A 57671-nucleotide genomic window follows, 5' to 3' on the forward strand; every position below is an offset into this window, starting at 1 on the left:
CTGCACAGCCACATCACCGGGCAGCCGTGCCGAAACCTGGATCCGTTCTTTTCCACGGAAGAAGAACTGCGGGAACTGATGGCGAAGGACAGCCGGAAAGCGGAATTTTCCGTGGTGGAAGGCGTCATGGGTTACTACGACGGCATTGGCGTCAGCAGTGAAAAGAGCACACACACCGTATCCGCCGCCACCGGCACTCCGACTATTCTCATCATAAATGTAAAGGGAATGTCCCATACGATGATTCCCCTCATACAGGGCATGCTGGAATACAGAGAAAACCCGGTGCGCGGCGTCATTTTAAACCGCTGTTCCAAAGGACTTTATCAGATGATGAAGCCGGAACTGGAGCGGATACTGCCGATCAAAGTAGTCGGCTATTTCCCGAACGATGACCGGGTGCATATCGGAAGCCGCCACCTGGGACTCATGACCGCCGCCGAGATCCAGAATCTCGACGAGGTTATACAGTCGCTGGGAGCCATGGCGGAGGAATCCATCGACCTGGATCTGCTGCTACGGCTGGGAGAAGAAGCGGAAGCGCTGCCGGCGGTGCCAGTGCCGGGAGTCGGCGCGGAAACCGGAGAAACGGCCAGCGTGGCACACGAGTCGGCCATGGGCGCATCGCAGACGGCGTCCACCGCCCGCATTGCCGTCGCCTGGGACAAGGCGTTCTGTTTCTATTATCAGGAGAATCTGGACATTCTCCGGCAGTCCGGCGCGGAACTTGTATTTTTCAGCCCGGTCAATGACCGGAGCCTGCCGGAAAATATCGGCGGCATCTATCTTGGCGGCGGCTATCCGGAGACCTATCGGAAGGAGCTGTCGGAGAACATTTCCATGAAAGAGGAGATCTGCCGGGCAGCGGAAGCAGGCATGCCGGTGCTGGCGGAATGCGGCGGCTTCATGTACACCTGTGAGAATCTCATCGAGACCGACGGAAGCGCCATGTCGATGTTGGGCCTGATTCCCACCGACGTGCAGATGACTCCGCGGCTGTCCATGGACTTCGGTTATGTGACTATGGAAGCACAGCAGGACACGCCATTTTTTGATAAAGGAACGCAGATCCGCGTCCATGAATTTCATTATTCCAAGGCTGCCAAAAGAGGAGAAGTCTGCCGCATGGAAAAATCCACAGGCAGAAGCTGGACGGGTATGCACGTAAGAGGAAATGTGCTGGCGGGCTATCCGCATCTTTATTTCCACAACTGTCCGGAAGTGGCAGGGCGGTTTGTCCGGCTGGCGGCAGAGTACGAAAAAAGAAACTGTGAGGAAACAACATGAACTTAATCGCTTCGATGATACTGGGCTTTGTGATTGACCTGATCGTGGGGGATCCCCATGGGCTGATTCACCCGGTACAGATTATCGGCTGGTTTATTACAAAAATAAAAGAAGGATTGCAGCGGCTGATCTACGGCTGCTCCTATGAGGAGGCAAAGGCGCAGGGGTTGCCGCGAAAAGAAGATAAAGAGCTTATCGCCGGTTACGTGCTGACGGTGGTTATTGTGCTTGGTACATTTTTTATCATATCGGGCATCCTGTATGTCGCACAGCTGATTCATCTGGCGCTGCGATTTGTGCTGGAAACTTTCTTTATTTATCAGATTCTTGCCACAAAGAGCCTGCGGCGGGAGTCCATGAAGGTATATGCCCGGCTGAAGGAGGGGGATCTGGCAGGAGCCAGAAAGGAGATCTCCTATCTGGTGGGGCGGGATACCCAGGAGCTCGATGAGAGCGAGGTGGCAAAAGCCGATGTGGAGACCATCGCGGAAAATACCGCGGACGGCGTCATTGCGCCTCTGTTTTTCATCGCCATCGGCGGCGCGCCGCTGGGCTTTGCCTACAAGGCGGTCAACACCCTGGATTCCATGGTGGCCTACCGCAACGAAGAGCTGATTCATATCGGGCACGCTTCCGCGAAGCTCGATGATATCTGTAATTTTATTCCGGCCCGGCTGGCGGCAGTGATGATGATACTGGCTGCGGCGCTGCTGCGTTTTGACGTCAAAGGCGCGGTGCGGATTTTCCGCCGGGACAGATTTGCACATTTAAGTCCTAACAGCGCCCAGACCGAGGCCGTGGCGGCGGGAGCCCTGAACATACAGCTCGGCGGCACCCACAACTACTTTGGCAAGCCGGTGGAGAAACCGACCATCGGAGACGATATCCGTCCGGTGGAATACGAGGATATCCGGCGGACCAACCGCCTGCTCTACGTCAGCGCATTTCTGACGTTGGCGGTATGCTGCCTGCTGACCTACGCCCTGGTGTTCTGGCTGGGCAATCCGCTGTCCATCATCTGAGAGGCGGGGAGCGTCCGGGAACCGGGGCATTTCTGCGGAGAGCGGAGCACAAAAAGTATATACATTACATTTATAACGGGCCATTCCGCATAGGGCGGGCGTCGGCCCAAAAACACAAAAACGAGGACAACAATCATGAAAAACGGCGCGCACGGCGGAAATATATACAAAAAAGCAAAGGAGCTGGGCATCAGCGAAAGTCAGATCATGGATTATTCTGCCAATATCAGCCCGCTGGGGATTCCGGCGCATATCCGGCAGGCCATGGTGGACGCCATCGAGGGAACCATCAATTATCCGGACCCGGACTGCACGGCGCTGCGGGAGGCCATCGCCGGACAGGACGGCGTGGAACCGGGCTGTGTGACCTGCGGAAACGGCGGGGCGGATCTGCTGTTCCGGCTGGCGTTCGGGCTGAAACCAAAGAAGGTGCTGCTGCCGGTGCCGGCCTTTGTGGAATACGAGGAGGCCATGACGGCGGCGGGAGCAGAGATGGTATACGAGCCCATGACCGAAGAAATGCGCATCCCGGAGGATGTGACGGAGCGGATTACGGAGGATATCGATCTGATGATTCTCTGCAATCCCAACAATCCCACGGGACTGCTGACCGGACGGCAGCAGGTGCTGGACATTTTGGAGCGGGCGAAGGAAATGCACTGCCGGGTTCTGGTGGATGAGTGTTTTCTGGAGATCTGCCGGGAAGAAGAGGAGTATACCGTCAAGCCTTATCTGAAACAATATCCGAATCTGATGATTTTAAAATCTTTTACGAAGCTTTATGCTATTCCGGGAGTCCGTCTGGGCTATCTGCTCTGCGCGGACGCAGAAGTGATCCGTAAGGTGAACCGTGCCGGACAGGCCTGGTCGGTGAGCCACATTGCCCAGTGCGCGGGAGTGGCGGCGCTTTCTCATCCGGAATACAAGGCGGCCGTTATCGACGCCGTGGAAAAAGAGCTCATTTACATGAAAAAAGAGATGGCAGATCTGCCGCTGACCCTTTATGACGGCCGGGCAAACTATTTGTTTTTCCGGACGCCGGGCGTGACGGATCTGGATAAACGGCTGGAATCCCGGGGAATCATGATCCGGAACTGCAGCAATTACGTGAATCTGGGCGAGGATTACTGGCGGGTTGCCGTAAAAGCTCACGAAGAAAATGTAATCCTGCTGCGGGAGCTGCGGCAGGCGTTGGGAGAATAAGGAGGGAAGACAAGTATGGCAAAGGCAATCATGGTACAGGGAACCATGTCAAATTCAGGCAAAACATTTGTGACGGCCGGGCTGTGCCGGGTGTTTAAACAGGACGGCTACAAGGTGGCGCCTTTTAAATCCCAGAATATGGCGCTGAATTCTTATATTACAGAGGAAGGGCTGGAGATTGGCCGGGCGCAGGCCATGCAGGCGGAGGCGGCCATGATCCCTCCGACCCACTGGATGAACCCGATTCTGTTAAAACCGACCAGCAACATGGGTTCTCAGGTCATTGTAAACGGCGAGGTATATGATAACCTGAGCGCCCAGGAATACTATAAGATGAAAGATAATCTGGCGCCGGAAGTGATGAAGGCGTTTAATCATCTGGCAGCGGAAAATGATATCATCGTCATTGAGGGCGCCGGCTCTCCGGCGGAGATCAATCTGGCGGAAAATGACATTGTCAACATGGGAATGGCAAAGATGGCCGACGCGCCGGTGATCCTTGTGGCGGACATCGACCGGGGCGGCGTATTTGCTTCTGCCTACGGCACTATCAAGCTGCTGCCGCAGGAGGATCAGGATCGTTTCTGCGGTATCGTGATCAACAAGTTCCGGGGCGATGTGGAAATACTGAAACCGGGCCTTAAAATGCTGGAAGACCTGACCGATAAGCCGGTGCTGGGCGTCCTCCCGATGGAAAAAATCGACGTGGACGATGAGGACAGCCTCTCTGACCGCCTCAACCAGCGGACTTTCACCGAGGGCATCGACGTGGCGGTTATCCGGCTGCCGCACATTTCCAACTTCACGGATTTCAGCGTGTTTGAGCTGATCGACGGGGTATCCCTGCGCTACGTCAGCGATAAAAGAGAGCTGGGCGAGCCGGACCTGATTCTCCTGCCGGGCACGAAAAACACCATGGCAGACATGGAGTGGCTCATTGAGAGCGGACTGGAGAGCAAGATCATCCGGGCGTCAAAGGATACCCGCATCATCGGTATCTGCGGTGGTTTCCAGATTCTCGGAAAAGAACTCCACGATCCGGAGCATGTGGAACACGGTGGAGACATGCGCGGCCTCGGCCTGCTGGATACTTCCACTGTCTTCCAGGGCGGAAAGACCCGGACGAGGATTCACGGCTGCATCCGCGAAGAGCAGAACCTGTACGGCCTTGAAAACCGTCAGCTGGAAGGCTATGAGATTCACATGGGAGCTACCACCAATCTGGGCGGCGCCGTGCCGATGATCGAGCTGGAGGACGGAAGAACCGACGCCTACATGACGCCGGACGGCCGTATCTGGGGCAGCTACCTCCACGGAATCTTTGACAACGAAGATCTGGTCTTCGGTCTTGTCTATGATATCATGCGGGAAAAAGGAATTAATCCCGGAGAAAATCATCTTAGTGTGGCGGAATACAAAGAGATACAGTATAATAAGCTGGCGGATTTAATCCGGAACAATCTGGATATGGATCAGATATACCGTATCCTCTTCGACGGAGAGAAGCCGCAGAAAGATTTTGAAAAAGAAGTGACAGGAGAAGCGGCTGCGGGCGCAGACGAAGCCGCAACAGGCTGCGGCGGCCTGAAGGACGATACCTCAGGCAAAGGCTGCGTACATATTTACTGCGGCGACGGCAAAGGCAAGACCACCTGCGTCATGGGATTGTGCGTCCGGGCGGCAGGGGCAGGAAAAAAAGTGCTGCTGCACCAGTTCCTGAAGGATAACACCTCCAGCGAGAGGACGATCATAGATAAGCTGCCGGGCGTTACCGTGATGCCGGGCGCAAAAATGGATAAGTTTACCTTCCAGATGAACGAGGAAGAGCTGCAGGCGCTCCGGGAGAACAACGACGCCAATCTGGCACGCCTGTGCGACATGGCAAAAGATTACGATATGCTGATTCTCGACGAGAGCGTTTACGCTATGGACATGGGACTGCTCAGCGAAGATAAACTGATCGAATGGCTGGAAAAGAAGCCGGAGCATCTTGAGGTGGTCATGAGCGGAAGAAATCCGTCAGACCGGTTAAAAGAGCACGCGGACTACATTTCCGAGATTAAGAAGATCAAACATCCCTTCGATCAGGGCTTAAGCTCCCGCATCGGCATTGAGAAATAAACGCCGCAAAAAAGAGGTGTGAACCATGGCATATTTTCCCATATTCATAGAGATTGAGAAGAAGAAATGTCTTGTGGTGGGCGGCGGCAAAGTCGCCCTCCGGAAGGTGGAGACTCTCCTTCGCTACGACGCGCAGGTTCACGTGGTCAGCAGAGAGATCTGCACGGAGATACGCGCGCTGCTGCCGCCGGAGAATATACATGAGGAAGAGCTGCTGCCATCGCCGGGAGATACCAACGCGGGGGAGCTGTTACCGGAATGTAGCTGTGGATCGGAGTGGCCACTGCCGGATTATTTTACCGGAGCCGCGCTGGTCGTTGCGGCCACCGGCAGCCGGGAAGTCAACCGCCGGGTGGCGCAGTTCTGCCGGGAGAGACGGATCCCCGTCAATGTGGCGGACGCCCCGGAGGAATGTACATTTTTCTTCCCGGCAGTGGTGAAGAAGGGCGACATCAGTATCGGCGTGAACACCGGAGGGAAAAGCCCCGCTGTGTCCAGCCAGGTGCGCCGGGACATTGAGAAAGCCATCCCGGATTATTATGAAGCCATCGCGGATCAGCTGGGCGTCCTGCGGGAGTATGTGAAGTCGCATGTGGAGCGGGAACCCGACCGGAGAAAAATACTGAAGCAGGCAGCCGCCTCCGCATTCCTCAATGAAAGAACCCTGTCACAGAACGAAATCAATACAATAATAAGGCAGGTTTTGAATCATGGTACAGTTAGTGGAGGACCAGTTGGACATTGACACATATATGGAGCTTCGGGAGGCGGTACATTTCCGGAAGCTCAGCAGGGACCAGGCGAGACGGGGGCTTGACAACAGCCTCTACACGATGGTGGCCTACAAGGACGGAAAAGCTGTCGGCATGGGGCGGATCGTGGGCGACGGCGCCATCATCTGTTACGTGCAGGATCTGATCATCCGCCCGGAAGTGCAGGGCGAAGGAATCGGGGGCCTCATTCTGGAAAGCCTCAAATCCTTCGTCATCAACACCGGATTCGAAGGCACCACAATGATGTTTGATCTGATGTGCGCCAAAGGCAGAGAGCCCTTTTACAAAAAACACGGCTTTATCGCAAGGCCCACGGATGACCTGGGGCCGGGGATGATACAGTATCTGAAGTTGTGATGGGCGGTGGGGTATTATGACATCATGTGGATTTGCAGAACAATTCACCGGGACATTCCATATTTCCCCGCAACACCGTTGGATTTCCTGAGAATCAGGTGTATAATAGGTAACAAAAGCGGTTTAAAAGGAGGAGTTTAAAAATGATTCGCAGAAGACGTTTGCGCGCAACGGAGAACATGAGAGCACTGGTCAGCGAGACATCCGTGAGCATCTCAGATTTAATCTATCCGTTATTTGTCATCGAGGGAGAAAATATAAAGAACCCGATCGATTCCATGCCGGGCATCTATCAGTATTCCATCGACCGGCTGGACGAGGAGCTTGACAGAATCCGGGAAGCCGGCATTAAGGGAGTGCTTCTTTTCGGTATTCCGGCACATAAAGACGAGTGCGGTTCGGAAGCCTACAACGAGCACGGCATCATTCAGGAGGCTGTCCGTTACATAAAGAAAGTATTTCCGGAACTGGTGGTCATCACCGATATCTGCCTGTGCGAGTACACCTCCCACGGACACTGCGGCGTCATCAGAGACGGCGAGATTTTAAATGACGAGACACTGCCGCTGCTGGCAAAGACCGCGGTAACCTGCGCTCAGGCAGGCGCCGACATGGTAGCGCCGTCCAACATGATGGACGGACATGTGGCAGCCATCCGGCAGGCATTGGACGAGGCCGGCCTGCAGAATACGCCGATCATGGCATACAGCGCCAAGATGGCGTCCGGCTATTACGGACCTTTCCGTGATGCCGCTCATTCCGCACCTGGTTTCGGAGACAGAAAGACTTATCAGATGGACTTCCACAATCCGAGAGAAGCCATGCGGGATATTCAGGACGACATCGACGAGGGCGCGGACATCATCATCGTAAAACCGGCCCTGGCTTACCTGGACATTTTAAAGACCGCATCCATGGAGACAAGAATGCCTCTGGCCGCCTACAACGTAAGCGGAGAGTATTCCATCGTCAAAGCAGCAGCCATGCAGGGATGGGTTGACGAGAAGAAACTGGTCATGGAAAACATGATCGCCATCAAACGTGCCGGCGCGCAGATGATTATCACCTACCATGCGCTCGATGTGGCAAGATGGCTGAAAGAAGATAATTAGAAGAATTTCTTCGCATGCCAGTGCAGCGGCCGCTGCGGGAGCCGCAGACGCAACTGACAGCATATACATTTGAATAATCATGAAACTAAGACACCTGACGCAGAAAATGTTTTGGCATCCGGGCGATATACCGCTCGCCACCGGGGCCGCTGCGGCAGGTGTTTTTTCGCACGGCTGAGTAGTTACTGCAAAATTTATATTGATTATTTTTCTCATTTAGACTATACTAACGTTGATTAAAACGTACTAACTTCATCTGCGGCATTTCGCAGTATATATATAGTAGAAAAAGGACGGATACATATGGAAGAGAAGAAAAATGTCAAAAAGAGAACTCTCGCTGATCTGCCCATCGGTCACGAGGCGGTGATCAAAACCGTGGGAGGCGAAGGCAATCTTCGCTGCCGTTTCCTGGACATGGGACTGATTCCAAGAACAAAAGTCAAAGTCATGAAGGTTGCGCCTATGGGAGACCCGATTCAGATTCGCCTCCGGGGCTACGACATAACCATCCGCAAGGAAGACGCGGCCATGATTGAACTGGAAGAGTAAATGCGGCAGTCTGCCGAAACGGGACATCTTGGGACAGAGAGGATGAGAACTTATGATATTTGCATTGATCGGCAATCAGAATTGCGGAAAGACAACGCTGTTTAATCAGCTTACAGGCTCCAACCAGCATGTGGGGAACTTCCCCGGCGTGACGGTAGATCAGAAAATGGGGCAGATAAAGTCAAAATCCGGCGTGGAGGGAACGGTGGTGGACCTGCCGGGCATTTATTCCCTGCGGCCTTACACCAACGAGGAGATCGTCACGAGAGATTTCCTGCTCAATGAAAAGCCGGACGGGATCATCAATATTGTGGACGCCACCAACATTGAGAGAAACCTGTACCTCACTTTGCAGCTGATCGAGCTGCACATTCCGATGGTACTGGCACTAAATATGATGGACGAGGTGCGCAACAACGGCGGCTCCATCAACATCAAAAAAATGGCGGATCAGCTGGGAATCCCGGTCATCCCCATCAGCGCCATCAAAAATGAGGGCGTGGAAGACCTGGTGCAGGAAATCTTCCATGTCGCGCAGGACAAGCTGATTCCGAAAGTATACGATTTCTGCGAGCCGGGGCCGATTCACCGGTGTATCCACGGTCTGTATCATCAGGTGGAAGACCACGCCAAACGAATCGGAATCAACGGAAGATTTGCGGCTGTAAAATTGATCGAGGGTGATGAGGATATCATCCAGCGCCTGCAGCTGTCCGACAACGAACGGGATATGGCGGAGCACAGCATCATAGAAATGGAACGGGACAGCGGACTCGACCGCAACGCAGCCATGGCGGAAATGCGCTATACATTTATTGAGAAGCTCTGCGACGCCGCGGTGGTAAAATGCCAGATCAGCAAGGAATATCTGCGGAGTCAGCGCATCGACAGCATTCTGACCAACCGCTACCTGGCGCTGCCGGTCTTTGCCGGAATCATGGTATTCATTTTCTGGATGACCTTCGGCGGCATCGGCGCATTTTTAAGCGACTTTTTGAGCGAAGGTATCGAACGGCTGACCGCCTGGGTGGACTACGGCCTCACCGTCTACGGCATAAACCCGGTAGTAAAAAGTCTCGTAGTAGACGGCGTATTCGCCGGCGTCGGAAGCGTGCTGAGCTTCCTGCCGATCATCCTCGTGCTGTTTTTCTTCCTGTCCATCCTGGAAGACTCCGGCTACATGGCCCGAATCGCCTTTGTCATGGACACCCTGCTGCGTAAGATCGGCCTCTCCGGCAGAAGCTTCGTGCCGATGCTCATCGGATTCGGATGTTCCGTGCCTGCCGTCATGGCAAGCCGGACCCTCTACTCGGACCGCGACAGAAACATGACCATCATGCTGGTGCCATACATAAGCTGCTCCGCGAAGATACCTATTTACACCGTATTTACGGCGGCATTCTTCCCGGACCACGGCGTCCTGGTTATGACGCTGCTCTACTTTGGCGGCATGCTCACCGGCGTCATCATGGCGCTCATATTCAAAAAAGTATTGTTCCGCGGCAAGCCGATGCCATTTGTCATGGAACTGCCGAACTACCGTTTCCCATCACTCAAGAGCGTACTGCTGCTCATGTGGGAAAAAGCCCGCGACTTCATTGAGAGAGCATTTACCATCATCTTCGTGGCGACCATCATCATCTGGTTCCTCCAGACATTTGACGCCCGCCTCAACGTGGCCACAGACAGCGCCCAGAGTCTCCTGGCCATGATCGGACAATGGCTGGCACCAATTTTCGGACCGCTGGGCTTCTCCGACTGGAGAATCTCCACCGCCCTGGTCACCGGCATCACCGCCAAAGAAGCCGTAGTATCGACCTTAAGCGTACTGCTCGGCACCAGCGCCGCCGGCGTCTCCGGAGCCATCAGCAACCTGTTTACCCCGCTGTCCGCGGTAAGCTTCCTGGTATTCACGCTACTGTACACCCCTTGCGTGGCCGCCATCGCAGCCATCCGCCGGGAGATGAACTCCACTTTGCGCACCGTGGGCATCGTGATCCTCCAGTGTGTAGTGGCCTGGGTCATGGCTGCCATCGTGTATCACGTGGGAGGATTTTTGTTCTAGCGTAACGAAAGCGGGCCGGGCGGCTTTGCCTGTCCGGCACGCAATCACATAAAATGTACACCCATCAGGAGGAAAACAAATGTCATTAGGTGATATTATTATTTTGGCTGTTCTCCTTATCTGGCTGGCACTGTCCCTCCGCTACATGCGAAAACGCCGCAAGAGTGGAAAATGTATCGGCTGCAGCGGCGACTGCACCGCCTGCCGGGGCGCAGCGGCTATGCCGGTGGAACGGGAGAAGGGGGATTCATTTTTATCTCGAAAAAATTGCTAACTTTCATACGGACATTATGATAAAAAGACCGTATGAAAGTCAATAAAATTTATGATTTAAAATACAACACGCAAATATTAAAAACTGCGTGTCATTTATATACCCTGAGGGAGCCTGTAAAACAGGAAATCCTTCAGGGCGTTTTTTACGCCATAAAATATATTTTTAATAAAAAAAGTAAAGAAAAAGCATGAAATGTGTGGTAAAATATGAGACAGGAAGTGCTGGTTCTCACTTGACCTGTCCACAGTCATTCCATATAATATACTAAAGTACACTATTATTTGAAAAAATGTGTGTGGTTTAGTAGAGGTGAAATAATGCATACTTCAAAAGACATTGATGCGCTCAGAGATATATTTTCCAGTCATAATTATGTTATGACAACAGCGGAACTAAAGGCAGCAAAGTTATATTATGCAGATATCCAAAGACTTGTGGAGACAGGTTTAATTGAGAAAGTTAAACGGGGTTTTTATCATTGGACGGATGAATCGGACAGCGGTGAAGTTGCGATTATAAACAGGCTGTTTCCCGATGCGGTTCTTTGTATGGAAACGGCTTTATTTTATTATGGATACAGCGACAGAACGCCTGCTGAATGGAATATTGCAATTAATAAAAATGCTTCCAGACAACGAACAAAAATAGAATATCCATTTGTTAAAGCATATCGTGTGGAGCCCTATTTGCTCCCGGTCGGCGAAACAAAAGGAAACATTGATTCCAGAGAAGTTCGTATTTATGACCGCGATCGTACTATCTGCGATGTTCTGCGGAATATGAACAGAATGGATAAGGAGATTTTTAATAAAGCGATCCAGAATTATGTCAAAGACCCTAAAAAATGCATTCCTAATCTCATGAAGTACGCAAATGAACTGAGAGTTCAAAAACGAGTAAAAGATGTGATTGGAGTGTGGTTGTAATGGCAGATGTAGCAGCTTCGGTGCTGGCGAGATTTAAGAACAAAGCAAAGGATTCTGGTATCAGTTATCTTACAAATTTTGAGAGCAGGGCCACCATTGACGTTGATTTTCTTCTTCGCGATTATCCAAATTCAATGGAACAGGTGAAAGAATTGATCGGGAAAATCATTGATACGCCGACAGGTAATGACTACATCCAACTGACGGCAAAGAGCTTTGAAGAAATTTTGCCGCAGAAAAAATATCATGGTATCAGCACGCAGATTATCGGAAAAATAAAGAATGTGCGCGTCCCATTTAAAGTAGATATTGGCGTAGGTGATATTATAGTCCCGGGAGCTGAACAACGTAAAATTAATATGCAGCTGCCAGACTTTGAATCTTCTGTTATAAAAACGTATTCGCTTGAAAGCACAATAGCCGAAAAGCTTGACGCTATTTTGCAGCGCTTCGAACTGACAGGAAGAATGAAAGATTTCTATGATATTTTTTATCTTTCAAAGGTATTTGATTTTAAAGGGGAAGAGCTGCAAACCGCTATTTTTCAGACATTGCATCGTCGTGGTACAACGTATGGCAAAGATAGCTTTAAACGCGTTGTTGATCTTGCGAAAAACGAAGATATGCAGAAACGATGGAAATACTTTTTGAAGACTGTAAAAAATGAATTACTTGAATTTTCCGTTGTCATTGCACAAATTCAGATTTTCCTGGAGCCCGTATTTGAAGCGATGGTAAACGAAAAAGAATGGCGGCAAAAATGGAAAAGCGACAGAAGCATGTGGATAAATACAAATGACAATATTGAAAAGGATGACAATAATTGAAAATGCATTGCATTGCTTTAAAAACAATTAAATCATAATATAAGCATCTAAATGTCCTGAGGGAGCCTGTAAAAACGGGAAATCCTTCAAAGCATTTTTGGGTGGACAGAGGGAGGAGTTATCATGCAGACAAGTACGACAGGGGCAATCTATACGGCGGAACAGGATGAAACAAAGATAACCTACGATGCGAATGCCAAAGTCATCTTATCTAATAAATATGTATTGGCATACATTTTAAAATACACCACAAAAGAATTTAAAAACAGCGAGATTACTGATATAATAGAATGCATAGGGGATACACAGATAGGCGATGAGAGCGTCCTGCCAAACACATCCGGGCCGGAGAATATCCTGGGACTGAACAACGAGGACACGGTACAGAAAGAAGGTACCATCTATTATGACGTTTCCTTCTTCGCCTACGCGAAAAACTCACACACAAAGATCCGGGTGAAGCTTTACATTGACGTGGAACTGCAGAATAAATATAATCCGGGATATGATATTGTGACACGCTCTTTGTTCTACTGCGCCAGGGAACTATCCAGACAGTATAACACGGAATTTTCCGGCAGAAACTACGATGATATCAAAAAGGTCTACTCCATATGGATCTGCGCGGATACACCGGCGAAATATGCGGATACCATCACTTCGTATAAGATTGGGCCAGAGCAGATATATGGGGAATACAGAGGAAGCGCACGATACGATATCCTGGAATCTGTGATCATCAGGATGAGAGGGGACGATACGGAAGATTCGGGCAACAGGCTGATCCGTATGCTGTCCACGCTGTTTTCACTCACCAAACCAATAGAAGAGAAAATCAAGGAACTGGAAAAGGAATTTGCCATACCGGCAGGGAAAGAATTCGGAGAGGAGTTGGAGTTAATGTGTAATTTAAGTCAGGCAATAGAAGAAAAAGGCATTGCGGAAGGAATTGAAAGAGGAATTGAAAAAGGCAGAGAATTGGGAGCGTTAGACGCGCTGAAACAGGTAGCGATCACCATGTATAAAAATGGAGCGGATATAGAGTACATCGCCAGATCCACACAGGTTTCAGAGAGTCAGATCAAGCTGTGGCTGGATGAGGAAGAAGCATAGTAAAGAAGCCGGAGACGAGAGCTGCCTTAAAAAAATTTAATATAGTAATTGTTGGGAAACGTCCTGAAAGGAAACCATGAAGATGGTGGAATTTCGGGGCGTTTTTACTTTATAGGGGGGCTAATGAAATAAAACTTAACTAGTTTATAATTATAAACTAGTTAATAAAAAATTAAGAAAAAAAATCAGAAAATTAAGGCCTTGTAATGCTTTTTGTAATGGGGGGGGTTAGAATTTTCTTAACAATTCTGAAAATATAATGACAGAAAGGGGTTTTGAGATGTGAAGGCAGGAGGATATAAAGAACAGACATTTCTCATCAAAGTGCTGAACAACCAGCACGGCACCTGGCAGGGCAGTATTCTCTGGGCCGAAGGAAAAAAAGAACAGAATTTTCGAAGCGCCTTGGAACTGTTGAAATTAATAGACAATGCTTTAGTTCAGAAGAATAAAAATTAGGAGGAGGCAGCCATGAAAAGGAAAATGAAGAAAAAATTAATAGCATTCATGCTTTGCATGGTTCTGGTCATCTGCAACAGCGTCTCCATACTGGCAGACGCCCCGGCAGCAGCGACGACGACTGCGGAAAATCAGGTGGGCGAGACCAAAACAGCAAAGAATGAGAAATCGTCTGAGGAGAACAAATCCACAGACGACAATGATACGTCAAAACAGTCGGAAGAAACCGACGAAACCAAAGACGAAGCTCCGGAGGCGACAACCACAGAAAAGAAGGAAGAAACCACCGAAGCCTCCACAGAGAAAAAAGACGAGACATCCGGAACCACCACAAAGGCAAAAAACGAAACGGAAAAAGCCGACGAGGGAACCACGGAAGCCACGACAAAAAAGAAAGACGACACAGAGGCAGCGGATGAAACCTCGGAAAGTGACGGAAAGAAAGAGGCAACGACGACAGAAGAAGAGAAGACAACTGCGGCGGAAGAAAACACTGAAGCACTAACAGAACTCACATATGAAAATGATGAGGTGAAAATTACTGTCAGTGCTAATACAGAAAATGCGATTCCGGAAGGGACAACGTTACAGGTTGTTCCGGTTGTGAATAGCGGGGATACAGCAGGCCAGTATCAGGAAGTAGAACAGCAGCTGGGAGAAAAAGCAACAGAAGAAGAATATGATATTACCGGTTTCTTAGCCTATGATATTTCTCTCATAGATGAAGACGGCAATGAAATAGAACCAGACGGAGAAGTTCAGGTTTCCATGGACTACAAAAACTCCGTATCACCAGTGGCCGAAGAAAAAGCTCTTACAGACTCTGACGTAACTGTGATGCATTTGGAAGAAGATGAAAACGGACAGGTCAAAGAAGTTGTGGATATGGCAGAGAATAGTCAGTTGAAACAAATGGATATGACTGATAAAAATGAAATTCAAAAGACAGAGTTTGTAACAAAGAGTTTTTCAGTTTTTACAATTATCTGGACTTATCAAACTAACACAAAAACAATAAACTTAAATATATATCCGTATTATGGATATATAGAAAATGGAGAATTTATTCAATTTGAAGGAGAAAATATTGAAAAAGAAAAAGTTTATTTTAATCAAGACACATTAAACTTAAATACGTATAGAGGAGATGAATATACAAGCGATATAGTTCCGGACGGATATAGTTTTTCTGATATTAAATTAGAAGATCCACAGACATTAGGAACAAGCGCAAATTATTTAAAGATATATAAAACTTCTTATAGAAATAATTACAAGTTGCAATATAGTAACAATCAAAATAGAGGGTATAATGATTTAGATCATTATACTGGGTTGCAGGCAAATACTACGTATGATTTAGATGTGTATTATATCTATACTAATGACAGTGGTACTGGTTCAGGAGACGGCGGGGGTACTGTTGTTGGGGATGTAACTTTATCAAAAACAAAACAAGCAATAAGAAATGACGATGGGACCTATGATTTAACATTGTCAATTAAAGGTGAGGTAGGATCAGTCCGGGAAAAAGCAAAAATTGACGTTGTCATGGTATTGGATACTTCTGGCAGTATGAAAGATAATGGAAAGATGCAAAGTGCGCAGAATGCAGTAGCGACTTTAGTAAATAGCCTGAGTGAACAAGATACGGTTGACGCAAGGTATAGTGTAGTGAATTTTGCGGATGAAGGACAAGTATTAGTGGACTGGACGAAGAGTAGTTCTTACGTAAAGACAGTTGTGAATCGACTTAATCCAGATGGAGGAACGAACTACGAAGATGGCTTGGGTGTAGGACAAAGTCAGTTGAACAATGCTCGTGACGGTGCTCAGACAATTTTAATATTTTTAACAGATGGAGAACCAACTTATCATAATGCTAGCTTTGGTGATGTAGAAGGTGGGGGAAGTTTTACAAAAGAAACTACGTATGAACATTCATTAAAGGCAGCAAGATCAGTTTCAGCGTCACAATTTTATATTATCGGACTTGAAATGAATTCCAGTACTGATATTTATCCAGATGATACAGAGTATGAACGTGATCGGTGGGGCAATTATGTTTTAAATAGAGACCCAATTAAGAATGATGTGGATATTTTACAAGAAATGTATAATGCTTCTGCAGTAAAAGAAAAGGATAAATATAATGCGACAACAGATGATTTATCAAAAGTTTTTGGGGAGATAGCGGAGAATGTTAGATATTATCCATGCAGTAATGTCGTAGTGAAAGATAAATTGAGTCCACATGTTCAGCCAGTGCTCGGAGAAAATGAAAAGGTTACTTGTACAATCCAGGTTCTAAATGGCAGCACCGATGTCACAGAGGCAGAGATTGCTGAAGGAGGTATTACAGCACAATATAATGAACAGGACAAAACAGTTGTTTTGGATTTTAAGGATGACTATACATTAAAGCAGAATTATATATATTCGGTGACTGTAAAAATAGAGCCGTCAGATGAAGCGTACGAAAAGTATCAATCTGACAAGGGATATCTAGATATACCGGATGCAGGTACTGGGACACATGCAAGCGACGGAACTGATCCAGGAAACGGTATTTATTCCAATACAGAGGCGAATGTCGAATATAGTTATAATAATGAACGTAAAAATGAGGATTTTCCAAAACCAGTTATTCAATTACAATTAGGCAATTTGATAATTGAAAAAACAATTATTGGATTAACAGAAGAAGAACTTAACGATTATGATTTGTCTTTTGGAATAAAAGCAAAAAATGAAACATCAGGTCAGACAATTTCTTTTGATGGAGTGGACTGGGAAAGAGTTGGTTCAACTGAAAATTATAAAGCGCAGTATACATTGTCTGGATTACGGCCTGGTGAGTATATAGTCACGGAAGATCAAGACAGCGCCATAGTTAATGGATACAGATTAAAATCTATTACGCCAGCTTCTGGAAATCAAACAGCGGTTGTAACAGCATCATCTGATACCAAAGTATCTTTTGTAAATGAATATGTGCCATCTACAGGCAGTATTACAATTATAAAGAAAGATACTACAGGCGAAGTAATAGAGGGAGCTAAGTTCATTATTAAAAAGGAAGATAATGGTTCGTTTATCCAAATAGGAGAAGAAAAAAATACTGGTTCAGATGGAAAAATTATATTTGATAATTTAGAAGAAGGTAAATATCAAATTATAGAGACACAGTCAAAAGAAGGATATAGTTTGTTGGCAGAACCGATTGAAGTTAATCTTCCATATAAAGTTGCAAAAGGAGAAAAAGATAATATAACAGGAGAAAGCAATACACCGGATTATTCAGATGAAACATATGATTATTATTTGAATATTTCGTATACAATTATCAATAATAAGTTGTTTGATATGCCGGAAGCCGGTGGCCGCAACATCTTCCTGCTGACACTCGCCGGAACCGCCATGATTGCGTTGGCAGCTGGAAGTACTATTTACTACCGTAGAAGACGCGGCGCACACAACAAAACAGGAAGATAGTATCACATAACAACAGGTAACATGTAAACACTTAATTCAATATTTAGCGGGGTTTTAGCCCGCCCCGCTTAAATATAAAGCAACAAAAAATATGACGCCAGTGATTGCGGAAACAGCAGTGTGTAACAATCGCAGGTATCATGCGGTCAATATCAATTGACCATAACAAAAAATTTTAATGAAAAGGAGACGAAGACTATGAAGAAAATGATGAAAAAACTCATAGCAATGGCTGCGGCATTGGTTATGATCGTAACATTATTGCCGGCAGTGGGAGTGAATGCAGCAACAGGAACCACATTTCCAAGTGGCAATGGAAAAATCACTATAGATAGTGAGGGTGGAAAATATTCTGTTTATCAAATTGCGACGGTAGCACAGACCAGCACAAATGGCGTAAAGTTAGAATATACACCAACGACGCCTTTTACACAAAACGATGTGAATGATATATTAGCAGCGGGCGCTGAAGAAGGTGGAAATCCAGCCGCATTACAGGAATTATTAAATGGATATCTTACTACAAAAATACCGACAGCAAAGAAAGTTGCTGACTTAAATAACGTAGAATATGGCCTTTATATGATTGTAGAAGATGAGGCACCACAAGATTACTTAAAAGCATCTCCATCGGTTGTAATGGTTCCACAGTTTGACAACGGTGTGTGGAATAATGAAGTAACTGTAACGCCTAAACATGCAAAAAATGATTTCACTAAAATAGTAAATGATAATGTAAATGATACAGTTTCAGCAGGTGATGAAATTACATATACAATTTCTGGTACAATGCCATGGTTAAAAGATGCTGAAGCTGAGGCCGACGACGCTCATATTACAATTACTGATACATTGACAGGTGATTTAAGCTTTGTTGAACCGAATACAATAGTAGAATTTAAATATGACCCAGCAGAAAACGGAACTACTCCAAACACAGCTATTACAGAATATACCCCAACTGTAAGTGGAAATGTTTTAACGATTGAAATTAAAGATGAGGCTACTTTAAAAGCAATCAGAGGAAAGAAGTTCACTTTAACCTATAAGGTAAAAGTTGCTGATAATATTACACCAGGCGAAGTGGGTAAAAACAAAGCATCCTTAGACTCTAACGGTGGCGGAAATCCTGGTGATACCCCAGAGATTCCAGTTTATTCTTTTGCTATCAAAGTAACGAAAAAAGGTGAAGGAACTGAACGGTTACAAGGTGTTAAATTTGAGTTATACAGAGAAACAGGTGATGGTAGCAGTTTGTCAGAAGATGATACGAAGTTGTATGACTTGATAACTGGAACTGGTGGCGTAGTTACTACAAAAGGTTTAGAAAAAGGAACATATTGGTTAAAAGAAATTGAGACAGTTAATGGATACACTTTATTAGCTAATCCAATTAAAATTGAATTAATTGAAGGAGAAAATGGAACTTTAACCTTTAAAGTAGATAATGCTACTGATGCTTCTTTAGGAACTAATAATATTGCAGAAGTTGAAATCACCAACAACAAAGGCTTCTCCCTTCCAGAAACCGGTGGCATGGGAACTTACCTCTTTACTATCGGCGGTATCGTCATCATGGCTGGTGCAGCATTCGCTCTCATCGCTATGAAGAAAAGAGCCTAAGCAGAAGTAAAGAATTAACGGTACATTTACACGTACATAAATGAAGATTAATCCCGTGTCCGTGGCGGCGCAGCAAATGCGTCGGCTGCGGTCGGGAAGAAATGTTGCAGCAAGGTAAGACAGAAGTTTTTGGCGGGGGCCGGGCTGCCCGGTTCCCGCATAGATGTAAAAGGAGAAGAAGCGCAGTGAAAAGATTCCTTCCTATTATAATGATTGTTTTGCTTTTTCTCGGAGGAGCCGGATTGGTGCTGTACCCGGTTGTGAGCAGCTGGTACATGGACCGTCATCAGGGTCAGGTTGTGGCGGACTATGATGAGGAAGCGGCGAAATTGTCACAGGAACAGATTGAAGACGAACTGGAGAAGGCCAGGAAATATAACGAGAGCCTTTTAGGAAATGTGGTCCTCACAGACCCGTTCAATGCGGAGGCGCTGGAGGAACAGAATACAGAGTATGAGGATCTGCTGAATATCGGAGGAGACGGTGTCATGGGGAGCGTGGAGATCCCCGGGCAGGATATCTACCTTCCGATCTATCACGGGACGAACAGTGAGTCCCTGGAGCGAGGTGCGGGGCACCTGCAGAACAGTTCCCTGCCGGTGGGCGGGACCGGGACCCATGCGGTCATATCCGGGCATACGGCGCTGCCGACAGCAGAAATGTTCAATAATCTGTCTGAGGTGGAAGAGGGAGATGTATTTTACATCCATGTTCTGAATCAGACGCTGGCATACGAAGTTGACCAGATCAAGGTGGTCCTCCCGGAGGACATCTCGGATCTGTTGATTGATAAAAATGAAGATTATGTGACCCTGGTCACCTGTACGCCGTACGGCATCAACAGCCACCGGCTTCTGGTGCGGGGCACGAGGATTCCTTATGAGGAGGCGCAGGCAAAGGCGTCGAGTCAGGCGAAAGGATGGGATTCGATGTGGGGTGCTTACATTGCGGCGGCAGTGGCAGCGGCGGCGATTTTGGCCGTGGCGGGCATCCGGCACAGAAAGAGAAAGAAAGCAGGCGGACAGCATGAGGAATAAGATCATCGGTACATTTGCCGTGCTCCTGCTCATGGCAGGCCTCCTGATCTTTAATTATCCGACCATCAGCACGCTGTACAACCAGCTCCATCAGGGGACGGTCATGGCGGAGTATGATGAGGGACTGGCAAAGATGGAGCAGGAGGAGCTTGACGCGTACCGACAGGAGGCCGTGGAATATAATGAAAGGCTGGCCGGAAGCGGGGCGGTCATCCAGGATGCGTTCACCCAGGGTGACGCCGGGGAGGACCCGGAGTATGCGGGTATCCTCGACATGGAGGAAAGCGGCGTCATGGGAGCCGTGGAGATACCCGGCATCAACGTGTACCTTCCTATTTATCATGGGACATCGGCCGATGTCCTGAATATCGGTGCGGGACACCTCATGGGTACATCCGTTCCCGTGGGTGGGGAGAGCACCCACAGCGTGCTGACCGGGCACCGGGGGCTGCCGACCGCCGAGCTCTTTACGGATCTGGATCAGGTCCGGGAGGGCGATGTTTTCTATATCCATATATTGAAAGAGACCCTGGCGTACCGGGTCTATGACATCGAGACGGTGCTGCCTGAACAGGTGGACAGCCTGAGCATTCAGGAAGGGCGGGATCTGGTGACTCTGGTCACCTGCACGCCGTACGGCATCAATTCCCACCGGCTGCTCATCCATGCGGAGCGGACCGATTACGACGGTGCGCAGGACAGCCAGACCGCGGCCATGCGGGAGAGCCTGTGGCAGTGGCTTTTGTCCCAGAAGACGTTCCTGCTGTCCGTGGGACTCATTGTAATCATGCTTATTTACGGGATCATCCGTTTTATCAGGAGAATAAGAACAAACAGCCGTAAAAAGAAGGAGGAGGCGAACCAATGAAGCAGAGATCTTTCACAATAAGAAAATATGGGGCTTTTCTGACCGTCCTGCTGGTATTATCCCTGGTGTTCGGTACATTTGCCGGCATCCCTGTTCATGCTGAGGAGGGAGCGTCGGCGTCCAATACCTATAATCCGAACCAGCCGGGAAGCATCACCGTGAAACTGGGGGACATCGGGACCCAGGAGACGACCAATAAAAATGGTGTGGAGCTGACCATTTATCAGGTGGGCAGGATCAACACCGAGAACAATTATATCCAGTTTGATCTGATGCCGGATCTGGCAGGTCTGGAAAGCCTTGCCGGGGTTGACCTGAATGATGTCACCACGGCAGAGGCCAATCTGGAAGCGGCGGAGAAGTTAGAGGACGCCGTACTGGATGCCGGGCTTACTGCGGCAGGCAAAGAATATACGGCGACCGTGAACGGCGAGGACGGCGTGGCGGTCTTCCGGGGTGAGAATGGTGAAGGGCTCCCTCAGGGCATGTACCTGGTGCAGCAGACCAACGCCAACGCTTACGGAATCACCAGTCCGTTTCTGGTGGCTATTCCGTACATGACCGACGGTGCCAACTGGATCTACAATGTGGTGGCAAATCCGAAGGGCGCGGAATTTGACAGTCTGGGAAGCATCCAGGTGACCAAAGCGTTAAAATACAATAACGATGGCAACCTGCTGGATACCACCGCAGAAAATGCATCTTATGACATCGGGCTTTTTATGGATTCCCAGGGACAGTACCGCTACAGCGGCGAAAACTGGCGTCAGACGGTGACCATCCAGGGAACCAGCAGCAGTACAGTGACTTTCGATAACCTGCCGATCACCAGCAAACCGTACTATGTATTTGAGCTGGATGAGAACGGCAACGCCATCACTTACAGTTCCGATCTCGGCGGTGCAGACAGTAATAATCTCTTTACAGTCATGGCGGGCGAGGACCCGACTGCGCCGAATGCAGGCGAAGCGCCGGAGATCATCTTGGATACGGAGAACAATCCGAACGCCAGCGCTACCATCAGCAACGTGTACGCTGACCTGCCGGACGGCTACTATGTGACCGGCGAGATTACCATCACCAAGAGCGTCATGGATAACGGCCAGATGATTGCCACCAATTATCCATTCTATGCAGGTATCTTTACCGTGGACGCGCAGGGAAATGTAAATGCCAACCCGACCGAAGTGGTGAAACTCAATAACAACGGATCTGTGACCGTGGAAGTCCCTCTGGGCGGCACGAACGGCACTGAGCCGATCACCTACGCAGTGATGGAGACCGAGGAAGACGGAACTCTTATCAACAAAGAAACCTTCCCGTACACTGTAACCGGCGAAGCAAATGTAAACCTGTCTGTGGACCAGACCACCGGAAACGTAGCCATCACCAACACCCTGAAAGAAGGCGCCGACGGCTACTACCAGGATCCGTCTACTCAGGCGCCGAGAGATACCAGCTCCAACAACAATAATAACAACAACAGTAGCAGCGATAACCGCAACACATCCAGCGGAACCAACCGCAGCTCCCGTTCCAGCAGGACCGGAGACAACAACCAGATTCTGTTGTACGGCGGACTGCTGGCAGCGGCAGTGATCGTCGGCGGAGTGGTTGTGGCGCGCAGAAGAAGACGCACGAACGGATAAAGATTCGGTGCGTGTACGCTGATATATTAAATGAAAATCAATTTCTGTTCAGCTATCATTGAGGAAACAGGTGCGCGGCACCGGACAAGCTGCATGAGTAGCACGTTTCCGAGATACCATGGCTGAACTGTTACAAATGGAGAACCCCCGGTAGTTTAATGAGAGACTGCCGGGGGTTTTTCTCTATAGTGCGGATGATATTGTAAATGCGCTTTTGCTGTGCGGAGGATGTTATGCATGTATTATCAAAAGGGAGATGCGAAGCTGTTTTTGGATAAAGCAGCTTTTTTCAAGAAAGCAGGCAATTATTTGTATTTTGTGATATAATACAAAAAAGATAATAAATCATGTATAATGTCGGTGTAAGCTATCAGATTTTCCGAAGGAGAAGCTCGCATAATGTATTGAAGGAGGCGAACAATGAGCAAAGTGGAACATTCCGATACTTACGTAAGAGAAACCGACAGCCGTATCAAGCATCGGGAATTCCTGCTGCAGGGAGTAGAGAAGCTGACCCTGCTGCATGATACTTTTATGAAGGTGGTGCTGAAGGACGTGGAAGCCTGCCAGCATGTCATCCGCATCCTGATGGATGATCCGACCATAGAGATCGTGGAGGTGAGGAATCAGTACAGGATATCGAAATTGGTTTCAAAGGACGCGGTGCTGGATATCCTGGCGGAAGATACGCAGGGGCGGGTCTATAATCTGGAGATTCAGAGGAAGACAACCATCGATCATGCCCGGCGTACCCGGCGGTACAGCGCCCTGGTGGATGCGGAGTACCTGGAAAAGGGGAAAGAATACAACGAGATGCCGGAGGTGTATGTGATCTATATCAGTGAAACGGATATCTGGGAGACACAGGAGACAGAATCCCCGGTGGAGAGACATTTAAAAGGACAAATAGAAGAATATAACGATGGCAGCATACCATATATATCAATGCGGCCATCGACGACGGTTCACCCAAAGCTGCTTTGATGCGATACTTTAAAACCTGCGACCCGGACGACATGAGCCAGGGAGCATTATCTCGCCGGGTACATTACCTGAAACGGGAGAAGGGAGGAATCAGAGAAATGTGTGAATATTCAGAGAGAATCTTTAACGGAGGTAAGGAAGAGGGTCTGAGAGAAGGCTGTGAAAAAATGATACGTTTGATGAGAGAACAGGGAGTAGATGAAGCAATTATTGAGAGAATCATGGCGAGTGCTGCAGAACAGGAGCCGGTGAAGGTATGATAACTTCCGACTGAAAAATGGACAAAAGACATTTCAAATCCTTTGGTGCCTTATGTAGCCTTGCTTTTTTCATATTCTGCCGCCCTCCCAGAACATATGTTACACTGGATGTTAAGTTTCTATTAAATGAGTAGAATTAAGTTTACTTCTCAGGGCAAATAAGATAAAATGGAGCTGTAGCAAGAGGATGATCCGGCGGTATCCGGCGGCGGAGACGGGGAACCGTGACCGGCGGCACGAGAGCCGGATGTGCATAAGCTGCAGACAGGGAGGAGTTTATATGGCAGTATTATACTGGTTGATTGCTGCGGCGGTATTACTCATCCTGGAACTCCTGACGATGGGACTGACGACCATATGGTTTGCCGGAGGAGCGCTGGTGGGCGCGCTGACAGCGGCGCTACATCTGCCGGTGGGAGTTCAGGTGGCCGCATTTGTGGTTGTGTCTGTTGTCCTGTTGATCGTGACGAGGCCGCTGGCGAAGAAATATTTAAACAGCAGAACTGTTAAGACCAATGCAGACAGTCTGGTGGGCAGGAGCTGCATCGTGACTCAGACCATCGATAATCTGCGGGCGGAAGGTCAGGTTACCATCATGGGGCAGGTCTGGACCGCGAGGAGCGTGCAGGACGAACAGATTCTGCCGAAGGATACCCGGGTGAAGGTAAAGTCCATATCCGGCGTCAAACTGATCGTAGAGCCGGATTCAGAAAGGTAGCCCGGCGGCAGAGGAACTGCCGGAGACTGCCGTGCGGCAGGTAATACAGCACAACAGAGATGGCTGAGCCAGAAAAAGGAGGCAAAATATGAACATAGTTGGCAACGTTTTTTTAGTGATTCTCATCATACTGGTGATTTATATTGTGGTATCCTGTGTCCGGATCGTTCCGCAGGCGCAGGCATACGTGATAGAACGTCTCGGCGCGTATAACGGCACATGGTCCGTGGGACTGCATTTTAAGGTGCCGTTCATCGACCGGGTGGCAAGAAAGGTGCTCCTGAAGGAGCAGGTGGTGGATTTCGCACCTCAGCCGGTTATCACGAAGGATAATGTTACCATGCGGATTGATACGGTGGTTTACTATCAGATCACAGACCCGAAGCTCTACGCTTACGGTGTGGATAATCCGATCATGGCCATCGAGAATCTGACGGCCACAACCCTTCGTAATATTATCGGTGATCTGGAACTGGACGCGACCCTCACATCCCGCGAGACCATCAACACAAAGATGCGGGCTACGCTGGATGAGGCCACAGACCCGTGGGGCATCAAGGTAAACCGTGTGGAGCTTAAGAACATCATCCCTCCGGCAGAGATTCAGAATGCCATGGAGAAACAGATGAAGGCGGAACGGGAGCGTCGTGAGGCCATTCTTCGTGCCGAGGGTGAGAAGAAGTCCTCCATCCTCATTGCGGAGGGACATAAGGAATCCATGATTCTGGAAGCGGAAGCGGAGAAAGAAGCTGCGATCCTTAATGCGGAGGCTAAGAAAGAGGCTACCATCCGCGAGGCGGAAGGTCAGGCAGAGGCAATCCTCAAGGTACAGCAGGCTACTGCGGACGGTCTCAGAGCCATCAAGGAGGCCGGAGCAGACGAGGCGGTTATCAAGCTTAAGTCTCTCGAGGCGTTTGAGAAGGCAGCGGACGGCAGAGCCACGAAGATCATCGTGCCGTCGGAGATTCAGGGACTGGCGGGTCTGGTTTCTTCCATCAAGGAAGTTGCCGTTGATCCGAAGCCGGATGTAAAGGCAGCTCCGAAGCTGGAGAAATAAGACAAAACATTCCTAAGATTTACGGACAAAAGGGTCCGGCTGAGATGCTCAGCCGGACTTTTTCCTTTTCAGTTTCACAGTTTTGTGCTATGATACGCTAGTGTGCTAATACATTTACAGTGAAAATGGAAGGGAGGCTTTGCCTTGACAAAATACATCAGGCACTTCTGGCTGGCGTATCCGTTTCTTGCGCTGAAGATATTCATATATTACTGGCAGACGGACCGGCTGGACATGATGAATGTATATGAAGTGCCGATACTCACGGTACTTTTCCTGTTCGGACTGTTTGAGATATGCTCCATGGGAAGAGGAAAGGTCAGCCGTTGGATTTTTTATGTCCTGTATATTCTTGTGACGGTGGTGATGTTCGCGGACGCCGCCTACAGCAGCTATTTCGGCAAATACATTTCCGTGAATCAGATTTATCAGATTGCCAGCCTCGGTCAGATTGTGGGGGATGGGAATGTGCTGGGAGCGGCGGTAAGTCCTGGATGTCTGCTGACATTGGTGGATCTGCCTTTTGTGCTCTATTTTTACAGGCTGCGGCAGAAGAGCGGGGAACCTCTTTCGGCCATGTCCATGCGGAAGTTTGTGCCTTATGTGCTGGCGCACGCGCTGCTGCTGATAGTGATGGCCTGCGCCTGGTTTTACTATGGGTGGAACCCGTACAATCTGCGCTCGGTGCAGAAGGTCAATCACATCGAGTTTTTTACCTATCATACCAACGATATTCTGGTAAATGTGGTGGGCAAGCTGCAGAGAGGGCAGGTGGACGAGGAAGAGATTCTTGCCACCATGGAGGAGATTGTGCCCAAGTCATCGGGCGAGGCTTATAAAGGTGTGGCAGAGGGGATGAATCTGATCCTCATTCAGACGGAATCGCTCAATGACTTTGTTATCGGTGCGGAGTATAACGGGCAAGAGCTGACGCCGAACCTCAATGCGATGCTGGAGGAAGATACTTTTTACTTCAACCACTTTTATTCCACCACCGGTGTGGGGAACACCAGCGACGCGGAGTTTGCGGCGCTCAACGGATTGTATCCCAACGATGAGAGGGAGTGTTACCGCCTGTATGTGGACAATACATTTCAGGGGCTCCCGTGGATGCTGCGGGGAGAGGGATACGGCGCTTACGCCTTCCACGGCTATGTGAAGACCTTCTGGAACCGGGACGAGGCATACAAGACCCAGGGCTTTCAGCATTTTTATTCCCAGGAGGAGCTTGATATGACGGAAGTGTCCGGCTTCGGTCTGACAGATAAGGAAATGTTCCGGCAGGCGGTGGATATTCTGAAGGAGAAGGGGGAGCCGTTTTTCAGCTTCATGGTCACACTGACCAATCACATCCCTTATGAGCTGGATCCTTCGCTGGCGACTCTGGAGGTGAAGGAGAGCGATAAAGGGAGTACCTTCGGTAATTATCTTCAGACAGTCCGCTATACTGACGAGGCGTTCGGAGATCTGGTTCAGTATCTGAAGGACGCCGGCCTTTATGAGAATACGATGATTGTCATCTACGGCGATCATCAGGGTATGAATATGGAGACGCCGGCGGTGAAGAGCAAGATGAGTCAGTTTCTGGGAAGGGAATACAACTATGACGAGATGCTTAACGTGCCGCTGATTATCCACATTCCGGGACTCGGAGAGGCAAAGACCATTGACACTGTGGGAGGTCAGGTGGATATCATGCCGACCATCGCCAATCTGATGAATGTGGAGACGGGGCAGCCGTTGGTGTTCGGACACGATCTGCTAAACGCCGATGAGGGGTTTGTGGCGCAGATATCCTATATCGGCAAGGGTTCCTTTATCACCGGCGATAATAATATGCTGTTCGGTATCGGCAAGGACAGCACTGTGGAGAGCGGCAGCCTGTGGGATCTGCGGGACGGCAGCAGGATGAACCTGAACATCAGTCTCTGCCAGCAGTATTCAGACCGGGCCAATGCGCTGATCGACACCTGTAAAAAGGTGCTTGATTACAATCTGATTGCCGATTATGTCACCCATTAACCGACCGGTATTCAGGAGAATATTTTACCGGAATATCAATGCTTGACATTACAGTAAAAATTTGATAAAAAGGTTTAGATAAGACGTGTTTTCAGGCGATGCAGGCGTCTTGGGAGGATTTGCTATGGATTTAAAAGGTCGTAATTTTTTAACGTTACTGGATTTTAATAAGGAAGAGATCCGCTATATGCTGGATCTGGCGCATGAGCTCAAGGCCAAGAAGAAGAGCGGCGTGCTGGGAGAAGAATTGAAGGGGAAGAACATTGTTCTCATCTTTGACAAGTCCTCCACAAGAACCCGTTGTTCTTTTGAGGTGGCGGCCGCTGATGAGGGCGCCCATGTGACCTATCTGTCTAATTCTCATATGAACAAAAAGGAAACCATCGAAGATACGGCAAAGGTATTCGGGCGCATGTATGACGCCATTGAGTACCGGGGATACGGACAGGATATCGTGGAAGATCTTGCCAGGTATTCGGGCGTGCCGGTGTGGAACGGGCTGACCGATACGGATCATCCGACGCAGGTGCTGGCGGATTTCCTTACTATGGAGGAGCATATTGATAAGCCTCTGGAGGATATGTGTCTGACCTTCGTGGGAGACCTTTCTGACAATGTGATGTACGCGCTCATGTACGGCTGCGCTATCATGGGTATGCACTTTAAGGCGGTGGGACCGGAGGAGACGGTCTGCGATGAAAATGTGCTGAAGATTTCCCGGAAGCTGGCAGAGGAGAGCGGCGCGGTCATCGAGATTTCCCATGACCCGGAAGATGTGAAAGGCGCCGATGTGATTTACGGAGACGTATGGGTGAGCATGGGCGAGCCGGAAGATCTTTATCCGGCGCGGGTAAAAGCCCTTTCACCGTATAAGATCACCCGGAAGATGATGGAGGATACCGGCAACGATAAGTGTCTGTTCATGCACTGTTTGCCGGCATACCATAACTTTGACACGGTGGTGGCAAAAGACATGCGGGACCGCCTGGGACTGGATATCCGGGAAGTAGAGGATGAAGTATTCCGCTCGGAGAATTCGGTTGTCTTTGATGAGGCGGAGAACCGGATGCACACGATCAAGGCTGTGATGGTGGCGACATTGGGAAGATAGATGAATATGAAAGATAAAATATTGCATATCCTCCGCCGGGAGAACGGATTTGTGTCCGGACAGGCTCTCTGTGAGCGTCTGGGCGTCTCGCGTACTGCCGTGTGGAAGTATATAAACGTACTGAAAAAAGAAGGATATGAGATAGAGTCGGTGACCCGGAAGGGCTACCGGCTTTTACGCAGTCCGGATTTGCTGACAGAGGAAGCTGTCCGCGAGTATCTGACGGAAGATGAATGGCCGGGGCGGATCGTCTGTTTTCCATCGGTGGATTCCACCAATGAGGAGGCCAAACGGAAGGCTGTTCTCGGGGAGAGAGACGGAACGCTCTTTGTGGCTGATAATCAGACGGCAGGAAAGGGAAGGCGGGGCAGAGTCTGGTCCTCGCCGGAGGGCAAAGATATTTTCTGTACGATCCTTCTGCGGCCGGAGATTCCGCCGGACCGTGCCTCCATGCTCACGCTGGTGGCGGCGCTTTCCGCGGCCGCAGCAGCAGAAACGCACAGCGGGGAATTATGTCAGATCAAGTGGCCCAACGATGTGATTCTCCATGACCGGAAGATTTGCGGCATTCTGACGGAGATGGGACTGGAGATGGATGAGATATCCTATGTGGTCATCGGAGTTGGATTTAATATTAACCGGGAATCGTTCCCGGAGGAACTTGCCGGTACCGCTACGTCCATTTACGGCGAAACCGGAAGACAGACGGTGCGGGCCGCGTTTCTTGCGGACTTTATCCGGGAGTTTTCTGAGAGATACCGTACATTTCTTCAGGTACAGGATCTTGAGCCTTTCAAAGAGGAATACGAGAGAAGGCTTGTAAATATCGGCCGGGAAGTCAGGATCATCCGCCGCGGGCAGGAGATCATCCGCCGGGCCGAGGGCATCAATGAAAAGGGAGAACTGCTTGTTCGCAGTGAGACAGGTGAGATTGAGTGTATCTGCAGCGGCGAAGTTTCCGTCCGGGGACTTTACGGTTATGTATAGGAGGCAGAAATGTTAGAGGATAAGAAAATATTGTGCGGCGCCAGCCAGTACGAACAGCTTTTTTACTTTAATCCCGAGTTTGATTCGCTTCCCAAAGCAATCAAAGATGAATTAAAGATTCTGTGTGTTCTGTACACAGAAGATGTGGGAGGGATCCTCCGTTTGGAGTTCGATGAGGAGGGAAACCTGAATCTGGTCACAGAGAGCAAAGAAGACGATTATTTTTTTGACGAGATCGGCAGTGTGTTGAAAATCAAGCAGATCCAGCAGGAAAAAAGAGAATTGCTGGAGAGTCTTGAAATGTATTATAAAGTATTTTTTCTGCAGCAAGAGCAGGAATAACTGTTACACAGGAGGAACATAATGTTAATTGGAATTGATATTGGAAATACGGACATTACTTTTGGTATATTCCAGGGGAAAAAACTCTGCGATACTTTTCGTATGAGAACAAAGATCAACCGTACCTCAGATGAATACGGTCTGTTTATTCTGCAGGCGATTCAGTATAAAGGATACTGCAGGGAGGATGTGGATGACGTTATCATCGCCTCGGTAGTGCCGGCGGTAATGCATTCCTTTACCAGCGCGATTATCAAGTATTTTAATCTCCAGCCGATCATCGTGGGGGCGGGAATCAAGACGGGCATTAAGATTAAAACTGCCAACCCGAAGGAGACGGGTGCAGACCGTATTGTGGACGCCGTGGCTGGTTATGAGCTTTACGGCGGTCCGGTTATCGTGGTGGACTTCGGAACAGCGACCACATACGATCTGATCACGCCGGACGGAGAGTTTATCGGCTGTGTCATTTCTCCGGGAATACGTACTTCCGCCAACGCTCTCTGGCAGCATGCGGCGAAGCTTCCGGAGATCGAGATCCGCAAACCGGAATCTATTCTCACCAAAGAGACAGTCAACGGCATGCAGGCAGGACTTGTATTCGGTTATATCGGACAGACCGAATACATTATCCGCAAGATGATAGAAGAAAGCGGATTTGAAAATGTAAAAGTGGTGGCAACCGGCGGACTTGGCAAGATGATCGCCGAGGAGACCGATTGTATCGACTATTATGACGCCAGCCTCACGTTGAAGGGACTTCAGATTATTTATGATAAACAGAAAAAATAGAGTCGAAGAGATTTATGGCAGCACATTTCCGGTCATCCTTGGGCCCATGGCGGGAGTTACGGATCTGGCGTTTCGGCTCCTGTGCCGGGAGCAGGGCTGTGATGTGACGGTGACGGAGATGATCAGTGCGAAAGCGCTGTATTATGGCAATAAGAATACCATTCCCCTTCTTCTGACTGATGAGAGGGAAGCGCCGGTAGGCGTGCAGATTTTTGGTTCAGAACCTGAATTAATGGGAGAGATGGCACATAAGATAGAAGACAGAGGATTTGCCTTCATCGACATTAACATGGGCTGTCCGGTACCCAAGATCGTGAACAATCATGAAGGGTCCGCTCTGATGAAACAGCCGGAACTGGCAGGGAGGATTGTCAGAGAGGTAAAAAAAGCTGTTTCCCTTCCGGTGACTGTGAAGTTCCGTCTGGGATTTGACGAGGAACACAGAAATGCCGTGGAGTTTGCAAAGACTCTCGAAGAAAGCGGCGCGGATGCTCTTACGGTCCACGGCAGAACCAGAGAACAGTATTACAGCGGGAAGGCGGACTGGGACGCCATTCGTCAGGTCAAGGAGGCTGTCAGCGTTCCCGTTATCGCCAACGGCGATGTTTACAGCGGTGCCGACGCCCTGGCTATCCGGGAACATACCGGCTGCGACGGTATCATGGCGGCCCGGGGAAGCAAGGGAAATCCATGGATTTTCCGGGAGATTCGGGCGGCCCTTCGCGGAGAACCGCAGCCGCCGGAGCCAACCGCCCGCGAAAGGGTGGACATGCTCCTTCGCCACGCCGCGCTTTGCGTGGAGTACAAAGGAGAATATACGGGAATCCGCGAGATGCGCAAGCATGCCGCCTGGTATACGATGGGACTTCGCGGCTCATCGAAACTGCGCCAGGAGGTCAATCAGGTGACGACCCTCGCTCAGCTGGAAGATTTGCTGCGGGAATATTACCCGGAAGATTGAGGGCGATTGCAGCGGGAGTGCCGGCGCGGTATATCATACCGGAACTGAAAGAATTTTGCCGTGGAATTGTAAATTCCCCGCGTTGACAAGATTTTTAATTTGCATTATAATCATGACTTATCTGGAGTCTCCTTTTTATGATCGGAAGGAGACTTTTGACAGGTAAGCAACTTTAAGAAAGGTGTAGATGAGAACTATGGTAGAGAGTAAGAAACATATCCTGACAAGTAAGGGAATGCAGGCTCTGGAAGATGAACTCCAGGATTTGAAGGTAGTAAAAAGAAAAGAGATTGCACAGAAGATTAAAGAGGCAAGAGAGCAGGGCGACTTATCTGAAAATGCCGAGTATGATGCAGCTAAGGATGAGCAGCGTTCCATCGAAGCAAAGATAGAGGAGCTTGAAAAGATCATAAGAAATGCCGAGGTTATCGACGAATCAACCTTTGATAAGGATACGGTCAGCATCGGAAGCACCGTCAGATTCTATGATGAAGAGTTTGACGAGGAGCTGGAGTACCGGATCGTGGGTTCCACGGAATCCGATATTATGAAGGGACTTATTTCCAATGAATCTCCTCTGGGCAAGGCGCTGGTAGGTTCCAAGCTGGGACAGGAGATTGAGGTGGAGAGCGCAGAAGGCGTATCCAAATACAGAGTTCTTGAGATTTCAAGAAGCGATATGTAGGACGGACCGCAGAGTATCCGGGGAGCGGTTCTCCGGTGCAGGAACATACATGGCGAAAAGAGAACTGCCGTACAAATGGAAGATCAGAGGGGAAGATTTCTGATATTTTGTTTGGCGGCAGTTTTTCGCATTTACGGGTAATGGTTTTTCAGATTATCATTGTAATTCCTGGAATAAACATGTTATACTTATTAAGTATAAATGATAAAGTAGTGTATTTTTATATTTTCCGGCGAAAATGTTAACATAAATAAGACTGGATCAGAAGAGACGGATTGCAGAAAGGATTAATATATGATAGATGTATCGAAGGTCCGGATGATGACCAAGCTGGCGGTCTATGAGAAGGAGAACGGAAAAAAAGAGCTGAAAATGCACCGGTACAGCATGAGGTCATACCTGAGCCTTAAGCTTCTGGGCAGCTTTTTTGCGGTGACAGTGGCCTACGGGCTTGGAGCGTCTCTGTATATGATGCGTTACTATTCCAATATCATGACGGAAGGGCTGGCTTTTTCCTACGATGATATTCTCAGAGAGCTGCTGGTCGTATATGGAGTCGTCATGGCCGTTAATCTGATCCTTACCTTTGTGATTCAGCGAAAGCGGTACATAAGGATGATGGAGAGCGTAAAGCAGTACGATAAGAATCTTTTCGCTTTGAAGAAGTATCTGGATAAAGAAAAAGAATTACAATAGAAAGACAGGATGTTGCGTATGGCACAGTTAGTATATTTAAAAGAAAACATAAAGTATTTTTACCAAAAGCATTCTGAGTACGCAGAGCCTGCCCTGAAGCTGCTTTTTTCTCTTGTCATGCTGTGTTTGGTGCAGAGCATGTTTCAGTACAACGAGACGGTAAACCGCCCCTGGCTTTTTCTGATCGTATCTGCTGCTCAGGCGTTTCTGCCGCTGTCCTTTTGCTTTTATTCTGCGGCCTGTCTGATTTTGCTGAATCTTTGGCAGGTGTCGGTAGAGATTTTTGCGGTGTTTCTGCTGTTTTTTGTGATCTGCTATTTGCTGTTTGTGCGGGTGGACGGAAGACATGCGTTTATTATCATATTGACGCCGATTTTATTTTACCTTAAAATGGAATATTTTCTTCCGGTATTATTGGGTATGACTGCCGGATTCAGCGGGATTCTCCCTATGGCGGCGGGAATACTGATTTATTTTTTCAGTTTGTATACAAAGGATGCCAGCGCGCTGCTGACCACAACGGAGAATCTGGATCCCGGAATAGGCATGTCCCGGATTGCCAGTCTGATGGTCATTGACAGGAAGCTGCTGGTGATTCTTGTCACCTTCTGTCTGGTGGTCTTTGTATCGGCAATACTCTATCAGATGTTTCATGAGAAGGCCTGGATGTTTGCGATTATAATAGGCAATATATCTTTGGCGGTGCTGCTCCTTTTCGGCCGGCTGATATTTGAGCTGGATTATACGATATGGAGGGTGTTCCTGGAGATCGTGCTGGCCATGGGAGTGGCCACGGTGGTGCAGTTCTTCAAGGGAATCGGAGATTTTTCCAGAATAGAGAAGGTTACATTTGAAGATGACGAGTATATTTATTTTGTCAAGGCGGTACCGAAGATCAAGGCGGCGCAGGAGGAGAGAAACGTGACGGACATTGTGGCGCCGGAAGAGGAACAGGCGGAGACGGAAGAGACGGACACAGAACAGAAAACTGGAGACGGAATGAATGAGTTTTGATCAATTTCTAGATTTAATACAAAAATATTTATACAGATTTTCCATTTCAACGATCGGTATCACAGATATTGTGGAGATTATCATTATCAGCGCGATTGTCTATCAGATCATAAAATGGCTGCAGCTTACCAGAGCGTGGACGCTGTTCAAAGGTATTATCGTGCTGCTGCTTTTCGCTCTGATGGCGGTGATTTTTCAGCTGGATACCATTGCATGGCTGCTGTCTAATTCGCTCAGTGTCGGAATTATGGCGGCGATTGTTATTTTCCAGCCGGAGCTCCGGAGAGCTCTTGAGCAGCTGGGAAGAAAGAACTTTCTCCGTAATTTCATTTTTTCTTCGGATGAGGAAGCTTCGGAGAAGACATTTCTCACCGAGAAGGGCATCACGGAGATAGTCCGGGCAACTTTTGAGATGAGCAAGGTCAAGACCGGCGCCCTCATCGTCATTGAGCAGAAGGTGGCTCTCGGCGAGTATGAGAGAACCGGAATCGCGGTGGACGGTATCGTGAGCAGTCAGCTTCTGATCAACATTTTTGAGCACAATACGCCGCTTCATGACGGCGCGGTGATCATCCGGGGTAATCGCATTGTTTCGGCAACCTGTTATCTTCCTCTGACGGACAGCATGGAGCTGGGGAAGGAGCTGGGAACAAGGCACCGGGCGGCGGTAGGTATCAGCGAGGTGTCTGACAGCACCACTATCGTGGTTTCCGAGGAGACCGGAGGAGTTTCCGTAGCGAAGGATGGCAAGCTTTACCGCAGTCTCGACAGAGAAGAGCTGAAGGAGAGACTGAATCTTCTGAGGCCGGAGCCGACAGGAAGTATGGATGTTTTAAAGAAATGGAAAGGACTGTTGCGTAATGAAAGATCCGAAAAATCTGAAAAATCTGATAAGTAACAATACCGGGATGAAGGTTCTTTCTGTTCTTATTGCAGTGTTGATATGGATTTTGGTAGCAAATATCAATGATCCGGTCAGAACGGAGAGATTCAGCGGGATTCCCGTGAGGATCATCAATGAAAGTGCGCTGACAGATCTGGGATATGCCTATGAAGTTGTGGAAGGCGAGGAAGTCAGTATCACTGTGGAGGGCAAGCGGAGTATTTTAAATGAGATGTCAGTGACTGATTTTCAGGCAGTGGCGGATTTTTCCAAATTGTCAGAGGTAGATGCTGTTCCGATTGATGTGACTGCCAGGAAATATGCCAATCAGCTGGATATTACTCTGGGAAATGTCAATACCATGAAGATTAAGAAAGATGCGGTCGTCAGCGTCAGCGTGCCGGTCAATATCATACTGGAAGGCAGCCCGGCAGAAGGCTATGCTGTGGGAAGTATGACGGGAACGCCGAATCTTGTTAAAGTAACGGGCCCGGAGAATCTTCTTTCCAGCGCGAAGGAGATTCGGGCTGAGGTGGACATCGATGGAATCAGCAACGATGTGACTACCACGGCGGATCCGGTTCTTTATGATGATAATGATGAGGTGATAGACAGCACTCAGGTGCAGATGGATACGTCATCCATTGATGTGGATGTCCAGCTCTGGAAGACAAAGATGGTGGATGTGAATCTGCAGACTACCGGTATTCCTGCCGACGGGTATGAGATGACTTCTTTTGATTATGAACCGAAGCAGATTCTCATAGCGGCGCCGGATGATGTCCTTGAAGATATAACTTCTATCACTCTGCCGAGCATTTCCGTGGAGGGATTGACACAGAATTATGAAGAGTCCATCACGCTGGATGAAGATTTGCTGCCGGATGGCGTGATACTGGCCGATGAGACAGAGGACGTAAAGGTGCAGGCGACCATAGAACAGAGAATAACGCGCCGCCTGACATTTACAGAGGCGGATATTACCGTGAGAGGCCGGGGAAACCGAAACGTTTCTTTTGACAGCGGAAACAGATATGTCATACGAGTTGAGGGAGCGGAATCCGTGGTGAAAGATTTGAAGATTACTGATTTTACGCCATGGATCGATGTGACAGACCTGGAAGATGGAAATCATACATTGAGACTTCATGTGAAGGAAGTTGACGGGGTGACGGTAAATTCCACCACCCAGATTACATTGACTCTTGGATAGAGAGATAGAAGCGAAAGCTGCCGCGCAGACTGGGAAACAGGTCAGCGCGGCAGTTTCTTATGTATGAGCGGAGGAAGAAATATGAGAAAAAAAACGGAGACCCTGCTGTGTATCGCCTTTATGGAGCTTCTCAGAAAGTATCCGTTTCCGAAGATTACTATTCAGAAAATCGCGCAGCAATGCGGAGTGAACCGGCAGACCTTTTATTATTACTTTGACAACATTTATGATCTGATGACGAGAGCCTTCGAATACCAGCTGACCCAGGAGAGCCGCGTGAACGAAGAGCAGTCCTGGGAGGCTGTCATGGAGCGCTCTCTGTGCTGGATGAAGGATAACAGGATCATCATAAAAAATATGCTGGTAAATGTGGAGAGCAGCTACATGCGCCGGGCCATCTACCCGGTCATCATGCGGAGCATGACCAATGTCTACTGGCCGAACCGGATAATAAAAGACCGAAATGAAGAATCCGATGAATTTGTACGGCATTTCCTCGTCATCGGAATCACGCAGTATATCCTCGAGTGGGTGGAGAGCGACTACAAGGAAAGCGTCAGCGAAGTGATACGGAAGCTGTTCTATATAATCAAGAGAATGTATGAGTGACAAACGGAATAATAATGGAGAAAAAATATGATATCAAGTACATCAAATAGCAGGATTAAAAATATCATGAATCTGAAAAACAGTGCCAGGGCACGCCGGCAGCAGGACTGCTTTCTGGTGGAGGGGCCGCGGATGTTCTTCGAAGTGCCGAAAGAGAGGCTGCTGGAAGTCTATGTGACGGAAGGTTTTGAGAAAAAATACGGAGACAGGCTTGCGGGCTGCCGTTACGAGCTGATCAGCGACGCGGTGTGCCGGCATCTGTCCGACACCAGAACCCCGCAGGGTGTGACGGCGCTGGTAAAGAAGCAGGAGACTCCGCTGGAGGAGATTCTTGCCAGGGATGAGAATCCCTGCCTGTTTCTGCTGGAGAATCTGCAGGATCCGGGCAATATGGGAACCATCCTGCGTACCAGCGAGGGCGCAGGGGTGAGCGGCATTATCATAAACCGGGAGTCGGTGGATCCGTATAATCCGAAAGTCATCCGTTCTACCATGGGAGCCATTTTCCGGATGCCGTTTGTGGTCGTGGATGACTTTGAGGATGTGCTGCGCAGGCTGAAGGAGGCGGGCGTCCGCACCTTTGCCGCTCATCTGGACGGCGAGGACTTTTACCGGCAGGATTACCGGGGCGGCTGTGCCTTTTTCATTGGAAACGAAGGCAACGGACTCTCCGAAGAACTTGCCGCCCGGGCGGACGGCAGGATTCGGATTCCCATGAAAGGTCAGGTGGAGTCTCTGAACGCCGCCGTGGCTGCCACGGTGCTTATGTATGAGACGCTCAGGCAGCGGGAATGGGTATAGTTTCATATGTCAGCTGGTATCGGCGGCGGGAGCGGAAAAGTCATCAGAAAAAGCGGACGTGTGTATAATTTTCATAGGAAGAAACGGGTTTTTAGTCAATTTATAAACAGATAAGAAATAAAAATTTTTTCTTGATGTAAAATGATTATAAAAAATGCTTTAAAAAATATAGAAATTTCACGATTTATCATGCAAAAAGACGATATATCCATACAAAAACCTCGAATTGTCTAAATACAGATTGGAAAAATTGTGATAATATATACCTACAGGTCATATTTTTCAAGTGACTGTAGGAATTGAAACGGATTAATTTTAAGGAGGTTTAATTTTATGGCTAAGTACATGATGGCGTTAGACGCTGGAACAACAAGTAATCGTTGTATCTTATTTAATGAAAAAGGTGAAATCTGCAGCGTAGCACAGCAGGAATTCACACAGTATTATCCACAGCCAGGTTGGGTAGAGCATGACGCAAAAGAGATCTGGCATACACAGTTATCCGTTGCAAGACAGGCAATGAAACAGCTGGGCGTTGGAGCTGCTGATATTGCTGGTATCGGTATTACCAATCAGCGTGAGACAACCATCGTCTGGGATAGAGAGACAGGCGTTCCTGTATATAATGCAATCGTTTGGCAGTGCCGTCGTACTTCTGAATACTGCGACTCCTTAAAAGAAAGAGGTCTGGTTGACATGATTCAGAAGAAGACCGGTCTTGTTATCGACGCTTACTTCTCCGGCTCCAAGATTCACTGGATTCTGGAAAATGTTCCTGGTGCAAGAGAAAAAGCTGAAGCTGGCCAGTTAATGTTCGGTACCGTTGATACATGGTTAATTTACAACCTGTCCGGCAAGAAGATTCACGTAACAGATTACTCCAACGCAGCAAGAACAATGCTGTTTAACATTAATACTCTTCAGTGGGATGATGAGATTCTTGAAGCTCTTGAGATTCCGAAATCCATGCTTCCTACACCGAAACCATCCAGCGAGATTTACGGTATGACAGAAGAGAGCCTGTTCCAGGGAAGAATCCCGATCGCAGGTGCTGCAGGTGACCAGCAGTCCGCTCTGTTTGGACAGACCTGTTTCAACGCTGGTGAAGCTAAGAATACATATGGTACAGGTACATTCCTGTTAATGAACATTGGTAAAGAGATGAAACTGTCCGAGAACGGCATGGTTACCACAGTTGCATGGGGACTTGACGGCGAAGTTAACTACGCTCTGGAAGGTTCCGTATTCGTAGCTGGTGCTGCTATCCAGTGGCTGCGTGACGAAGTTAAGATCGTGGACGCTGCTCCTGATTCCGAGTTCTTCTGTAACAAGGTTCCGGATACTAACGGATGTTACGTAGTTCCTGCATTTACAGGACTTGGAGCTCCTCACTGGGATCAGTACGCTCGTGGATGTATCGTAGGCCTGACCCGTGGATGTAACAAAGCACACATCATCCGTGCTACAGTTGAATCCCTGGCATATCAGACATACGATATTCTGGAAGCTATGCAGAAAGACGTTGGTGTTAAACTGGCAGCCCTCAAGGTTGACGGCGGCGCTTGTAAGAACGACTTCCTGATGCAGTTCCAGGCAGATATCATCGACGCTCCTGTACATCGTCCACAGTGTGTTGAGACAACAGCTATGGGTGCTGCTTACCTGGCAGGTCTGGCAGTTGGATACTGGAACAGCAAAGAAGACGTTATCGCTAACTGGGCAATCGACAAAGTATTCGAGCCTCAGATGGACGAAGAAACACGTGCTAAGCTGCTCAAAGGCTGGAAGAAAGCTGTTCAGTGCTCCTACGGTTGGGCAAAAGACGAATAATCATAACGATTACAGACGTTCAGGATTGGTCTTATCGATTAATCTTTCCTTAAAAGAGGGGTCCCGGCGGAATACCGCCGGGGCTTCTTTTGTTGCATAGAGAATACCGCTGGAATCCTCATTTAAGAAAATGCTCTCCGGGCGAGATGGTACTCTCCGGGTGGGACGGATACTCGCCGATTGAAAAAAGCGCGCTGTTCTGTTAGAATGAATGGAAAGCTGTTTTCCGTCAGGGAAGCAGTGATTCAAATGAATAATCTTCCAGAAGAAAAAGTACAGGAGGTTTTTATGTTAAAACTTGGAAGCCATGTAGGAATGAGCGGAAAAGAAATGTTTCTGGGCTCCGTGAAGGAGGCGCTTTCCTACGGGGCCAACACATTTATGATATATACGGGCGCTCCGCAGAACACCCGGAGAAAGCCTGTCGAGGAGCTGCGCATCGAGGAGGGACTTTCCCTGATGAAGGAAAATGGCATCGAAGAATTCGTTGTACATGCTCCGTATATCATTAATCTGGCCAACACGGTAAAACCGGAAACTTATGAGCTGGCCGTGGAATTTCTTCAGCTGGAGCTGGAGCGCACGGAAGCGATGCGCTGTCATACATTGATTCTCCATCCCGGAGCCCATGTGGGGGCGGGGGTGGACGCCGGTATCGCGCAGATCATAAAAGGACTCAACGAAGTGCTGGATAAGGACGGCAGCGTCAATATCGCCCTGGAGACCATGGCGGGAAAAGGAACGGAAATTGGACGGACCTTCGAGGAAATTGCCCGCATCTATGACGGCGTGACAAACAGCCACCGTCTGCGGGTCTGCTTTGATACGTGCCACACCAATGACGCCGGGTATGACGTACAGAATCATTTTGACGAGGTCATGGATGAGTTCGACCGTATCATCGGCAAAGACCAGATTGCGGTTTTTCATGTCAACGACAGCAAAAATCCTCTGGGCGCTCACAAAGATCGGCATGAAAACTTCGGTTTTGGTACGATTGGCTTTGACAGCCTGAGAAATGTTATTTACCACAAAGACTTTGAGGATATACCGAAGATCCTGGAGACGCCATATATTCCGGACCCGGAAACGAAGAAGCGTTCTTGTCCGCCGTACCGGCAGGAGATCGCCATGATACGGGAAGGGGTTTTCCGGGAGAATCTCAAGGAGGAGATCATAAAAGAGAATGTGAAGGGTTAAAGGGCTGTCCTGAAAGAGGCTCGTTGCCCGCGCAGGCGGCAGGAAAGGAGAACAGATGGAGAAGAAGTTCAAGGTCACCTATTTATACCACAGCGGTTTCCTGGTGGAGACGGAGCGCAGCTATATGCTGTTTGACTACTGGAAAGGAGAAATCCCTTTCATGGAATATAAAAAGGAACTGTATATATTTGCCTCGCACGCACACAGAGACCATTTTTCCGACGCGATATTTAAGTTGGAAAATAAATGTGAAAAAGTGCAGTACATTTTGTCTTCCGATATAAAGGACAGTACCCGGAGCTGGGCGAAAGCGGAAAATGTACATTTCATGTCGCCCCATGAAAGCCTGGATGTGGACGGAGCCCATGTGGAGACGCTGTTCTCCACCGATGAGGGAGTCGCATTTCTTGTGGAGGCAGACGGCCGGAGTATCTACCATGCGGGGGACCTCCACTGGTGGCACTGGCCGGGAGACCCAGACGAGGATAATGAGTGGCACCGGAAGGCTTTCCAGAAAGAGATGACATATCTGGCCGGAAAAGAATTTGACTGCGCTTTTGTGGTTCTCGATCCGCGGCAGGAAGAAGCCGGAACGTGGGGGATGGACTATTTTCTCAAAACGGTGCGCAGCCGGTACATTTTCCCGATGCATTGCTGGAACAATTACCGCATGATCCGGGAATATAAAGTGAAGAATGATGCGAAATATCTCACCGGACAGATTATGGAGATCACAGCGCCGGGACAGGAATTTGTGCTGGAGTAGCGGTTGACCGCGCCCGCACAACAACTAAGACAGAAATGAATGAAAGCAGAAAGGATGATAATCATGAATAAGACAGTAATCGCAACAGAAAAATCACCGGCGGCCATCGGGCCGTATTCTCAGGCCATCGAGGTTAATGGGATGATCTATACCTCCGGCGTCATCGGCGTGGACCCGAAGACCGGAGAGGCGGGAGCGACCATCGAAGAACAGACAAAGCGGGTATTTGAGAATCTGAAAGGTCTGCTGGAAGATGCCGGAAGCAGCCTGGATCAGGCGGTGAAGACTACCGTTTTTATCAAAAATATGGATGACTTCGCCACGGTCAATGAAATCTACGCGTCCTATTTCACCGGGGCGTTTCCGGCACGCTCCTGCGTGGAAGTAGCGAGACTGCCGAAGGATCTGCTCATTGAGGTGGAAGTGATCGCCATAAAAAATGCATAGATATTTAGTGATCGATCAATAGGTGATTGACGCAGAGGAGAATCCCTTCCGGATCGGACAGTAATTTTGACAGAACTGTCTGACCGGGAGGGATTCTTGATTATGAAAGAACTTTACACAGAACTCACCTGAAACAGATGCCGGATTTTACATGAAAGAGGTATAGTTATGTTAAAAAACAGTTAAAATGGGGGTGTTTCATCAATCCTGAGGAGGAGGGGGAGCGATGAAAACACAGCGAATGGGCGTATGCAGGAAAGGAAAGGGATGGAAATGAAAGCGGTAAAATCTATGGCGGTGCTGCTTCTGGTGAGTATAATTTCTTTGGTATTGCTGACTTCATGTAGACCGGGAAGCGGGCAGAGTGATTCTGCAGATCGTGTGATTGGCAGCAGCAGTTCTGTTCTCAGAATTATTTCTGGTTCCGAAAATGCGGAGCTGGAGCCGATTCTTGAGAAGTTTGCAGAGCAGGAAGGCATAGAGATTCAAATGAGTTATCAGGGATCACTGGATATCATGCGGCTGCTGGAAGGCGAAGAGATCGATTATGACGCCGTGTGGCCGGCCAGCAGCATCTGGCTGACTATGGGGGATACAAAACATCGGGTGCAGCATACGGAATCTGTTTCCATTTCTCCGGTGGTTTTCGGCATACGGAAAAATCTTGCAGAGGAACTGGGATTTGTGGGCCGTGAGGTATCCGTAGGGGATCTTCTGGCAGCCATTCAGAGCGGAAAGCTTCGTTTCTGCATGACCAGCGCTACCCAGTCCAATTCCGGCGCCAGCGCCTATATCGGTTTTCTCTATGCCCTTCTGGGCAATCCGGAGGTGATTACCTCGGAAGATTTGCAGAGCGAGGAGCTGAAAACACAGATGCGGGAACTGCTTTCTGGTGTGGATCGTTCTTCCGGAAGTTCCGACTGGCTCAAGGATATGTTTCTGGAAGGAAACTATGATGCCATGGTCAACTATGAGTGCCTGATGATACAGGCCAATGAAGAGCTGGAACAGCGGGGAGAGGAGCCACTCTATGTGGTCTATCCTTATGACGGTCTGTCTCTGGCCGATTCGCCGCTGGGTTATGTGGATCAGGGTGATGACAAAAAAGAAGAAATGTTTTTGAAGCTGCAGGAATATCTGCTGTCGGATGAGGCGCAGAATGAGATTCAGCGGACGGGACGCCGTTCCGGCTATACGGGGATATCTGAGGAAAATAGAGATGTGTTCCGCACAGACTGGGGGCTGCAGCCGGACCGGGTGCTGTCGCCGATCCGAATGCCTGCAGCGGATGTTCTGCAGGAGTGCCTGAATATGTATCAGACGGATTTTAAGAAGCCGTCGTTAAGCGTGTATTGTCTGGATTATTCGGGCAGTATGGAAGGGGAAGGCAATGAACAGCTGGTGAACGCCATGGAGCAGCTGCTGATTCAGGAGAATGCACGGCAAAATTATCTCCAGGCGTCGGAAGATGAGGTGAATATTTTGATTCCGTTCAGCGGGAGTGTTATTGATACTTACACGGCAGTGGGTGCGGGCAGTGAGATAGAAAATCTTTATGATACAGTGAGGAAGCAGGAGGTGGGCGGCGGCACAGATATGTATAAAGCGGCCATACAGGGACTTTCTATGTTGAAAGAATATGATTTGTCCCAGTATACGCCGGCCATTATCCTTCTCACCGACGGGCAGTCCGGCGGTTCTTTTGAAGACTTTACGCAGGCTTATGAAGAATTGGGAGCGGAGGTACCGGTATTTTCTATCATGTTTGGCGATGCCGATGAGACGCAGCTGCATCAACTGGCCGATTATACCAACGCTCGCGTGTTCGACGGCAGGGAGAATCTGACGGAAGCATTCCGGAGTGTCAGGGGGTATAATTAATGAGAGATATACCAGGAGTGATCGTATCGGTGGTGGCAGCGGCCATGACATTTCTTGTACTGTTTCTGGTGCTGCACTGGAGTCTGTTGGTCAGCGCGTTGCTTTGTGTGGGCGTTTACGCCGGTGTTCTGCTGCTCAGCAAACCGGCGGGAAAGCTGACCGGAAAGCAGGAGACTGTCTTTTTGGAACAGGACGAGAGGGAAGAGCTTCTCAGGGAGGCGCGCGGGGATCTGGCAGAACTTAATGAGGCGGCAGGCGCTATCACAGACGATACTGTACGTTCTGACGCGAAAGCGCTCCATAAAACAGGCGTGAGGATTCTTGACTATCTGGAGGAGAATCCTGACAAGATCCGGCAGGCCCGGCGTTTTTTCACCTATTATCTGGATACGGCGGCGAAACTTATGAGCCGGTACATTGATTTTCAGGAAACGGGGCTTCACACAGAGGAGATTTCGGAAATTCTTTACAGGACGGCGGAGGCGCTGCCGGTGCTCAATCACGCCTTTGAAAAACAGTTCACTCATCTGATGGCCGGGGAATTGCTGGATGTGGAGACAGATATCGCTCTTCTGGAGAAAACCATAAAAATGGAAGAAGGACTGCAGATAAAGACCGGGAGAAAAAGGGAGGATGCACAATGAAAACAAAGTTAGCGGGGCTTGGAATTCTGGCGATCGTCATCATCGCTGCGGCTGCTTATGCTTTATTTTCCGGAAGACAGACGGCCACGGAAATCAGCGGTTTTGTCGGTGGAGAGAAAATTGGTCTGCTGGAAGATGAAGAGGTACAGCAGATTTTTGAACAGAAGTATCATCTGACCATGGATTATGCCAGAGCCGGATCCATTGATATGATCTCGGCCGACCTGACGGGCAGAAATTTCCTCTTTCCTTCCAATCAGACTGCGCTGGAGCTTTATGAGCAGGCCCACGGGAAGCCGGTGCAGAGTGAAATTGTACTCAACACGCCTATTGTACTATATACCAGAAAAGCGGTGGCCGACGCTCTGGCAGCGGAGGGCATAGCAGCGATAACGGATGATGTATATTATGTGGATATGGCAAAGCTGACGGAATGTATCGAGTCAGACAGGTCATGGGCGGATGTAGGGCTTCCTCAGCTGTATGGAAATGTATCGGTGGGAACCACAGATCCGACAAAATCCAACTCCGGAAATATGTTTGCAGGACTGTTGGCAAATACTCTGTGCGGAGGGGTAGCCGATGAGAGCACAGTAGATACAATTCTTCCGCGGCTTCAGAGCATTTTCCAAAAGCTCGGCTACATGGAGAGCTCCTCGTCAGATATTTTTGATCAGTTTTTAAAGACAGGTATGGGAGCGAAACCTCTTATTGCCGGCTATGAAAGTCAGCTTCTGGAGTTTGCGGTGGAAAATCCAGATACATGGGAACAGGTAAAAGAAGATATAGTGATGCTGTATCCGACGCCGACCGTATGGTCTTCCCATGTGTATATTGCTCTTGACGAGACGGGGACAGCAGGCATAGACGCGCTGCTGGATGAGGATGTGCAGCGGCTTGCCTGGGAAAAACATGGATTCCGGACGGGGCTTTATGATGCTCCGGCTGATGTGGGACATTTTGGAGTGACCGGCATTGCGGAAGAAATCACGCAGGTAGCTCCGATGCCGGATGCGCTGACAATGGAAAGAATCATAGAAGCACTAAGCTGAAAGCAGGAAGAAAAAATAGAAAATCTTAGCCGGGAAACTTCCCGTAAGTTGATTGAAACCCCTATGGAAGTGTGATAAAATATCATTATGTATGGATAGAGGAGGGGTATTAACTATATGGTACGGGCGGAGTTGACCGTAATGAATGAGCAGGGGATTCATTTGGGGCCTGCGAACATCATTGCCAATCTTGCGGATAAGTTTGAATCGCAAATACATTTTAAGACGGAGTACATGGATGTAAATGCCAAAAGCATTATCAATCTCATCAGCGGTACTTTTCGTCAGGGGGATAAAATATTATGCGTCTGCAGCGGGCCGGATGAGAAAGAGGCTCTGGAGGCGATGAGAGATGTCCTTTCACGTAGTCTGGAGGGAGCGAAACTCTAGGCCGGTCAGAAGTCCAGGCCGGGCAGAAATATTATGAGGGTGCGGCAGGATACATAAAAACTAAAGAAAGGGAGTCGCTGCATGTGGTGTTTGCAGCGGCTCCCTTTATATGTCCGGGATTACCGGACGCTTTTGGATGCCAGATATTCTTCCAGTCCTTTCCGGCGCAGTTTGCAGGAAGGACAGTGTCCGCAGCCGTCTCCGATGACGCCGTTATAACAGGTGAGCGTCTCATTGCGGATGATATCGAATACGCCCAGCTCGTCGGCCAGCGCCCAGGTTTCTTTTTTGTCAAGCCACATCAAAGGAGTGATGATGTCAAAAGGATAATCCATTGCCAGGGACAGGGTGGTATTCAATGATTTGATAAAAATGTCCCGGCAATCCGGATAGCCGGAAAAATCACTTTGAGATACGCCGGTAATAATATCGGTGATTCCTCTCTGTTTGGCAAAAACAGCGGCATAGGATAAGAACAGATGGTTCCGGCCATCTACGAATGAGTTTGGCGTTCCTTCGGAAGGGGCATCCTCATCTACAGGAATGTCGCTGCGGGTCAGTGAGTTTGGAGCCAGTTGATTTAAGAGGCTCATATCCATGATGTGATGTTCAATGCCATGATCCTGACAGATCTTTTTGGCACATTCCAGTTCCAGAGCATGTTTTTGATGATAATCAAAAGACAGTGCGATGACTGTTTCGTAACGTTTGATAGCCCAGAACAGACAGGTGGTACTGTCCTGACCGCCGCTGAATACAACGACAGCGGCTTTTTTATTTTTCAATTCCTGCATGATGCATTTCCTTTCTGTTATACGGTATATTTAAAATGCGTGAGCCGGGAGTAAGATTATTTTGCGGCCAGCATCATATAAAGCTGATTCTGAAGCACTGCGTCGGTTTCAAACCGTCCCCGCAGGGTGGTGGTTACGGTGGATGCGGCGTCTTTTTTTATGCCCCGGGCGCTCATACAGCTGTGAGTGCCATGGATGATGACCGCTACATCGGCGGTGCCGGCGGCCTCAGTCATAATTTCCGCCACATCGGAGCCGATACGTTCCTGCAGCTGCAGGCGTTTCGCCGCCATGTCGCAGATGCGGGCAATTTTGCTCAGTCCGAGAACCCGTCCGTTTGGAATGTATGCCACGGAAATGTGCATGTCATACATGAGAGCGATATGATGCTCGCAGTAACTGAAAATCGGGATATCCCGGACAAGAACGATATCTTTTCTGTCCGGTTCTACCGACAAATCGTCCTGAAATGATTTGTTGAACATTTCGGCGATCTCGTGATTGGAATAGTTCATTCCCTCGAAGACTTCTTCGTACATTCTTGCCACCCGGTCCGGGGTTTCCTTCAGTCCTTCCCGGTCCGGGTCATCACCGAGAGCGATCAAAATTCCCCGGATATGTTCCCGAATCGCTTCTTTATCGATTGCCATTGCATTTCCTCCTTAATCATGGTGCAGTCAGAACAGACTGCGTTAAACGCCCCGCTGCTGCGGAGGCCAGATAAATTTGTGCATCTGAAGCTGAAGACGGACATCATTCCACTGATGATGAATCATATACTCGGTGATTGTCCGGGGTTCAATCCGTCCAAATACAGCGCTTAAATACACGCGGCACCGCTCTGTAAGATGATATCCGGCGGTGATTTCTTCTGCCCGTGCCAAATCATTTTCGCTGCTGACAACAAACTTCACAGAATCGTCTTTTGTCAACAGAGAAAAATTGTCCAACCGCATGTAATCCTCCATACCGCTGTCCGGACATTTGTAATCCATGGTAAAAGCCGGGCGATGAGAAAGTTCGCAGAATGGGGCGAGAGGCACGCTGCCGTTGGTTTCAATCTCCACTGCAAAACCTGCTTCGCCGAGAGCCTCGATGAGCTCTGAGACGTGGGGAATGAGCAGAGGTTCTCCGCCGGTCAGCGTTACATTTACAGTGCCGCTTTCTTTCAGCCAGTGAAGAATCTCTCTGGCGGTCAGCGGCTCCGTCGGGCAGTCCGATTCATTGGCCCAGGAGGTATCGCAGTAATTGCAGGACAGATTACAGCCTTTCATGCGGAGAAAAGCAGCCATCATACCGGCTTTCGGACCTTCTCCGTTTATGCTGATAAATTTTTCTGCAAGTGGGTAAATCACATTCATTTTTCTCTCCGTTCTGCCGCAGGTAGCGAGATCAGGCGGCTGCTGTTCTACGCCTCCTGATAGGTGACGCAGTTGTTAGGAGTCTCGTAAACAGAGACATTGTATACAGGAAAAGCGCGTTCCTTCAATTGCATATAAAAATATCGGGAAAGCTGCTCGGCTGTGGGGCGAAATGGAAGTTCTACAATACGGAATTCTTCTTCACGCAATGCTTCCATGGTCTTTGGGCGGAGTGAGCCTGTCTCAACGATCAGACAGTGATCCAGTGTTTCAGTCAGTTCCTTTAAGGCATCCTTGAAATCGCCAAAATCAATGACCATGTCTCTGGTCTGGCGTTCCTCGCTTAAATGATCTGCGGCAATCCGCGCCACAATGCGCCAGCGATGTCCATGGAGGTTGCGGCATTTGCCTTCATAGCCGCTCAAAAAATGTGCAGAATCAAAAGCCTGCTCGGTTTCTAAAATGTACATGTAAAATTCCTCCAAATGTAAAATAAAAAAAGAACTGCCAGAAGGCAGCACTTGAAATGTCAAATATGAAAATGCTGTCCTGGTTTTGTTTATAGACAGGATGGTACAAACGAACTGTCTCTTATCTCATGCAGTCTACCACGAAAAAATACGTTTGTAAAGTATCAAAAAAATGATATACTAGAAAAAAAGACGGACATATAAAGAAAGAGGTTTGTTATGGATTTTTTCGGTCATTTAAGGACAATCAACCATCATAAAATGTTAGTGACAAAAACCTGTTTTAAGGTGGGGTTATACTGGCAGGGCATCTGTCATGATCTGTCGAAATACCATCCCATAGAGTTTATACCGGGTATTATTTATTATCAGGGAAACCGGAGTCCCATCAACAGGGAGAAAGAGATTAAAGGGTATTCCCGGGGCTGGCTGCATCACAAAGGAAGAAATCAGCATCATTTTGAGTACTGGATTGATTACAGTATCAGTCCCCGCGGTCTGGTGGGGATGAAGATGCCGAAAAAATATGTGGCGGAGATGGTGATCGACCGTATCTGTGCCAGTAAAAATTATATGAAAGAAGATTATAATGACAGCAGCGCTCTGGAGTATTATGTGAACGGAAAAGATATGATGCTTATTCATAAGGAGAGCGATTTTCTTGCCAGATATCTGCTGACTATGCTGGCAAAGCGTGGGGAAGACTATTTGCTTCGTTATATGAAGAAAGTTCTTCTGAGGCACCGGAACAGAGATTACCATGTGAAAAATGGCCGGTTGATACTGGAATAAAAATATGGGGAAACCTGCCAACATTTTTTTCTTGAAATTTGTATATAATTAAGTTATAGTATTTGTAAAGAAGCCTGGGATGTTCGAGAACCCCTGCTATTTTGAACCTACATTTTTGATTTTGGGAAACCAAATCTTTGGAAGGATGGCAGGCCTTGTTTTTTAACGGAGGAAGTCAGAGATTCAAATGAGGTTACCCACCTGGCTTAGGCTAGGACTCAAAATCGCAGGACACGGCATTTTGGGCCAACGTTTTCAGAGCCGTCTCATTTTTTATGAGGCGGCTTATTTTTAACGCAGAAGATTTTTGAGGGGAAAAGGATGAGCATATCAAAACGGGTGAAAAATCTATATGCGCTGGTGATGGATTTTATCAAGAAATGCAATGACGATCATGTGGCTGCTTTTGGCTCCATGTCGGCATTCTTTATGCTGTTGTCATTGTTTCCATTTTTGATCTTCTTTCTGACGCTGACCAAGATTGCGCCGTTTTCCAAGGATGATATTATTAACGTACTGACACAGGTGATCTCTTTTGAGAGGGAATCGCTGATCCGGGCCATCGTCAATGAAATTTACCGGAAGACGGGCGCCTCCGTGTTTACGCTCTCTGTCATCGCGGCTCTCTGGTCGTCTTCCCGGGGAGTTTATTCCATTGTAATCGGGCTGAATTCTGTCTATGATATTGATGAGAACAGAAATTACATTGTACTTCGGATTTTCAGTATTTTCTATACTATCGTATTTGCGATCCTGATTATCGCAATGCTGCTTCTGTGGGTGTTTGGAAATGTGCTGTACAACTATATTTGCGGGCGTTTCCCTGCTTTCGAAGCGCTGGCAGGATATTTTATCCATAAAAGAACGATGTTTACCATTGTGATTCTTACCCTTTTGTTTATGATTGTGTATCGTTTTGTGCCAAATAGGAAAACCGTCAGTTTTGGACGCCAGCTCCCGGGCGCTCTGGTAGCTGCAGTGGGATGGATTGCGGTGTCAGCGGGCTGCTCTTTTTATATTGGTAATTTTAATAATTTTTCCTATATTTACGGAAGCTTGTCCGGTATGATGATTTTGCTGCTTTGGCTGCATTTCTGTATGTCAATGGTATTTTATGGCGCAGAAGTCAACTATTTTCTGGAAAATAAAAAGAATTATCATCTGCTGGTACGTACATTGCGGCCTAATTATCAGGCAATCCGGCGAAAACGAGAGAGGGAGATGTACGAAAAAGATCATCAGAAATTGCGGTGGAAAAATAAATGGATGGGGCAGAAGAAGAACTGGAAGAATAAAGCTGCGAAAAAGAAGGAGGAGGAGCCGCGGAAATAACCTGCGCGCATGGCAGTAAAAATGAAACGGAGGAAGAATCATGTACCATCTGGATAAAAAAGAAATACGGGACATCACCAATTACATTTTCCTGGAAAATGTATTGGCGCCGGCGGACGTCATCTTTATTCCCGGCTGTGCCCGGCCGGAACACACGGAAGAAGCCGCCCGGCTTTACCGGGAAGGTTATGCAACTTTGCTGATTCCGTCGGGACGCTATGCCAAAGCCGCCGGATGCTTTCAGGGGGTGGCAAAAGGCGCGGAGCGCTATGGCACAGACTTTGCCTGCGAAGCGGATTTCCTGGCGGAAGTCCTCCGTCAAAACGGCGTCCCGGACGAAGCTGTCCTGCCGGAACGGGAAGCTACCTACACCCTGGAAAATGCCGAAAAGACCCGGGAACTGCTCCTCAGGGAGCGGGGAGGACTGCCTCGGCGGGCCATCCTCTGCTGCAAGGCCCACCACGCCCGCCGGGCGCATTTTTACTACTCGCTGGTCTTCCCGGAGGTGGAGATTCTCGTCCATCCCACAGCTATCGACGGCATTACCCGGGAGGGCTGGCACCGCACCGCCGCCGGCCGCCGGGCGGTTCTCGGCGAACTGTCCCGGATGGGTGAACAAATACTCATGATGGAGGGCCGGATAGAATATGAGTAAGGTGTGAATGGAACAAGTTTTAAAAAGTAGAAAGGGGAACAATATGAAAAAAATGAGAAATTCAACGAAACGCATGAGAACGTATCTGCTGACTGCCTTCCTGCTGGCGGCTCTCATCCTGCCGTCCACGGCGGCTTTTGCCGCACCGCGTACGGGAACCTATGAGAAGCATTTTGTGGGAGCCGGAGCGGATTCCTACCGGACAGTAGTGATCAGGAAGATTAAGAAGAACAAGGTTGTCTTCCAGATTCAGTACGCCCGCAGCTTTCCGTTCCGGGAATCAGCCACTAACAAAATCGTGGGCAGGAGAAAAGGTAATACGGTTACATTTTCTTACAAAGAAGCAGGATGGGGTTACAGTGGAACGGGTGTGATGAAGTTTAAAAAGAATGCGGTGAAAATAAAGACATCAGGAACACCGGGTTCTGACTATGGATTTATCAGCACAGGCGGACAGACCTTCAAGCTGAAAAGAGTCAGCAGCAAGAAAAAGTTTGCGGCCTATTAAGCGGTACAGGCATATGGAAACAATACAAAATGAAATGATGAAAAATGAAAAGCTGCACGATAAATTTGAATTCCGGGACATTCTCCCGGAGGAGGGAGAGCAGACCGCTGAGATTGAGCGAATCTGCTTCCCTCCTAACGAGGCGTGCTCCCGGAAGATGATGCTGGAGCGGGTGGCGAAAGCGCCGGAGATGTTTCTGGTGGCGGTGGACAGGAACACAGGGAAAATTGCCGGATTCTTAAACGGTCTTGCCACCAGCGAGACCCGGTTCCGGGACGAGTTTTTCATCGACGCGGATCTCTACGAGCCGGACGGAAAGCACATCATGCTGCTGGGTCTTGATGTGCTGCCGGAGTACCGGGGACAGGGCCTTGCAACAGAACTGATGCGTCGATATCTCCAGAGAGAGCAGGAGAAGGAAAGATGTCAGGTGACGCTCACCTGCCTGGAAGGAAAAATAAAAATGTACGAGAAAATGGGATTCCGTAACAAGGGAATCTCGGATTCAGTCTGGGGCGGCGAGCAGTGGTATGATATGAGCTGCCGGCTGGATGATTAGGAGGGGAGCGCAGAAAGGTAAAAATGTGTTGGATGAATTAGAAAAAACGTTTATAATGTAAGTCATAGAGAAGACTTTTGTAAAAAGGGGGCTGCATTCAGATGACAAGAACATTTAATGTGAGCGGAGCCTGCAATCCGAGACTGCACTATATGGTGAATCTTGAGCCTCGCCTTTATGAAATAAAAAAAATGATAGATGCCGGGAAGTATTTTACTATTAATCGGGCGCGCCAATATGGAAAAACAACGCTTCTGCGGGCGTTGAGCGATTATCTGCGGAAAGAATATTCTGTGCTGAGTCTCGATTTTCAGCGTTTAAGTGCGGCAGACCTTTCCGATGAGGCTGCGTTTGTAAACGGCCTTGCCAGAGAAGTGGGACGAAAAATTTCTTTCATGGAAGGGGTGCCTGCCGGAATAAAAGAGGCGATGAAAGAGCTGGAAGAGAAACGGTCATATCCTCCTAAAATGGCAGAGATATTTGATTGTTTTACACAGTGGTGTATGCGTACAGAAAAACCGCTGGTTCTTCTGGTGGATGAAGTGGACACGGCAACCAATAATCAGGTGTTTCTTGATTTCCTGGCACAGCTTAGGGCCGGATTCCTGGACAGAGATGAGATACCGACATTCCAGTCTGTGATTCTTGCCAGTGTATACGACATCCGAAATGTTCAGAGAAAACTTCGCCCTGATGAGGAACACCGGGAGAATAGTCCGTGGAATATCGCGGCAGATTTTCTTGTAGATATGAGTTTTTCTGCCGGTGAAATTGGCGGGATGCTTAAAGAATACGAAAAGGATTATCATACGGAAATGGATGTCATCAGGGTTGCACATCTGCTGTATGATTATACTTCCGGATATCCTTATCTGGTATCGCGTCTCTGCTATTTTATGGATGAACGGCTTCCGGGAACCGATGCATTTCCGGACAGAAAAAGTGCATGGACAAAGAGGGGAGTTTTGGCGGCAGTAAAAATGCTCCTGGATGAAAACAACCCGTTATTCGATTCTCTCACTCATAAATTGATTCAGTTTCCGGAGCTGGAGACAGTTATTTTAAAACTGCTCTTTCAGGGGCAGACGATTGCTTATGACCCGGATGATGTGGCAGTCAGAAATGCACGAATGTTCGGATTTGTTAAAGTGGAGAACTCCACAGTGCAGATTGCAAATCGGATATTTGAGACGCGGCTTTATAACAGATTTCTTTTAAATGCTATGGAGCAAGACAATGAAATCTATGCAGAAGGAGTCCGGCAGAAGAATCAATTTGTGATTAATGGATATCTGAATGTTAAATTAATTTTAGAAAAATTTGTGGAAACCTTTGATTATCTTTACGGCGACAGGGCAGAGACCTTTATTGAAGACGAAGGCAGAAGATTTTTTATGCTGTTTTTAAAGCCAATCATAAACGGGGTGGGGAACTGCTATGTGGAGCCGCAGACCAGAAATCGGGAACGGATGGATTTGGTGATTGATTATAATGCGCAGCAATACATTTGCGAATTAAAAATCTGGCATGGAAATGCATACAATGAGCGGGGCGAAGAACAGCTTTCTTCGTATCTGGATTATTTCCATCTGAAAAAAGGATATATGCTCAGCTTTAATTTTAATAAGAAAAAGAAAATTGGTGTGCAGGAAATCAGGCTGGGAGATAAGACTCTGGTGGAGGCAGTGGTTTAGCGGTATAGTATACAAAGAAATTTATTTCCCTCCTTGACTTTTCCATATCCTTTAGGGTATTATGTTATCTGATATAAAGGCTATGAAGGTGTTGACTGTACATTTTCTGTGCGAGAGTGCCCTGTGATGGGCCTGTCCTGTATGGCGGTATGCCGTTTGTCGGCATAGGTAAGCTTGGAGAGGAGTCCGGAGGGAGCGCACGGATGTACGTCCCAGTAGAGGCAGACTGTCTTTCAGAGAGAGGGGATCATCGGCTGTAAGTCCCTTTAAGTTCCGGTCTGTTTTGAATTTCCGCACCGGAGCTGCACTTCGGGGAGCGCAGGCAGAGGAAGACAGGATAAGAGATTCGGACATGATTTGTTCTGCCGTGACAAGAAGTGCCGTGGCGCGCGTTAAGCGTATAAAGAGTCTGATTAAGATCAGGAACCAGGGTGGTACCGCGGATATAATTCGTCCCTTTCGATTCGTTGAGTCGGGAGGGACTTTTTGTCGTCCCTGGAATATTTGCCATAAGATTGGATGTTGTATAACAGGAGGAAAAGAGGAATGAAAGATAAAATCAACAGCATTTTATCAGAAGCGAAAAACAAGATTGCAGAAGCGGCCAACGAGGGCGAACTGCAGAGCGTAAAGAGCGCTTACATCGGAAAACAGGGCGCTTTGAGTCTTTTGATGAAGGAGATGCCGAAGCTGGATCCGGCGCAGCGGCCGGAGATGGGCAAGCTTATGAACCAGGCGAAGAAAGAGGTCACAGAACTGATTGATGAGAAGAGAACAGAGCTGAAGCTGAAGGCTTCGGAAGTGTCTCCGGATTTTGACTGTTCTGTGCCGGGTATCCTGCCGTCTGCCGGCGGACTTCACCCGATCACACAGATGTGCTACGACCTCAATGACGCGTTTCGTTCCATGGGATTTGAGATTTTTGAGGAAGACGAGATCACCAGCGAAATGTACGCTTTTGATAAGCTGAATTTCCCGCCGAACCATCCGGCAAGGGAGAGCATGGATACTTACTGGATTGAGGGACATGACAGCGGCAGCACCAACGAGAAGCTCTGCCTGCGTCCGCATCTGACCGGCGGAAGCGTCCGCTATATGCAGACCCACAAGCCGCCGTACCGTTTCGTGTATCCGGGACGTGTATACCGTAACGAGACCACGGACGCCCATCACGAGAGAGCATTCTTCCAGTACGAGGCGCTGATCGTGGATAAAGATATCACATTTACTTCCGGTAAAGTGATGATTCAGAGTATTTTGAGCAAAGTTTTCGGTACCCATGTGCCGGTGCGGATGCGTTCCGGTTTCTTCCCGTTTGTGGAGCCTGGATTTGAGATTGATATGCAGTGCCAGGTCTGCGGCGGAAAAGGATGCAGCGTATGTAAGCACGTGGGATGGATCGAGGTTATGCCGGGCGGATCACCGCATCCGAACGTTCTTCGGGCAGCAGGGCTTGACCCGGACGAGTACACCGGTTTCTATGTAAATATCGGTCTGGACCGTCTCGTTATGATGCGTTACGGCGTGGACGACGTGCGGCTGTTCCACAGCGCTGACTTGAGATTCCTGAAACAGTTCAAATAAGGAGAGAGAAAATGAAATTATCATTATCATGGATTAAGGATTATGTAAAGATTCCGGAAGATGCGGATTTAAAGAAACTTGCCTATGACCTGACCATGTCCACCGTGGAAGTGGAGGACGTGGAATATCTTGCCGAGCGTTTTGACAATATGATCGTCGGCGTGATCGAGGCCATTGAGCCGCATCCCAATGCAGATAGATTAAGAGTATGTAAAGTAGATATCGGCGGAGGCGAGATCAAAGATATCGTCTGCGGCGGTATTAACCTGAAAGAAGGCATGCGCGTTGCCGTATCCTGCCCGGGCGCTGTTGTGCGCTGGCACGGAGAGGGCGAGCCGGTGGTTATCAAGAATTCCAAGCTCCGCGGCGTTGCCTCCTTCGGTATGATCTGCGCGTCCGATGAGATCGGACTGGGCGAGCTGTTCCCGGCAGAGCAGGAGGCGGAGATTCTCGACCTTTCTGCTTTTGAAGTTCCGGCAGGTACTCCGCTGGCAGACGCTCTGGATATGAACGATGTACTTCTTGAGATTGACAATAAATCTATGACAAACCGTCCAGACCTCTGGGGTCACTACGGTATCGCCCGCGAGATCGCGGCGCTTTACGACCTGCCGCTTAAAGAGATCAAGCCGTTCGAGACCGATGTGCAGTCCGATTTCAAGGTGGAGATCGATGATCCGGACAGATGTACAAGATATATTGGTGTGGAAATGTCCGGCGTGGGCGTAAAACCGTCACCGTACAAAATGCAGAACAGAATCTGGAAGGTGGGCATGCGCCCGATCAACGCGCTGGTTGATATCACCAACTACGTAATGCTTGCCACCGGTAACCCGACGCACGCTTTCGATGCGGACAATATCACAGACCACATCGTGGTAAGACATGCCGGTGAAGGAGAGAAACTGCTTCTGTTAAATGACAATGAGATCGAGCTTTGCGCTGACGACCTGGTGATCACAGACTCCGAGGGCCCGGTTGCCCTGGCCGGCGTCATGGGCGGCGCAAAGGATTCTATCCTTCCGAAGACAGAGCGCGTGATTTTGGAGGTTGCCAACTTTGAAGCCACCGGCATCCGTCGTACAGCGCTCCGTTATGATACCCGTACAGAGGCTTCTTCCAGATACGAGAAAGCCATCGATCCGGAGAGATGTGACCAGGCTCTGGCGCTCTCCATGCAGTATTTCAAAGAACTGTATCCGGAACTGAAGGTGACAGGATTCTGCGATAACTATGTAAAGAAACTGGAGAGAGCGCAGATTGACGTGAACCTGTCCTGGCTGGAAAAGAGACTGGGCAAACATCTGACCAACGCTGAGATGCAGGGCAAGCTGGAACAGCTGGGCTTTGACGTACAGATTGACGGCGACAACATGCATGTGACCGCACCGACCTGGCGTTCCACCGGCGACATTTCCATCAAGGACGACGTGATGGAAGAGGTTGCCAGAATGTACGGCTACGACAACTTCGAAGCCACTGCATTTGCCACCACATTTACAGCGGCCATCAATCAGAAAGACAAGAGTCTTGTGAGAAATATCAAAGAGTATCTGGCTGTGCGCTGCGGCATGCAGGAGGTATACACCTATCCTTGGATGAACGATACATTTGTAAATGCTGTTCTTCCGAATACCGACGGAATCCTGAAGCTTTCCACACCGCCGGCGCCGGATATGAGCTATATTCGTTCCTCCCTGCTGCCGAACCTCTGCGAGGCAGTGGCGAAAAACGAGCGTTACTTCCACACCTTCTCTATCTTTGAGGAGGCGCAGGTATTCTTCGACAGAAATTATACTTCCGTCTATGAC

Annotated in this window: 56 protein-coding genes, 1 other RNA gene and 1 pseudogene (2 of these 58 cut by a window edge); 54 read left to right on the forward strand and 4 right to left on the reverse strand. The window is 48.6% G+C overall.

The window, feature by feature from the left end; translation table 11 throughout:
• From B5F87_RS00270 to B5F87_RS00485, 45 genes and pseudogenes are all read left to right on the forward strand, one after another.
• Positions 1-1287, forward strand: the 3' portion of a protein-coding gene (locus B5F87_RS00270; RefSeq protein WP_158096893.1) for a cobyrinate a,c-diamide synthase. It extends 156 nt beyond the left edge of the window; only the last 1287 of its 1443 coding nucleotides appear in the window; the start codon falls outside the window, past its left edge; the stop codon is at positions 1285-1287.
• Positions 1284-2309 (forward strand): adenosylcobinamide-phosphate synthase CbiB, encoded by a 1026-nt coding sequence (gene cbiB / locus B5F87_RS00275; RefSeq protein ID WP_087275207.1) that lies wholly within the window; start codon positions 1284-1286, stop codon positions 2307-2309. Before B5F87_RS00270 ends, cbiB begins: the two co-directional genes overlap by 4 nt.
• A 135-nt stretch (positions 2310-2444) precedes the next feature.
• A complete protein-coding gene (locus tag B5F87_RS00280; protein WP_087275209.1) occupies positions 2445-3512 on the forward strand; it encodes a threonine-phosphate decarboxylase in 1068 nt (355 codons plus the stop codon).
• Between the two features lie 15 nt (positions 3513-3527).
• Positions 3528-5012: pseudogene (locus B5F87_RS00285) on the forward strand (cobyric acid synthase); the annotation flags it as partial.
• Between the two features lie 30 nt (positions 5013-5042).
• The gene (locus B5F87_RS21310) at positions 5043-5633 is read left to right on the forward strand and encodes a cob(I)yrinic acid a,c-diamide adenosyltransferase (RefSeq protein WP_275532326.1); all 591 of its coding nucleotides are present in this window, start codon (positions 5043-5045) and stop codon (positions 5631-5633) included.
• Between the two features lie 25 nt (positions 5634-5658).
• A complete protein-coding gene (locus B5F87_RS00290) occupies positions 5659-6378 on the forward strand; it encodes a bifunctional precorrin-2 dehydrogenase/sirohydrochlorin ferrochelatase (protein ID WP_087275211.1) in 720 nt (239 codons plus the stop codon).
• A complete protein-coding gene (locus B5F87_RS00295) occupies positions 6344-6763 on the forward strand; it encodes a GNAT family N-acetyltransferase (RefSeq protein ID WP_087275213.1) in 420 nt (139 codons plus the stop codon). Before B5F87_RS00290 ends, B5F87_RS00295 begins: the two co-directional genes overlap by 35 nt.
• Before the next feature lie 143 nt (positions 6764-6906).
• Complete coding sequence (gene hemB / locus B5F87_RS00300; RefSeq protein WP_087275215.1) at positions 6907-7875, forward strand: porphobilinogen synthase; 969 nt, start codon at positions 6907-6909, stop codon at positions 7873-7875.
• 303 nt (positions 7876-8178) lie between these two features.
• A complete protein-coding gene (locus tag B5F87_RS00305; protein ID WP_087275217.1) occupies positions 8179-8427 on the forward strand; it encodes a FeoA family protein in 249 nt (82 codons plus the stop codon).
• Positions 8428-8479: 52 nt separating this feature from the next.
• Complete coding sequence (gene feoB / locus B5F87_RS00310; protein WP_087275219.1) at positions 8480-10492, forward strand: ferrous iron transport protein B; 2013 nt, start codon at positions 8480-8482, stop codon at positions 10490-10492.
• Between the two features lie 79 nt (positions 10493-10571).
• On the forward strand, positions 10572-10766 hold the full coding sequence (locus B5F87_RS00315; RefSeq protein WP_087275221.1) for a FeoB-associated Cys-rich membrane protein: 195 nt from the start codon (positions 10572-10574) through the stop codon (positions 10764-10766).
• Positions 10767-11086: 320 nt separating this feature from the next.
• Positions 11087-11695: a type IV toxin-antitoxin system AbiEi family antitoxin domain-containing protein gene (locus B5F87_RS00320; RefSeq protein WP_087275223.1), complete on the forward strand. Its 609-nt coding sequence runs from the start codon at positions 11087-11089 to the stop codon at positions 11693-11695.
• Positions 11695-12522 (forward strand): nucleotidyl transferase AbiEii/AbiGii toxin family protein, encoded by an 828-nt coding sequence (locus B5F87_RS00325; RefSeq protein ID WP_087275225.1) that lies wholly within the window; start codon positions 11695-11697, stop codon positions 12520-12522. Before B5F87_RS00320 ends, B5F87_RS00325 begins: the two co-directional genes overlap by 1 nt.
• Positions 12523-12645: 123 nt before the next feature.
• Positions 12646-13635: a hypothetical protein gene (locus B5F87_RS00330; RefSeq protein WP_087275226.1), complete on the forward strand. Its 990-nt coding sequence runs from the start codon at positions 12646-12648 to the stop codon at positions 13633-13635.
• Positions 13636-13917: 282 nt separating this feature from the next.
• Positions 13918-14094, forward strand: a complete 177-nt coding sequence (locus B5F87_RS21125) for a hypothetical protein (RefSeq protein ID WP_204246023.1) — start codon at positions 13918-13920, stop codon at positions 14092-14094.
• Positions 14095-14106: 12 nt separating this feature from the next.
• Complete coding sequence (locus B5F87_RS00335; protein WP_087275228.1) at positions 14107-17589, forward strand: VWA domain-containing protein; 3483 nt, start codon at positions 14107-14109, stop codon at positions 17587-17589.
• Between the two features lie 198 nt (positions 17590-17787).
• Complete coding sequence (locus B5F87_RS00340; protein WP_087275230.1) at positions 17788-19212, forward strand: SpaH/EbpB family LPXTG-anchored major pilin; 1425 nt, start codon at positions 17788-17790, stop codon at positions 19210-19212.
• A gap of 185 nt (positions 19213-19397) precedes the next feature.
• The gene (locus B5F87_RS00345) at positions 19398-20249 is read left to right on the forward strand and encodes a class C sortase (RefSeq protein ID WP_158096895.1); all 852 of its coding nucleotides are present in this window, start codon (positions 19398-19400) and stop codon (positions 20247-20249) included.
• A complete protein-coding gene (locus B5F87_RS00350) occupies positions 20239-21117 on the forward strand; it encodes a class C sortase (RefSeq protein ID WP_087275234.1) in 879 nt (292 codons plus the stop codon). Before B5F87_RS00345 ends, B5F87_RS00350 begins: the two co-directional genes overlap by 11 nt.
• On the forward strand, positions 21114-22766 hold the full coding sequence (locus B5F87_RS00355; RefSeq protein ID WP_087275236.1) for a pilin N-terminal domain-containing protein: 1653 nt from the start codon (positions 21114-21116) through the stop codon (positions 22764-22766). Before B5F87_RS00350 ends, B5F87_RS00355 begins: the two co-directional genes overlap by 4 nt.
• A 420-nt stretch (positions 22767-23186) precedes the next feature.
• Positions 23187-23750, forward strand: coding sequence for a PD-(D/E)XK nuclease family transposase (locus tag B5F87_RS00360; RefSeq protein WP_087275240.1), 564 nt, complete (start codon positions 23187-23189; stop codon positions 23748-23750).
• Positions 23750-24010, forward strand: coding sequence for a hypothetical protein (locus B5F87_RS20605; protein ID WP_143405167.1), 261 nt, complete (start codon positions 23750-23752; stop codon positions 24008-24010). The genes B5F87_RS00360 and B5F87_RS20605 overlap by 1 nt, the downstream gene beginning before the upstream one ends.
• A gap of 280 nt (positions 24011-24290) precedes the next feature.
• Positions 24291-24728 carry an NfeD family protein gene (locus B5F87_RS00365; protein WP_087276069.1) on the forward strand — a complete coding sequence of 146 codons (438 nt, stop codon included), beginning with the start codon at positions 24291-24293 and terminating at the stop codon, positions 24726-24728.
• Positions 24729-24816: 88 nt separating this feature from the next.
• The gene (locus B5F87_RS00370) at positions 24817-25785 is read left to right on the forward strand and encodes an SPFH domain-containing protein (protein WP_087275242.1); all 969 of its coding nucleotides are present in this window, start codon (positions 24817-24819) and stop codon (positions 25783-25785) included.
• A gap of 144 nt (positions 25786-25929) precedes the next feature.
• Positions 25930-27807 carry an LTA synthase family protein gene (locus B5F87_RS00375; protein ID WP_087275244.1) on the forward strand — a complete coding sequence of 626 codons (1878 nt, stop codon included), beginning with the start codon at positions 25930-25932 and terminating at the stop codon, positions 27805-27807.
• A 124-nt stretch (positions 27808-27931) separates the two neighbouring features.
• Complete coding sequence (argF, locus tag B5F87_RS00380) at positions 27932-28918, forward strand: ornithine carbamoyltransferase (RefSeq protein ID WP_087275246.1); 987 nt, start codon at positions 27932-27934, stop codon at positions 28916-28918.
• Between the two features lie 6 nt (positions 28919-28924).
• Positions 28925-29905: a biotin--[acetyl-CoA-carboxylase] ligase gene (locus B5F87_RS00385; RefSeq protein ID WP_087276072.1), complete on the forward strand. Its 981-nt coding sequence runs from the start codon at positions 28925-28927 to the stop codon at positions 29903-29905.
• 9 nt (positions 29906-29914) lie between these two features.
• A complete protein-coding gene (locus B5F87_RS00390) occupies positions 29915-30247 on the forward strand; it encodes a DUF6145 family protein (RefSeq protein ID WP_087275248.1) in 333 nt (110 codons plus the stop codon).
• A 21-nt stretch (positions 30248-30268) separates the two neighbouring features.
• Positions 30269-31039 carry a type III pantothenate kinase gene (locus B5F87_RS00395; protein ID WP_087275250.1) on the forward strand — a complete coding sequence of 257 codons (771 nt, stop codon included), beginning with the start codon at positions 30269-30271 and terminating at the stop codon, positions 31037-31039.
• Entirely contained in the window at positions 31020-32000 is a 981-nt protein-coding gene (gene dusB / locus B5F87_RS00400) for a tRNA dihydrouridine synthase DusB (protein ID WP_087275251.1), read from the forward strand. Before B5F87_RS00395 ends, dusB begins: the two co-directional genes overlap by 20 nt.
• Positions 32001-32196: 196 nt before the next feature.
• Positions 32197-32685 carry a transcription elongation factor GreA gene (gene greA / locus B5F87_RS00405; protein ID WP_087276075.1) on the forward strand — a complete coding sequence of 163 codons (489 nt, stop codon included), beginning with the start codon at positions 32197-32199 and terminating at the stop codon, positions 32683-32685.
• 294 nt (positions 32686-32979) lie between these two features.
• The gene (locus B5F87_RS00415) at positions 32980-33381 is read left to right on the forward strand and encodes a hypothetical protein (protein WP_087275255.1); all 402 of its coding nucleotides are present in this window, start codon (positions 32980-32982) and stop codon (positions 33379-33381) included.
• An 18-nt stretch (positions 33382-33399) separates the two neighbouring features.
• Complete coding sequence (locus B5F87_RS00420) at positions 33400-34395, forward strand: hypothetical protein (RefSeq protein WP_087275256.1); 996 nt, start codon at positions 33400-33402, stop codon at positions 34393-34395.
• The gene (gene cdaA / locus B5F87_RS00425) at positions 34385-35293 is read left to right on the forward strand and encodes a diadenylate cyclase CdaA (protein ID WP_087275258.1); all 909 of its coding nucleotides are present in this window, start codon (positions 34385-34387) and stop codon (positions 35291-35293) included. Before B5F87_RS00420 ends, cdaA begins: the two co-directional genes overlap by 11 nt.
• Entirely contained in the window at positions 35256-36491 is a 1236-nt protein-coding gene (locus B5F87_RS00430) for a CdaR family protein (protein WP_087275260.1), read from the forward strand. The genes cdaA and B5F87_RS00430 overlap by 38 nt, the downstream gene beginning before the upstream one ends.
• An 81-nt stretch (positions 36492-36572) precedes the next feature.
• A complete protein-coding gene (locus tag B5F87_RS00435; protein WP_158096896.1) occupies positions 36573-37100 on the forward strand; it encodes a TetR/AcrR family transcriptional regulator in 528 nt (175 codons plus the stop codon).
• Between the two features lie 27 nt (positions 37101-37127).
• Complete coding sequence (locus tag B5F87_RS00440; protein WP_087275263.1) at positions 37128-37901, forward strand: RNA methyltransferase; 774 nt, start codon at positions 37128-37130, stop codon at positions 37899-37901.
• A 333-nt stretch (positions 37902-38234) separates the two neighbouring features.
• The gene (gene glpK, locus B5F87_RS00445; protein ID WP_087275266.1) at positions 38235-39731 is read left to right on the forward strand and encodes a glycerol kinase GlpK; all 1497 of its coding nucleotides are present in this window, start codon (positions 38235-38237) and stop codon (positions 39729-39731) included.
• 288 nt (positions 39732-40019) lie between these two features.
• The gene (locus B5F87_RS00455; RefSeq protein ID WP_087276078.1) at positions 40020-40931 is read left to right on the forward strand and encodes a deoxyribonuclease IV; all 912 of its coding nucleotides are present in this window, start codon (positions 40020-40022) and stop codon (positions 40929-40931) included.
• A 55-nt stretch (positions 40932-40986) separates the two neighbouring features.
• Positions 40987-41697 (forward strand): MBL fold metallo-hydrolase, encoded by a 711-nt coding sequence (locus tag B5F87_RS00460; protein ID WP_087275270.1) that lies wholly within the window; start codon positions 40987-40989, stop codon positions 41695-41697.
• A 63-nt stretch (positions 41698-41760) separates the two neighbouring features.
• On the forward strand, positions 41761-42144 hold the full coding sequence (locus B5F87_RS00465; protein WP_087275272.1) for a RidA family protein: 384 nt from the start codon (positions 41761-41763) through the stop codon (positions 42142-42144).
• Positions 42145-42411: 267 nt separating this feature from the next.
• Positions 42412-44025 (forward strand): VWA domain-containing protein, encoded by a 1614-nt coding sequence (locus B5F87_RS00470; RefSeq protein ID WP_204246024.1) that lies wholly within the window; start codon positions 42412-42414, stop codon positions 44023-44025.
• Positions 44025-44669 carry a 5-bromo-4-chloroindolyl phosphate hydrolysis family protein gene (locus tag B5F87_RS00475; protein WP_087275276.1) on the forward strand — a complete coding sequence of 215 codons (645 nt, stop codon included), beginning with the start codon at positions 44025-44027 and terminating at the stop codon, positions 44667-44669. The genes B5F87_RS00470 and B5F87_RS00475 overlap by 1 nt, the downstream gene beginning before the upstream one ends.
• Positions 44666-45721: a substrate-binding domain-containing protein gene (locus tag B5F87_RS00480; RefSeq protein WP_087275278.1), complete on the forward strand. Its 1056-nt coding sequence runs from the start codon at positions 44666-44668 to the stop codon at positions 45719-45721. Before B5F87_RS00475 ends, B5F87_RS00480 begins: the two co-directional genes overlap by 4 nt.
• A gap of 117 nt (positions 45722-45838) precedes the next feature.
• Positions 45839-46111, forward strand: coding sequence for an HPr family phosphocarrier protein (locus B5F87_RS00485; RefSeq protein WP_087275280.1), 273 nt, complete (start codon positions 45839-45841; stop codon positions 46109-46111).
• Positions 46112-46230: 119 nt separating this feature from the next.
• Here B5F87_RS00485 and queC read toward each other — a convergent pair whose 3' ends face one another.
• Genes queC through B5F87_RS00505 form a run of 4 tightly spaced genes read right to left on the reverse strand, consistent with a single transcriptional unit; the run spans position 46231 to position 48736 of the window.
• Entirely contained in the window at positions 46231-46905 is a 675-nt protein-coding gene (gene queC, locus B5F87_RS00490) for a 7-cyano-7-deazaguanine synthase QueC (protein ID WP_087275282.1), read from the reverse strand.
• Positions 46906-46961: 56 nt separating this feature from the next.
• Entirely contained in the window at positions 46962-47555 is a 594-nt protein-coding gene (gene folE / locus B5F87_RS00495; RefSeq protein WP_087275283.1) for a GTP cyclohydrolase I, read from the reverse strand.
• A 42-nt stretch (positions 47556-47597) separates the two neighbouring features.
• Positions 47598-48266: a putative 7-carboxy-7-deazaguanine synthase QueE gene (gene queE / locus B5F87_RS00500; RefSeq protein WP_087275285.1), complete on the reverse strand. Its 669-nt coding sequence runs from the start codon at positions 48264-48266 to the stop codon at positions 47598-47600.
• A gap of 47 nt (positions 48267-48313) precedes the next feature.
• Positions 48314-48736 (reverse strand): 6-carboxytetrahydropterin synthase, encoded by a 423-nt coding sequence (locus B5F87_RS00505; protein WP_087275287.1) that lies wholly within the window; start codon positions 48734-48736, stop codon positions 48314-48316.
• A 219-nt stretch (positions 48737-48955) separates the two neighbouring features.
• On the opposite strand from B5F87_RS00505, the gene B5F87_RS00510 reads away from it, so the two are divergent.
• The 9 genes from B5F87_RS00510 to pheT all read left to right on the forward strand — a co-directional run.
• Positions 48956-49528: a DUF5662 family protein gene (locus B5F87_RS00510; protein ID WP_087275289.1), complete on the forward strand. Its 573-nt coding sequence runs from the start codon at positions 48956-48958 to the stop codon at positions 49526-49528.
• 68 nt (positions 49529-49596) lie between these two features.
• Positions 49597-49780: non-coding RNA, 6S RNA (ssrS, locus tag B5F87_RS00515), on the forward strand.
• Positions 49781-49849: 69 nt separating this feature from the next.
• A complete protein-coding gene (locus B5F87_RS00520) occupies positions 49850-50860 on the forward strand; it encodes a YihY/virulence factor BrkB family protein (RefSeq protein ID WP_087275291.1) in 1011 nt (336 codons plus the stop codon).
• A 40-nt stretch (positions 50861-50900) separates the two neighbouring features.
• Positions 50901-51515, forward strand: coding sequence for a YdcF family protein (locus B5F87_RS00525; RefSeq protein ID WP_087275293.1), 615 nt, complete (start codon positions 50901-50903; stop codon positions 51513-51515).
• Between the two features lie 43 nt (positions 51516-51558).
• A complete protein-coding gene (locus B5F87_RS00530; RefSeq protein WP_087275295.1) occupies positions 51559-52023 on the forward strand; it encodes a hypothetical protein in 465 nt (154 codons plus the stop codon).
• A 13-nt stretch (positions 52024-52036) separates the two neighbouring features.
• A complete protein-coding gene (locus B5F87_RS00535; RefSeq protein WP_242964198.1) occupies positions 52037-52582 on the forward strand; it encodes a GNAT family N-acetyltransferase in 546 nt (181 codons plus the stop codon).
• Between the two features lie 101 nt (positions 52583-52683).
• Positions 52684-54276: an ATP-binding protein gene (locus B5F87_RS00540; RefSeq protein ID WP_087275297.1), complete on the forward strand. Its 1593-nt coding sequence runs from the start codon at positions 52684-52686 to the stop codon at positions 54274-54276.
• A gap of 546 nt (positions 54277-54822) precedes the next feature.
• Positions 54823-55860: a phenylalanine--tRNA ligase subunit alpha gene (gene pheS / locus B5F87_RS00550; protein ID WP_087275301.1), complete on the forward strand. Its 1038-nt coding sequence runs from the start codon at positions 54823-54825 to the stop codon at positions 55858-55860.
• A gap of 11 nt (positions 55861-55871) precedes the next feature.
• A protein-coding gene (gene pheT / locus B5F87_RS00555) for a phenylalanine--tRNA ligase subunit beta (RefSeq protein WP_087275302.1) crosses the window boundary here: on the forward strand, positions 55872-57671 show its 5' portion. 645 nt of this gene lie beyond the right edge of the window; the window shows 1800 of its 2445 coding nt (coding positions 1-1800); its start codon is at positions 55872-55874; the stop codon falls past the right edge of the window.

The sequence above is a fragment of the Eubacterium sp. An3 genome (genome assembly GCF_002159465.1).
GTDB lineage: Bacteria > Bacillota > Clostridia > Lachnospirales > Lachnospiraceae > Anaerobutyricum > Anaerobutyricum stercoris.

Coding starts and splice junctions, on each gene's coding strand:
- cbiB (WP_087275207.1), top strand. CDS start 1,284: ATGAACTTAATCGCTTCGATGATACTGGGCTTTGTGATTGACCTGATC.
- B5F87_RS00280 (WP_087275209.1), top strand. CDS start 2,445: ATGAAAAACGGCGCGCACGGCGGAAATATATACAAAAAAGCAAAGGAG.
- B5F87_RS00290 (WP_087275211.1), top strand. CDS start 5,659: ATGGCATATTTTCCCATATTCATAGAGATTGAGAAGAAGAAATGTCTT.
- B5F87_RS00295 (WP_087275213.1), top strand. CDS start 6,344: ATGGTACAGTTAGTGGAGGACCAGTTGGACATTGACACATATATGGAG.
- hemB (WP_087275215.1), top strand. CDS start 6,907: ATGATTCGCAGAAGACGTTTGCGCGCAACGGAGAACATGAGAGCACTG.
- B5F87_RS00305 (WP_087275217.1), top strand. CDS start 8,179: ATGGAAGAGAAGAAAAATGTCAAAAAGAGAACTCTCGCTGATCTGCCC.
- feoB (WP_087275219.1), top strand. CDS start 8,480: ATGATATTTGCATTGATCGGCAATCAGAATTGCGGAAAGACAACGCTG.
- B5F87_RS00315 (WP_087275221.1), top strand. CDS start 10,572: ATGTCATTAGGTGATATTATTATTTTGGCTGTTCTCCTTATCTGGCTG.
- B5F87_RS00320 (WP_087275223.1), top strand. CDS start 11,087: ATGCATACTTCAAAAGACATTGATGCGCTCAGAGATATATTTTCCAGT.
- B5F87_RS00325 (WP_087275225.1), top strand. CDS start 11,695: ATGGCAGATGTAGCAGCTTCGGTGCTGGCGAGATTTAAGAACAAAGCA.
- B5F87_RS00330 (WP_087275226.1), top strand. CDS start 12,646: ATGCAGACAAGTACGACAGGGGCAATCTATACGGCGGAACAGGATGAA.
- B5F87_RS00335 (WP_087275228.1), top strand. CDS start 14,107: ATGAAAAGGAAAATGAAGAAAAAATTAATAGCATTCATGCTTTGCATG.
- B5F87_RS00340 (WP_087275230.1), top strand. CDS start 17,788: ATGAAGAAAATGATGAAAAAACTCATAGCAATGGCTGCGGCATTGGTT.
- B5F87_RS00350 (WP_087275234.1), top strand. CDS start 20,239: ATGAGGAATAAGATCATCGGTACATTTGCCGTGCTCCTGCTCATGGCA.
- B5F87_RS00355 (WP_087275236.1), top strand. CDS start 21,114: ATGAAGCAGAGATCTTTCACAATAAGAAAATATGGGGCTTTTCTGACC.
- B5F87_RS00360 (WP_087275240.1), top strand. CDS start 23,187: ATGAGCAAAGTGGAACATTCCGATACTTACGTAAGAGAAACCGACAGC.
- B5F87_RS20605 (WP_143405167.1), top strand. CDS start 23,750: ATGCGATACTTTAAAACCTGCGACCCGGACGACATGAGCCAGGGAGCA.
- B5F87_RS00365 (WP_087276069.1), top strand. CDS start 24,291: ATGGCAGTATTATACTGGTTGATTGCTGCGGCGGTATTACTCATCCTG.
- B5F87_RS00370 (WP_087275242.1), top strand. CDS start 24,817: ATGAACATAGTTGGCAACGTTTTTTTAGTGATTCTCATCATACTGGTG.
- argF (WP_087275246.1), top strand. CDS start 27,932: ATGGATTTAAAAGGTCGTAATTTTTTAACGTTACTGGATTTTAATAAG.
- B5F87_RS00385 (WP_087276072.1), top strand. CDS start 28,925: ATGAAAGATAAAATATTGCATATCCTCCGCCGGGAGAACGGATTTGTG.
- B5F87_RS00390 (WP_087275248.1), top strand. CDS start 29,915: ATGTTAGAGGATAAGAAAATATTGTGCGGCGCCAGCCAGTACGAACAG.
- B5F87_RS00395 (WP_087275250.1), top strand. CDS start 30,269: ATGTTAATTGGAATTGATATTGGAAATACGGACATTACTTTTGGTATA.
- dusB (WP_087275251.1), top strand. CDS start 31,020: ATGATAAACAGAAAAAATAGAGTCGAAGAGATTTATGGCAGCACATTT.
- greA (WP_087276075.1), top strand. CDS start 32,197: ATGGTAGAGAGTAAGAAACATATCCTGACAAGTAAGGGAATGCAGGCT.
- B5F87_RS00415 (WP_087275255.1), top strand. CDS start 32,980: ATGATAGATGTATCGAAGGTCCGGATGATGACCAAGCTGGCGGTCTAT.
- B5F87_RS00420 (WP_087275256.1), top strand. CDS start 33,400: ATGGCACAGTTAGTATATTTAAAAGAAAACATAAAGTATTTTTACCAA.
- cdaA (WP_087275258.1), top strand. CDS start 34,385: ATGAGTTTTGATCAATTTCTAGATTTAATACAAAAATATTTATACAGA.
- B5F87_RS00430 (WP_087275260.1), top strand. CDS start 35,256: ATGAAAGATCCGAAAAATCTGAAAAATCTGATAAGTAACAATACCGGG.
- B5F87_RS00435 (WP_158096896.1), top strand. CDS start 36,573: ATGAGAAAAAAAACGGAGACCCTGCTGTGTATCGCCTTTATGGAGCTT.
- B5F87_RS00440 (WP_087275263.1), top strand. CDS start 37,128: ATGATATCAAGTACATCAAATAGCAGGATTAAAAATATCATGAATCTG.
- glpK (WP_087275266.1), top strand. CDS start 38,235: ATGGCTAAGTACATGATGGCGTTAGACGCTGGAACAACAAGTAATCGT.
- B5F87_RS00455 (WP_087276078.1), top strand. CDS start 40,020: ATGTTAAAACTTGGAAGCCATGTAGGAATGAGCGGAAAAGAAATGTTT.
- B5F87_RS00460 (WP_087275270.1), top strand. CDS start 40,987: ATGGAGAAGAAGTTCAAGGTCACCTATTTATACCACAGCGGTTTCCTG.
- B5F87_RS00465 (WP_087275272.1), top strand. CDS start 41,761: ATGAATAAGACAGTAATCGCAACAGAAAAATCACCGGCGGCCATCGGG.
- B5F87_RS00470 (WP_204246024.1), top strand. CDS start 42,412: ATGGAAATGAAAGCGGTAAAATCTATGGCGGTGCTGCTTCTGGTGAGT.
- B5F87_RS00475 (WP_087275276.1), top strand. CDS start 44,025: ATGAGAGATATACCAGGAGTGATCGTATCGGTGGTGGCAGCGGCCATG.
- B5F87_RS00480 (WP_087275278.1), top strand. CDS start 44,666: ATGAAAACAAAGTTAGCGGGGCTTGGAATTCTGGCGATCGTCATCATC.
- B5F87_RS00485 (WP_087275280.1), top strand. CDS start 45,839: ATGGTACGGGCGGAGTTGACCGTAATGAATGAGCAGGGGATTCATTTG.
- queC (WP_087275282.1), bottom strand. CDS start 46,905: ATGCAGGAATTGAAAAATAAAAAAGCCGCTGTCGTTGTATTCAGCGGC.
- folE (WP_087275283.1), bottom strand. CDS start 47,555: ATGGCAATCGATAAAGAAGCGATTCGGGAACATATCCGGGGAATTTTG.
- queE (WP_087275285.1), bottom strand. CDS start 48,266: ATGAATGTGATTTACCCACTTGCAGAAAAATTTATCAGCATAAACGGA.
- B5F87_RS00505 (WP_087275287.1), bottom strand. CDS start 48,736: ATGTACATTTTAGAAACCGAGCAGGCTTTTGATTCTGCACATTTTTTG.
- B5F87_RS00510 (WP_087275289.1), top strand. CDS start 48,956: ATGGATTTTTTCGGTCATTTAAGGACAATCAACCATCATAAAATGTTA.
- B5F87_RS00520 (WP_087275291.1), top strand. CDS start 49,850: ATGAGCATATCAAAACGGGTGAAAAATCTATATGCGCTGGTGATGGAT.
- B5F87_RS00525 (WP_087275293.1), top strand. CDS start 50,901: ATGTACCATCTGGATAAAAAAGAAATACGGGACATCACCAATTACATT.
- B5F87_RS00530 (WP_087275295.1), top strand. CDS start 51,559: ATGAAAAAAATGAGAAATTCAACGAAACGCATGAGAACGTATCTGCTG.
- B5F87_RS00535 (WP_242964198.1), top strand. CDS start 52,037: ATGGAAACAATACAAAATGAAATGATGAAAAATGAAAAGCTGCACGAT.
- B5F87_RS00540 (WP_087275297.1), top strand. CDS start 52,684: ATGACAAGAACATTTAATGTGAGCGGAGCCTGCAATCCGAGACTGCAC.
- pheS (WP_087275301.1), top strand. CDS start 54,823: ATGAAAGATAAAATCAACAGCATTTTATCAGAAGCGAAAAACAAGATT.